Source organism: Nostoc sp. 106C (assembly GCF_002154725.1).
Classification (GTDB): domain Bacteria; phylum Cyanobacteriota; class Cyanobacteriia; order Cyanobacteriales; family Nostocaceae; genus Aulosira.
The window spans coordinates 57,672-115,342 of record NZ_MTAW01000048.1; the positions used below are offsets into that span (position 1 = coordinate 57,672).

The window sequence follows — 57,671 nt, forward strand, 5'->3', positions numbered from 1 at the left end:
GCTCAAGATGAGCTTCCCCGTCAACAATTTCAAACCTCAGTACTGATTGGATTAATTTTGTAGGAGTTCTGCGATGCCAATTGCAGTTGGAATGATTGAGACTAAAGGCTTTCCAGCAGTAGTAGAAGCTGCTGATGCGATGGTGAAAGCCGCTCGTGTAACATTAGTTGGATATGAAAAAATTGGTAGTGCGCGAGTCACAGTGATTGTGCGGGGTGATGTATCGGAAGTGCAAGCCTCAGTAGCAGCTGGGGTGGAAGCAGCCAGAAGAGTAAATGGTGGTGAAGTGGTATCCACCCACATCATTGCTCGTCCCCATGAAAACCTAGAGTACGTCTTGCCGATTCGTTATACCGAAGCCGTAGAACAGTTCCGCACTTAAAAGCCGGTTAAACATAAGTAATTAACGGGGTTGCCTTCTTGAGTGCTTTTGTTTTCCAAATCTAAAAACTTTAAATAAGGGTAATAACTAATGTCGATCGCAGTAGGAATGGTAGAAACGCTAGGCTTTCCAGCAGTAGTAGAAGCAGCAGACGCGATGGTGAAAGCTGCTCGTGTCACCTTGGTAGGCTACGAGAAAATCGGGAGTGGTCGGGTTACAGTCATCGTTAGGGGAGATGTTTCGGAAGTACAAGCTTCCGTAGCCGCAGGCGTAGAATCAGTGAAGCGAGTCAATGGTGGACAAGTGCTGTCTACTCACATCATTGCTCGTCCTCACGAAAACCTGGAATACGTCCTGCCAATTCGTTATACAGAAGATGTAGAGCAATTCCGGGAAAATGTCAACGCCATTCGTCCTTTCGGCAGAAGACCATAATTTGTAATGCAAATTGCCAAAGTTCGTGGCACAGTAGTTAGCACGCAAAAAGAGCCAAGTCTTAGAGGCGTGAAACTACTGTTATTACAATTAGTAGATGAAGAAGGAAACCTCCTGCAAAAATACGAAGTAGCAGCAGATATCGTTGGTGCAGGAGTAGATGAGTGGGTACTTTTCAGTCGTGGTAGTGCTGCTCGTCAAGTTCCTGGAAACGAACATCGTCCGTTAGATGCAGCAGTGGTGGCGATAATTGATACTATTCATGTTGAAGATCGTCTCATTTACAGCAAAAAAGACCAATATAGATAGTCATGAGTCATTGATCATTGGTCATGAGTCGTTGGTCATTAGTTACTGGTCATTGGTCATGAGTCATTAGTCATTACGCAAAAGACAAAGGACAAAGGACAAAAGACAAAGGAATAATGACAAAGGACAAAGGACAAAGGACAACTGACAACTGACAACTGACAATTTTAGGAGGAATCTCGCGATGGCAGTCAGCAGCACGGTGGCACCCCCAACCCCGTGGTCGAGGAGCTTGGCTGAGCCAAAAATCCATGAAACAACATTTGTACATTCGTTCTCCAACGTGATTGGAGACGTGCGCATAGGTGCAAATGTAATCGTTGCTCCAGGAACTTCCATTAGGGCCGATGAAGGTACGCCTTTTTTTATTGGTGAAAACACTAATATTCAAGATGGTGTAGTAATTCATGGCTTGGAGCAAGGTCGAGTAATTGGTGATGACCAAGAGCAATACTCGGTATGGATTGGTAAAAATGCTTCTATCACCCACATGGCCCTGATTCATGGGCCAGCTTATGTTGGAGAGAATTCGTTTATTGGCTTTCGCTCTACGGTATTTAATGCCAGGGTGGGTGCAGGTTGCATTGTAATGATGCACGCTTTGATTCAAGATGTAGAAATTCCTCCTGGTAAGTATGTGCCTTCAGGAGCGATCATTACCAATCAACAGCAAGCTGACCGCCTACCAGATGTACAAGCGCAGGATCAGGAATTCACCCATCACGTTGTGGGAATTAATCAGGCACTACGAGCGGGTTATCTCTGTGTTGCTGATAGTAAATGTATTACACCCATCCGGAATGAATTAAAAAAATCTTCTACAAGTAATGGCATTACAGTTTTAGAGCTAGAAAGGAGTAGTGAAGTGGCGAGCAAGAGCTTGGGTGCAGAAACAATAGAGCAGGTGCGCTATTTGTTAGAGCAGGGGTATAAAATTGGTACAGAACACGTAGACGAAAGACGGTTCCGCACTGGTTCTTGGACTAGTTGCAAACCACTGGATGCTAGATCTATTGGTGAAGCGATCACAGCTTTAGAAAGTTGCGTAAGAGACCATAGCGGCGAGTATGTGCGGTTGTTTGGCATCGACAAAAATAGACGGCGTGTGTTGGAAACCATCATCCAACGTCCAGATGGCACAGTTTCAGCACCTACCAACTTTAAAGCTCCTGCTGCTCAGTCTAATGGCAGCTACAGAGCTAATAATAACGGTAACGGTAGCGGTGCTGGCAATGGGCAAATCAGTTCCGAAACTGTAGAACAGATCCGCCAACTTTTGGCAGGTGGTTATAAAATCGGCACAGAACATGTAGATGAGCGACGCTTCCGCACTGGTTCCTGGCAAAGTTGCGAGCCGATTAAGGCCAGTTCTACCAATGACGTAATTGCTGCCTTAGAAGATTGTATCAATAACCATCAAGGTGAATACGTGCGCTTAATTGGTATTGACTCAAAAGCCAAACGACGGGTATTAGAAACCATCATCCAACGTCCAAATGGTCAGGTCAATCCATCTACATCTAGCAGCCAAAAATCATTTACTAGTGCACCAACAGCAACAGCACAAGCAACTAACACCCGCTTGAGTGGCGAAGTAGTAGAACAACTACGGCAATTACTGAGTGGTGGCTATAAAATTAGCGTTGAACACGTAGATCAAAGAAGATTCCGTACAGGTTCTTGGACGAGCAGCGGTCCTATTCAAGCAAACTCTGAAAGAGAAGCAATCAGGGCCTTAGAAGCACACCTTGCTGAATACCAAGGAGAATATGTGCGCTTAATCGGGATTGACCCCAAAGCCAAGCGTCGGGTACTCGAAACCATTATCCAACGCCCATAGCAGTACGAGTGAAAAGTGCTGAGGAGCCAGTACTGTATAGGACTGGCAAATTAGTTGTCCGAATTGAATCAACTAGCGTTGCTGAGTTGAATCGGTTGTGGACACCAGCCATACTATGACTATTACTCAGCACTCACAACTCAGTACTCAAAACTACTCTCATTTTCCGGCTTCCGAGGTGACAATTCTCATGTCTGTGCCGCCACTGCGCCTCAGCAATAACTTTGATTCTTATATTAGTGGCGAGGTGACTATTCATCCAAGTGCGGTACTCGCACCAGGGGTGATACTCCAAGCGGCTTTAAACGGCAAGATTATCATCGGACCGGGGGTTTGTATTGGCATGGGGTCTATTCTCCAAGTCGATAAAGGAACCCTAGAAGTAGAAGCAGGAGCAAACTTGGGAGCCGGGTTTCTCATGATTGGTCAAGGTAAAATAGGAACAAATGCTTGTATTGGTTCAGCGACTACAGTATTTAACTGTTCGGTTGCACCGGGACAAGTAGTTCCACCTGGTTCAATTTTGGGAGACACCAGTCGGCGTATTGGTGCTATAAAATCGGAACCATCAAAAACTAATGCTTCTACAGCTACGCAGGTGGCAAAGGAAGGAAAAAATTTGATCGGCAGACAAAGGAACAACGGGATCAATAGAGATCAGAACAAGACTATTTCCTCAACAAGCCTCTCTGCTGGAGTTTTCCTAGAGTTAGAACACAAATCTACTTCCCAACCTCAGCCTGCTACTAATCCGGTAGACGAATCTCCTGTCGTTCCAGAAAACCCCGCGTTGGCTGGTTCCAACCTAGAGGAAGCCGCAGAAGCCTCAAATGAACTGAGCCAAGACTTACAAACCAATCCAAATGCCACTGAATCACCTAACAGTATTGGTACTCAGATTTATGGTACAGGAAGCATCCAAAGGCTGTTAGTCACCTTGTTTCCCCATCGCCAATCACTTAATGAACCAATCTCTGACGATCAGTCTGAATAAGTGTTAATTGTAAGTTGTCAGTTTCGTGAGTATCTTGGAGACTCTACATGGAAACATCAAATCAACGGGCCATTAACACTGTTCAGTCATCCCACCATCGAGATAACCTCAAAGACACTGCTTTAGGTTTAGTATCTACCCTCAGTTTTCCAGCGATCGTTGGGACAGCGGACATGATGCTGAAATCGGCAGGAGTTCATTTAGTTGGTTATGAAAAAATTGGTGGTGGTCATTGTACAGCAATTGTGCGGGGTGGGATTGCGGATGTGCGTCTAGCCGTAGAAGCTGGCGTACAAACTGCTGAACAGTTTGGTCAATTGGTTTCTAGCTTGGTGATTCCCCGTCCTTATCCCAATCTGGAGGTAGTCCTGCCGATCGCTAATCGTTTCAGCAAACTGATGGAAGAAGGAAATTACAGCCGTTTGAGTAATCAAGCAGTTGGTTTGGTGGAAACGCGAGGATTTCCGGCGATGGTAGGAGCCTGTGATGCCATGCTCAAAGCGGCTGATGTGCATTTGGCAGCCTATGAAAAAATTGGTGCAGGTTTGTGTACAGCCATTATTCGTGGCTCAGTGGCTAATGTTGCGGTAGCAGTAGAAGCGGGGATGTTTGAGGCAGAACGCATTGGGGAGTTGAACGCAGTAATGGTGATTCCGCGACCGTTGGATGAATTGGAGCAGACATTGCCATTAGCAAGTTGTTGGATAGAACAACGTCAACCATTAAATTTACCAGTGAATATCAGGGAACGGGAACAAGTTGCCGAAATTGAGATGCTTCAGTTGCCAGATTTAACTCAATTACCTGTCAAAATTTTAGAAGAATGATGAATGGTGAATGATGAATTAGAAACGATGGATTGTAGGCAATCCGCATTCAGGATTCAATATTCAGCATTCATCTTAAACTGGAAGGCATCTTACGCTTTGCTTTGTTGTTCTCATAATAACTGTTCAATCCTATAAATAAAATATCTAACTTGTAATAGGGTTCATAGAGTTATATCTATACTTATGAATCATAACTTTTGTATGAGCAGTGGTATATCTAATGCAAGTGTTCAGTGATACTAGATTTATATCTATGAATCGCTATTAGAGGAGAATCACCCTTGAACCAAGCGACGCTACACCAGTTGAAGGTGTTCGAGGCGGCAGCACGGCACGGGAGCTTTACTCGTGCAGCTGAGGAATTGTTTCTCACCCAACCCACCGTTTCCATGCAGATTAAGCAATTAACAAAATCGGTCGGTTTGCCTTTATTTGAGCAGGTGGGTAAGCGCCTCTATTTGACAGAGGCTGGACGGGAACTATTTGCTACTTGTCGGCAAATTTTTGAAACTATAGCCCAATTTGAAATGAAAGTAGCAGATTTAAAAGGGCTAAAACAAGGTCAATTAAAATTAGCAGCAATTACAACCGCAAAATATTTTGTACCGCGTTTGTTGGGGCCATTTTGCCAGCTTTATCCAGGAATAGATATCTCACTGCAAGTCACAAACCATGAACGAATTTTAGAGAGAATGGTTAATAATCTGGACGACTTGTATATTATGAGCCAAGTACCAGAAAATATTGATGTGACTTGCCAGCCATTTTTAGATAATCCCTTGGTTGTCTTTGCTCCTCATAATCATCCACTGGCGAAAGAGAAAAATATCCCCATCCAACGTCTTGCCCAAGAACCTTTTATCATGCGGGAACCAGGTTCAGGAACACGCCGCGCTGTTCAAAGCCTGTTCGACGAACATGAAATCACAGTGAACGTGAAGCTGGAATTGGGAAGTAATGAGGCAATTAAACAAGCGATCGCAGGTGGCTTAGGAATCTCTGTTTTATCTCGTCATACCTTAATTGTCGAATCGTCTGAGTTCTGTATTCTGGATGTACAGCATTTTCCGATTAAGCGAACTTGGTATATGGTCTACCCTTCTGGTAAGCAGCTATCGATTGTCGCTCGTACCTATTATGATTACCTGATCAATGCGGCAAAGAATTTCATTGAGCAAAATACTTCTTTTTCCTGGGGTACATTTGAGAAAAGTCAAGTATGAATCAGGGGCTAAGGGCTAGGGAAAGACAGATTTTTATCAGCTTTTATTGACGTACTCTACTTTTCTTCTGTCAAAGACGCTGCACTGTAAGCGAATCTATGCCCAAAAGCTTGACGGTTAGACTTGCAAGCATTAACAATTAACCAGCAGAACCATTTAAAATGGGGGAAAACTGGCAGTGGTTAACCCGGAAATACCATTTTTACGCAAGACAGTACAAAGCCAGATTGTAGCCGTGACGGTATACAGTGATAAAGCCCTAGTCACAAGACGGGGTATAGTTTCCTTAACGGGACAGGAACAGGAATTAGTCATTACCTCACTGCCGATGACTCTAGAAACTGATTCTGTAAGAGTTGGCGGTACAGGTACAGTCGGGGTACGGTTGCTGGGAGTCAGCAGCGATCGCACTTATACTACAGAACCAGTTGCAGAACGTGTAGCACAACTAACGAGGCAGATTCAGCAATTAGAAGCAGAACAACGCCATCTGCAAGCCCAAATCGATGCTTTAGCATTGCAGTCTAGCTTTATCGCTGGGTTACGGGAAAAGACAGAGGAACCTTTTTCCCATAGTTTGGCGCGGAAAAACCTCAGCCTCAGCGAAACTCTAGATTTTCTCAACTTTCTGGGAAGCCAGTATAGCGAATATGCGATCGCTTCTGGGGAATGCAAAAGCCAACAGGAAGAACTCGAAAAGCAGTTACAAGTACTGCGCGCCTCACTGCAAAAAATTCAAACACCCCACCCCAAAGAAAGTTTGAGCTTAATTGTAGCAGTGGAAGTTGTTGGTGCAGGCGACTTTGAGCTAGAGCTTTCTTACGTTGTGAATCGTGCCAGTTGGACTCCGCTTTATGACTTACGCTTTGGCAATACCAGCAATATTGTCAATCTGAGCTACTTGGCAGAAGTCACCCAAAGCACAGGTGAAGATTGGATAGGGGTAGCTCTCACCCTTTCTACAGCTAAACCAGGATTAGGTACACTTCCACCAAAACCAGAACCTTGGTACATAAATACCATTAGCCCGACAGTACAATTTGCGAGGCGAAGAGGTACACAAAAAATGCCCATGATGGCGGCTCAGTCAGCGCCTGCTGGTGCAATGAATGAAGAAGAGGACGAGGTTGCACAAGACAGTCTTATAGAAGCTGAAACTGTTGTTGCCGAAGTATCCAAAGAAGGAAGTGTAGTCACCTTTAAACTCAATGGTGGGGGTAACATTCCCAGTGATGGAGCACCCCATAAAACTACAATTTTTAACGATGATTATCCTAGTAGCTGCGATTATGTAGCAATGCCACGCTTAGTGAGCTTTGCTTATCTACAAGCTAAAGTGAAAAATAGCCTCAATGGTGCAACTTTTCTACCAGGCAAAGCGAATATTTTCCGTGACAATATATTTGTCGGTACAACCAACTTAGAGAATATTGCACCAGGACAAGAATTCAAAATTAATTTAGGAATTGATGAAGGTTTAAAAATAGAGCGGGACTTAGTTGAGCGTCAAGTTGATAAAAAATTGATGAGTAACCAGCGCCGCATTACTTATGGTTATCGGTTGATAATTACTAACTTGCTCGATCGAGAAACTCATCTCACACTCACTGAACAATTGCCAGTTAGCCGCAATGAGCAAATTAAAGTACGCCTCACCCGTACCAACCCTCAAATTCAATTGGGAGAAATGGGAATTTTGGAATGGGAGTTAACTCTATCAGCACAAGAAAAACGACAGATATATTATCAATTTAATGTTGAGCATACACCTGAATTAACAGTTATTGGTTTAGACATTTAGAGATAGATTTAATCTAGAATGACTAAATGCCTAGCCTCTGCGTCTATAAACTCTTTTAAAGCCTATAATTAGAGCAATCACATACACTATACGATCCTGCATGAACAGCGATCATCCAATTAAAATCCTGTTTTTAGCATCCGATCCCAGCGATGAATCTCGGCTACGCTTAGGGCAAGAGTTACGTGAAATTCGTGAGCGGCTGCAATTATCAAAAAACCGAGATAGATTTGTACTAGAGTCTCGTGAATCTGTGCGTCCAGGAGATATCACTCAAGCAATATTTGATGTTGAGCCGCAGATTGTACATTTCTCTGGACATGGAAAAAGCACAGGCGAGATTTACTTTGAAAATTTATTAGGAAAAGCCCAGCCTGTAACACTCGATGCCTTAGCAGCGCTATTTAAAGAAGTAGCTGACCAAATAAATTGTGTAATATTGAATGCTTGTTATTCAGAAGCCCAAGCGAAAGCAATTGCAGAACACATCGAATTTGTAATTGGGATGAATCAAGCAATTGAAGATAACGCAGCTATAGCATTTACTGTTGGTTTTTACAAAGCATTAGGAGCAAATCGTTCCATTGATAAAGCTTACAAGTTTGGTTGTGTGGAAATTAACATACAAGGTATTTCAGAGCATTTAACTCCTGTTCTTTACGAAAAAAAAAACAGCTAAGAATAACCTAGAACCAGCTAAATATATATTGGTATTAAGCGCCACTATTGATGAAGTTAACAAGCCACTAGCAGAAGCTATTGTTGCCCATTTGCGTCAAATATCTGGAGATGCATCATTGACACTACAGAGAATTGAGGTCGGTAGTGTAAAACTAGTCTTAGAAGGTTCCCAAGAGGGCCTGGAGCAAATTTTGACCCTACTAAAAGAAGGAAAGCTGAATGAAATATTTGGAATTCCAGTCCAGGATGTGCAAGTTGTCGCTTCGTTGAAACAGAAAAGCAATAGCATACCACTGGGAAGAGTAACTATAAACTCGCAACCAGAAGAAATTGTTGTTAGATATATAAATGCTGGTTCTAGGAGACAGGGAATCGCCACCCTAAGACAGGGTTTCGGGGAACAGAATCTCCCTATAGCAACGGAAGCAGAAAAACTGGCGCAATATTGGCGAACTCGTCTATTAGCGGAGTGTCCAGAACAAAGTGCAGTAGCTCAAGAAAGTATCATTCTCTGGTTATTGGGACGTGATTCCCAACGGTTTGATTTGCTCAACCCTAAGGAACTGGAGATTGCCAAGCAAGCAATGGAATATCGCTATCGGATTTTACTGCAACGTTACCTGGGGATAGCACGAGAACGTGCTTATCGCAACCTAATCACGCGGCTGGCCAGTTTGATGACATTGCGGAATAAAATTCAGACTTGGGTTTCTCTCAGCCGCGATCGCCAGCGGAGTGTAATTGATATATTACAAGAAATCATCCAGGAATTACTGCAAAGCGATAGCTACATCCAAGATCAAATGGCTTGTATCGCTGAAATTACCAGCGACAGGCGGCTGCGAGATACACTACTATTTGCCAGTATAGAAGAATATTGTTTGCGCCCAGTACGCAATCAGCCGTTGCTGGTTTACCGCTTTGTCAACTACCTGCGCCGTACTCAACGGGGTGGTTTAACTCAAGTGCCTGGTAGCGACTTGATTAGGCTAGTTTCCGAAGAAATTCTCACCGATGACAGCGATAATCGAGTTAACTTGGTTGATAGTCAGGCGATCGGAGAATATCAAGAAGCACAGGAACAAGAAGAGCAACAGGTATTGCGTCAAGCTGTACAACAAGAATTTGAAGAATATTTACAAGAAAACCTCGGCACAGAAGCCGTAGAGTGGCTACGCCTGTATCTGCAAGGTAAGTCCCAAGATGAAATCGCCAAGAAACTAAATAAACAAATTAAAGAAGTATACCGACTGCGGGAAAAAGTTAGCTATCATGCTGTGCGTGTGTTTGCTCTTAAAGGGAAACCGGAACTAGTGGAAAACTGGCTGGCAATTTCTTTGCAAGAACATAACTTGGGGCTAACACAAAACCAATGGCAGCAACTCTATGAACAATTGACTCAAATGGGGCGGCAGATTTTAGATTTACGCAAAGCTGGCAACTCAATTGAAGCCACAGCTAAAGAATTAAAACTCAAAACTCATCAAGTCTTGGGTGAATGGACAAAAGTCTATCTTGTCGCCCAAGCTTTAAGAACTCAAGATAAAGCTAAGTGATAGTTGTATTTCGCCAGCTAAAAGCTAGGTTCTGGGTTGAGACAGTGATGACATTGGTGAAGTAGCAGGTTCTATTATCCCATTTAGGAGAGCGATAGTAGCTAACGTAAAACTAAGTCCGTAATTAACGGCGCATGGTCAGAATTAGCATTTGCACCTGTAGAAATTTGAGCCACACTAAAGTGCTTGCTGACGAAGCAATGATCGATAGGGATATTCATCAACGGGATGAGCCAGCTTGGTAGATTTACGTGAGTTGCTGGCCGTGGCCAGCTTGGTAAAATGCCAAAACCTAAGCGAGAGTTGTGCAATTTTGTTTTATTGATAAATCTTCGATAATAGGGCGACCAAGGTGTTAAGTTAAAATCTCCCATTAAAATTAATGGCTGATTAAGTTCTTTAATATAATCGCTAAGTGCTGCTAGCTGAAGATTACGTCTGTGAAAATTATTGCGTGTTACAGGTACTATGGGATGAGTTCCAATTAACTTAATAGATTGTTTATCTACTGTTAAGGTTGCTATGAGATTATGACCTCCTTTGCTATTAAAATTATCTGCTTTTACATCTTGAATTGGTAAGCGGCTAAATATTGCCAGTCCACCACCAGGACTTCTAAACGTATAAGGCAAAGTGTTTTTAAAACCAGTTTTTAAATTGTCGAAACCACTGCGATTAACTTCAACAAATAACGCTACATCAGGGTGATTATCCTGCACTACATTAATCACTCCTTTGTCATCATTATTCTGAATGTTAATGTTAAAAGATAAAAGCCGAATTTGTTTAGTTGCATTCCCAGCTAACTGTTGCGAGTAAGGTAAATACCAAGGAAGCACCTCAATTAAATTTAAACCCACAATTAATAAAGCTGCGAGAAATATTACTTTACTCTTGAGATAGCGCTTTCTCCAAAGAATGCCTAAGATAAAAGTAACTATTAACGATAAAACCAAATAATGAACTCGAAAATGAGCGAGTAGTTCTAGCGGCCAGAACCAAGCCATGTAGCTCGCTAAAGATAGGAATCCTAAAATCAACAGGGTAGCGGTTGCAACAATTAGAACTATTCGTTGATTCATGGGTAAATTGGTTGCATCAAATGCGGTCTCATCAATTAACATCAATCACCATTAACTATTTTTCGGATAATTGTGTTAATTTGACAGCCAAGTTGCTACAAATGCACTATTTCTATCCAAAGTAATCCAAAATCAATCCCCAACTGTTTTACAATGCTACAACTACCAAATCTCTAGTTTCACTTTCTCCTACACTCAACAGTGGTAGCGAAAGATGGTGAAAGAACAGCTCATTGAAATACCACAATCAGCTGTCCAAACAGAATGTCAACCTCAGGCGATCGCTTGCGGCAAAAATGCGAAAATTTAGGAATTGCGACCAACGCTATTCTTTCATTCCCCGAGCTAAATCCTATTGATCGTCAGGAAAAACCCATTTTGGCGGTTCCGTCATTCTTCGCCGCATTCGTTCTTCTGCTATTTCCAGCATTTGATCTAGAGAAGTATCCTCAATAAATTGTGCTGCTGCTTCTCTAAACTCAATATTGGGGCATTTATCCCCTAAAACACAACCGTTAACGCAGGCCTCAGCGCAGTTAATCTTTTGCTCCACAGTCAATTCCTCTCTACCAGAGCGTTTATCTACTCTTCAGATAAATCTTACCTTGCTAATTGCTCTCTTATTAGTTTAAATACTTACCATTTAATTTAGTATAGAGATCCTTGATCCTTAGACTTCTGTCCACAGTAGGAGAAAGGCTAAAGGTTAAGAACAACAGAAAACTTAATCCCTTAAAACCTTTCCCCGCCTCATGCAAAGTGGCTGTTACGCTAACCATAATATAAATGCAGTGTTTTGCTGAAAAGGGCGCTCATGTCGGAAATATTTGCCACTACCGGAACCATCGCCGCGATCGCAACTGCTGTTGTCCCTCAACAGGGTAGCGTTGGCATTGTGCGAATGTCAGGTTCCCAAGCGATCACGATCGCCCATAGTCTTTTTCATGCACCTGGGCATCAAGTTTGGGAAAGTCACCGCATTCTCTACGGTTACATCCGCCATCCCAAGACGCAAAAACTGGTGGATGAATCTTTGTTGTTGATTATGAAAGCACCCCGTTCTTACACCCGTGAAGATGTGGTGGAATTCCATTGCCACGGCGGAATTATGGCGGTGCAACAAGTATTGCAACTGTGTTTGGAAAATGGTGCAAGACTCGCGCAGCCAGGAGAATTTACGCTCCGTGCCTTTTTGAATGGGCGATTAGATTTGACACAAGCCGAAGGTATTGCTGATTTGGTGGGAGCGCGATCGCCGCAAGCTGCCCAAACTGCCTTAGTCGGTTTACAGGGTAAATTAGCTCATCCAATCAGACAGTTACGCGCTAACTGTTTAGATATTTTGGCAGAAATCGAAGCTCGGATCGATTTTGAGGAAGACTTACCTCCGCTGGATGATAAAGCGATGATATCAGCAATTGAGAACATCGCCGCAGAAATTACTAAATTATTGGCAACTAAAGACAAAGGCGAACTACTACGCACAGGTTTAAAAGTAGCAATTGTCGGGCGACCGAACGTTGGTAAATCGAGCTTGCTGAACGCTTGGAGCCGGAGCGATCGCGCCATTGTCACAGATTTACCTGGTACAACCCGCGATGTTGTGGAATCCCAGTTAGTTGTCGGTGGTATTCCGGTACAGGTGCTGGATACGGCGGGGATTCGTGAAACAACAGACCAGGTAGAAAAAATTGGCGTCGAGCGATCGCGCCGTGCCGCCAGTGCAGCTGATTTAGTGTTGTTGACCATCGACGCATCAGCAGGTTGGACAGCAGGCGATCAAGAAATTTACGAGCAAGTACAACATCGACCATTAATTCTTGTAATTAACAAAATTGATTTAGTAGAAGATAGTGTAAGAAATACGCTTCAATCGAAGATTCCAAATTTTAAATTTCAAATTTTTACAGTAGCAGCAAAGAATCAGGGAATTGAAGATTTAGAAACAGCAATTTTAGAGATAGTTCAAGCCGGGAAAGTTCAAGCTGCTGATATGGATTTAGCAATAAACCAAAGGCAAGCAGCAGCCTTAACAAAAGCGAAAATGTCTCTAGAGCAAGTGCAGATTACAATTGCTCAACAACTACCCCTTGATTTTTGGACAATTGATTTAAGAGATGCAGTTTATGCATTAGGAGAAATTACTGGCGAGGAAGTTACAGAATCAGTACTTGACCGAATTTTTAGTAAGTTCTGCATTGGTAAATAATACCAATTCTTTAAAATTTAGCATCAGATTCAAATCTAGAAATCTAAATTTTGTCTGAATTTATAATTCGTAATTACCAACTTATACTACTACCAGAGCGACAAAACAGAATTAAATATTTACCTTCCAGCACTTCAGTGATGACTAGATTATTTCAACTCAAATTCATCAAACTTAACTACCTGAGAATCCGCCTTGCGAGTATCAAAATAATAGCTGCTAACTGTACCTGTCTCAGTGTTAAAAATGCTAAAAACTGTGATGTCATTACTTGCAATATATGGCATTGGTTTACCATCTTCTCCTAATAATGGGGCAATTGTCGGCACTACAGGTTCCAAACCATTTGGGTCACCTAGTACAACATATTCTTCTTGATATCCGATTGGCACTTCTCGCTTTTTATCACCCCAAGCCGCACCATAAGAGTTACCAACGTTAGATGTTTCGAGAAAGTGCATTCTGCTAGGGCTAACAAAATGATTCCACAAATGAGAATGCCCATATAAGACGAATTGCACATTAGCCGCCTCTAGTAAAGGGATAACATCACGGATTATATAATCTGCGTTTTTAGGATACTCATAACGCACTGCTTTAATGTTACCAACATCATCTCGTTCAATTATCTGAACTGGATCTGTGTAGGCAGGGACGATATTATCACCTAAAGTATGGGGTGGATGATGAAACATTACAACTTTGTATTTTGCTTGTTTAAACTCATCACTATTAAGTTCTAGTTCTAGCCAATTGTACTGCTGGCTACCTTTAGCAATTGGTTCATAAATTAGCTGTCCATAGCCCCAATTTTCAGGATTATTTAAATCTTGTACTACTTCCAGATACCTTCCTTTATACGGTGCATTTAATGTGGGAGTCCGCCACATATTCGTAATGTATAGTACTACCAGGCGCACATCACCAAATGTGACTGCATAATATCTTTTTCCACCTTCTTTACTTTCTGGCAAGGTGAAAATCTCTTCATAGGTATCAGTATTAAAAGAATTATCTTTTAAGGATTTGCCGCTATAAAGCTTCTGGGCGATCGCACGGGGAATCGTATCATTAAATTCATCGTCTAAGCTTTCAGTCCTGGCAAATCTCCCCATCACCTCATGATTGCCAATGCAACTAAATAATGGTGCATGTTGAATTATTTGACCGCCAGTATAGGATGTCTGCACGCCGTTGTGGTTGATTTTATAGTTAGCGCGACCTTGCAAAGCCGGAAAAAACGCACCACCGCGATAATCGTCAAACCATTCTGAGGCGCGATCGCTAACGTTAACCAAATCACCAGCAAACCAAACTGCATCTACTCGTCCCACTGTCTCTACGACTTTTTGCAGATTTGCTGCTGTCATCGGCTTAAGTTGATGGTCAGAGGTCAGTAAAATTTTTAATGGTGTACCTGGTTTAGGATTAGACGCGAGGGTAAAAACATCGCTGCTAACAGTTTCGCCATCTTCCCGCATACTCGTTATCCGATAACTCACCCGCACACCAGGTGTTAACCCAGTTACCTCAGCTTCGTGTCGCCAAATATCACGCCAAACAGGTTTTTGATCAACTTGTCCATTTTCAGTTTGGTTTCCGAAGCGCGTAGGCGTAGCCCGCCGTAGACATCGCTGATCTTCCCTTGCGCGACTGAGTTTAGTTGTGCTTGCCCAAGAAGTCTGAGTTAGATTTTCTCCATAATTGACTACATGTTTAATACCGTCAAATTCTGTAAACCAAACTACTCGCACTGAGGTTTCAGTTGGCAGTTGCAAAAATGGATCGGTCAGCAATTGCGGCGCTGATGTCATGATTGTTTGCCCAAAAGAACGCACGCTTACCAGCGTAAAGCATATAGTTAGCAGAAAAATCAGGGCTAAGACTACTATTTTTTTACTTTTACGGTGGCTTAGCCCTTTGGGCATGAGTAATCTACCAAATTGTGCAGGTTTATTAGCTAATTGTATTTAATGATACTTGAGAACTATCTCAGATTTTTCCAACATCTTGCAAGTTCTATATTTAGTCCGTTGAAGCTAAGATTTTACACCAGTCTCAATAACTCCCTAGAAATGAATCCACAAGCTATTAGCTCGTTCGCGCAGCTTCCCATAAAAAACTTTATTTCAAAACGGGCTGACAACTTAGCGAATAAGTAATGTATATGACTTAGGGGGTAAGGCACATCGCCAACTAATCAACAGTATGGTACTAATCGTCAAGGCAAGTATGAGGTTAAACTTGCCCAACATCCTCTAAATAATGCGGGTTGATATCGTTTATTTGGAGCTAATTTAGCTAAAATGATGCATTCAAAATTACAGTTAAGCTTCACATTATGTCATCCCTTTTGCATAACTAAATATCAAATAAATGTATTCTCAAGAATGATGCCTATGTAAGTAGATATTTGGAACTATGACAGCAGATTTAGTCACAAAGTCATGGTAATAAAGTTTATGAATTCCCAAGAAACTCCAACAACAGCAGAAAATAATTATTCAGATATCGAGAATACACCTGACTATATGAATCCCCAAAAACCAGGGAAATCTGAGCCTGTGACTCAGGTTCAAGCAGATAATGTCATTACTAATAAAGATTTACCAGACCGTCGAGTTCGCTATGGCTTGCCCGTATTAATATTTGCCATTTTCTTATTTGTTGCCGCCATTTACTACGGCATTATCAACCCGTAGTTTTAGCAACCAAAGCCAGAGAGTTACCACCCTGACTTTGGTTGTTAATTGTTAATAGCTTTCTATGACATAGTACAGTTATATTTACACTTAAATATTTGTAACAACAGACTTGCCAACTTTATGCTTATGCACTGTCTTTTGAGCAAATATTCTATTAAGAAGTGCAACAGATTAGCTGTATTCAGGACTACAAGCTTATTTAATATCAATCTACATCTTAAGTGTGATGGAAATAGTAGCTAATAATTTTTTGATTACTCCTATATGCATGAGTTGCACCATCATATTGCCTAGGTATATAAGCCTAGGGATTATGCCTGTTTTATCCTGATGCTCACCAGCTTTTGCTATTCGATTAACCTCCGATTTAAGCCAGAAAGGGTATTTATTCAATTGCTTTCGTGTTGCTAACTCGAAAGAAGTAGCAACTTGAAATAGCGTTTAGGGAGGATTTGATTAAAATACATGGCAAGAAAATATCCTAAATTTAGCCAGGATCTCGCTCAAGATCCGACTACACGTCGAATCTGGTACGCGATGGCTCAGGGCAATGACTTTGAAAGCCATGATGGCATCACCGAAGAAAATCTTTACCAAAAGATTTTCGCTACTCACTTCGGTCATGTGGCAATCATCTTTCTCTGGGCTTCTAGCCTTCTGTTTCACGTAGCCTGGCAAGGTAACTTTGAACAGTGGATTAAAGATCCCCTGCATATTCGCCCGATCGCCCATGCGATTTGGGACCCCCACTTTGGTAAACCTGCGATTGATGCGTTTACCCAAGGCGGCGCTAACAATCCAGTTAACATTGCCTATTCTGGGGTCTACCATTGGTGGTATACCATCGGGATGCGGACAAACAATGACCTGTACATGGGTTCAGTTTTTCTCCTACTGTTGGCAGCGTTGTTTTTGTTTGCTGGCTGGTTACATTTACAACCCAAGTATCGTCCCAGCCTTTCTTGGTTCAAAAGTGCTGAACCTCGCCTCAACCACCATTTGGCAGGTTTGTTTGGCGTCAGTTCTTTGGCTTGGGCAGGTCACTTGATTCACGTTGCGATTCCGGAATCTCGTGGTGTTCACGTTGGTTGGAGAAATTTCCTGACCACATTACCCCATCCAGCAGGGTTGGCACCATTCTGGAGAGGTGATTGGGGTGTTTACGCTCAAAATCCAGATACACCTGGGCATATATTTGGTACATCCCAAGGTGCAGGGACTGCAATTTTAACTTTTTTGGGTGGGTTCCATCCCCAGACAGAATCGCTGTGGTTGACCGATATGGCTCATCACCACTTAGCGATCGCTGTGATTTTCATTATTGCCGGACACCAGTACCGGACTAACTTTGGGATCGGTCACAGCATTAAAGAGATGCTCAACGCCAGAAATTTCTTTGGCGTCCGAACTGAAGGTCAGTTTAACCTGCCACACCACGGGCTATACGACACCTACAACAACTCGCTGCACTTTCAGCTGTCCATACACTTGGCAGCGTTAGGTACGGCAGCATCTTTGGTGGCGCAGCATATGTACTCGATGCCTCCTTACGCTTTCATAGGGAAGGATTACACAACACAGGCAGCGTTGTACACTCATCACCAATATATTGCTGGGTTCTTGATGATTGGTGCTTTCGCCCATGCTGGCATTTTCTGGATACGTGATTACGACCCAGAACAAAACAGGGGCAATGTCCTTGATCGCGTGCTAAAGCATAAAGAAGCGATCATCTCCCACCTCAGTTGGGTATCGCTATTCTTGGGCTTCCATACTCTTGGTTTATACGTCCACAACGATGTCGTAGTTGCCTTTGGTACTCCTGAAAAGCAAATTCTGATTGAGCCAGTGTTCGCTCAGTTCATTCAATCTGCTCACGGTAAAGCGCTGTATGGAATGAACGCTTTGCTATCTAATCCAGATAGTATTGCCTACACGGCTTGGCCAAACTACGGTAATGTCTGGTTATCAGGTTGGCTAGATGGAATTAACTCCGGCACAAACTCTCTGTTCTTAACCATCGGACCAGGCGATTTCTTGGTTCACCATGCGATCGCTCTCGGTTTGCATACCACCACCCTGATTTGTGTCAAGGGTGCGTTAGATGCCCGTGCTAGCAAGCTGATGCCCGATAAAAAGGACTTCGGTTTTACTTTCCCTTGTGATGGTCCTGGTCGGGGCGGTACTTGTCAAACTTCGTCTTGGGAGCAGTCTTTCTTCCTAGCTACGTTCTGGATGTTGAACCTCCTTGGTTGGGTGACTTTCTACTGGCACTGGAAGCATCTAGGTATTTGGCAAGGTAATGTAGCTCAGTTCAATGAGAATTCTACTTACCTCATGGGCTGGTTCCGAGACTACCTTTGGGCTAACTCCGCTCAAGTAATTAACGGGTACAACCCCTACGGCGTTAATAATCAGTCTGTGTGGGATTGGATGTTCCTCTTCGGTCACCTGGTTTGGGCTACTGGTTTTATGTTCCTCATTGCCTGGAGAGGTTACTGGCAAGAGTTGATTGAAACTCTAGTCTGGGCACATGAACGCACTCCACTGGCTAACCTAGTTCGCTGGAAGGATAAGCCTGTTGCTCTTTCCATTGTCCAAGGTTGGTTAGTTGGTCTAACTCACTTCACGGTTGGCTACATCCTTACCTTTGCAGCATTCTTAATCTCTTCAACCGCTGGTAAATTTGGCTAAAAATTTTTGATATCCTCTGACCTTTTGCATTTCTCCCCTCCTAAGCTGACAGCATAGAGGGGGATTTTTTTATTGAAATATATTGATGATTTCCTGTTTTCAGCAACGAATAATCTTGAGCGATCGCATTTCAGACCGATGACAAATCATGGCTGATTAACTGATATGATAACGGCTCTTACCAAATGCTTTTGCTTGATACATTGCAATATCTGCTTTGCGTAATACTTCTTCAGGCGATTTAGTATCTGCTGAGATTGTTGATATACCAATGCTCACCGAACAAGATATTTGTTGACCATTCAATACAAAAGGTTGTTTGAGCGCAGCAATAACTTGATTAGCTGTACGAGCGGCACAACGAAAATCTTTCACATCTTCTAATAAAATTACAAATTCATCTCCACCGAGCCGTGCAATAAAATCTCCCCATTTCAGAAGAGATTTTAGCCTCTGGCTAATTTCAATGAGAAATTTATCTCCTGTGTCATGTCCAAAATTATCATTAATTGCTTTAAATCCATCTAAATCGAGAAAGAGGATAGAAGAAAAATATTGGCTATAATATTGCTGACATTCCAACACGTAATCCAACTGCTGCATGAAATAAGCTCTATTTGGTAAACCTGTTAGAGGATCGTGCATGGCAATATAACGTAATTCCTCCTCAATTTGTTTGCGATCTGTGATATCACGAATAATATTAAGTAAATAAGTTTTTTTTTGCCATTCTAAAAGCTTTACTGATAATAAGCCTGTGCGTTTTTCCCCAGTTTTTAAACAAAATTCAATTTCTAGATTGTGAATATGTTCTTGCGTTTTTAAACTTTTCTGAATTTGTGAATATCCTTCAATGGTAAATCCCATATCTAATAAAGTAATTGGGTAACCAATAACATTCTCTCTACTATATCCAGTTACCTTTAAGAAGGTTTTATTAATTTCTACACAATATCCTTTACCTAATGTTGTTATTAAAATTAAATCGGGAAAATAATCTATAACTTTTATAAAATTATCTTGAGAATAATCATTTTTTATTTGATTTATTCTGGAATCAAACATACCAGCTTTGCAACTAGTATTTCTAGGTTTCATATGTTAAGTATAGGTTATTGAAATATAATCATAATGTTTGAAAGCAATTTTTATTAAAAATCTTACTTATTCTTAAGCAATTTTGAATTTAAGCTTTAAAGAAACATTGGAATGGAATTAAGCCGATCTTCTGTTAATTCTTTTCTTAACCACCCCATTTTTACAGGTACATTGTAAAGTCGACCTGGAGCAAATTGCGCCCAAAAGTGACGCAGACCAGGAACAACAACTTTAACAACATGCATACCAATATCTGGACGTGTTTGATCGAGAACAAACATTTCTAGCCCATGTTTAGTAGCTATATCAATACAAGCAAGCACATCTTCTCGTAAGTCATGACTGTGGTAAAAAGGATAGTTTGCGAACACTTTAGGAATTATATTGGCATTGGGAACCAGGTAAGCTTGGTTTGCTAATGTTGCATTTTTGCACCAACTTTGCATATCCTGACGGGTGAACTTCGCTGGCGAATAAGGATTTCCTCCATTGGAAAGAAATATCATCTGGTTCATTTCTGTAACAGCACGCAAGATGGCAACTTTTGCATTGAAATGAGTCCCAAACCCAAACAGAATATCTTCTGGCTGTTGATTTAAGCGTCGGGAAATTGCTGCGAAGGTAGGAATATTTAAATCGGTAGTCAGGTCTAATACCCAAAAATCACGCTTGATAAATGTATAGTATGTTTTTAATTGATGTAGATAAGGCTCATCAAAGCTATTTAGATCGACAGCAGGTCTATGTAAACGGTTGTACCACCATATTGCTACTGCATCCCGTTCTACTAACTCCATAAATCCTTGAAGAATAGCTTCTTCTTTATTAGTTCCAGCCGCAGTCCCATTGGTGTCTGCATAACAAAAGCAGCGACCCTCAGACAAAGGATAGCCATAATAACAATATGCTGTTGGCAGATACTTGAATTGTTGGTGGGTAAGCGACCAGATGGGAGTCCATTCAATTTCTTGGCTGTCATCAAAGGGATCGGGTATCCATTGAATTATGTGGTGTTGCTGATTCCAAACTAGGCGATCGCGGTACTGATTTGCGCTATAGTGCATGAACTCATAGGGATGAATTGCCTCTTCTCTGAGGTTGCTATAAGTCCCTTTCACCCTTGGTTCTTCTCCTGTAAAGCTTCCACAGTAGCGCTCAATTGCTTCTCCCAAGGCGCTCATCTTTGCTTGGGCTGCTGTTTTCCCTTTACCAAAGCTTTTACCTTTATTGCGTAAATCCTCTAACTGTCTACTTTCGCCAGGAAAGCTGTGGTCAACAACATAGGCGTGAATCAGCTCGTTCTGCTGGAAGGGTTGAAATAAACTTCTGATCACTCCAGTAATCGGACTAATGTGATGTTCGTAATTTTGAAAAGCTTGTTCGGGTAAGCAGCTGCGATAGCCTCCATCATCGCTCAATTGCTTGGGTTGGCTATTGAGCAGCAATGGTTGAGGTTCCCGTTGACTTATGGTGGGTTCGCCACAACAATGGCATTGCGGACGACGAACTAAGGTATGGCGTTGCAGGTTGAGATTGACAATATCAAAAGTTAGTAGGGTTCCTTCTAGAGGATGCTGTCCTGGGTGACTTAACCATTTAGCAATTTCAGTTGCTGCCAAATTTAGCCCAGTTTGTACAGTTGAAGCTAAAGCAGCACGAGAAACTGGAAACGGATTTAGGGTTTGCTTTTGCTCTTGCAGAAAAGACTCAACCTCACGATTCATCCGCAGACGTTGTGCTAGGCATTCCCAACACCCTGTATGGCCAGGTCGAAAGATGGGGCCAATCCAAATCACGCCTCCCACTGGTTTAACTAGCAGCCACGAACACCTCTGTTGTAAAGCTTCTGCGTTAAATGTTGCTAAACCAGGTTGGAGATAATCATCTGTGAGCACAACAGCAAACTTGCCAGTAACGTCACTGTCAATGTTGAGAGATTCTAAGATGGCAGTTAATGGCTCAGATTTGACGCTACCAAAAGTATGAATAGCAACTTTAGCGTCTTGGAGACATTGAGTTACCAGCTTTGCATCTCTATTAAGCAGTCCCCAAAAAGCCGATTCCGCCAGTGGAGTGTTATCGGCATTGGTGATGTATCCCTTATGTTCTAGCTGCTCTAAAGCATAGATAGTTTCATCAGCCGAAGCTTGTCCTTGCAGTTGTTGAGCAATTTCCTCTACACTATAAAGTCCATTAAGTAGGGGTGCTAGTAGGCAGTATAGACGCCCACTCAAGACAAAATGCCCCTTTTCACTCAAGAGAAATACAGTTCTAGGAGGAGATACCTCAACATGAAAATGCTCTTTGAACTTCGGCTGAATCAGCATAATTGTGGCAGTTAAATATAGATGCAGTGAAGCTTATTTTGCAATGGATATGATCTATTGCGAATTTAGCAGAAGTTGTTGTTTTATCTCACTAATTTGGATATTAAGACTATTGATTTGGGTATCTTGTGCTTGCAACTTTTGATAAAGTGCTTGAATTGCTGCTAAAACTACACCATTGGCATCTACAACATCGATGAAGCGATCGTTTTTACCAACGTTGAAAATAGCTGCAAAATCTTGTGCTATTGGGCCAATATGGCGAATTGTCTCATCTTGGTTTTTATATTCCCAGGTAGTAATAGGTAAATCTGCAATTCCCTTGAGAATATTGTGGACATCAACCTCAGCCACGGCTTCTTTGACATTGCGATCGCTTGTGAAACGAGCCGAACCATTGGGGTCTAGATACATATTTGAGTTATTTTTTAGCCCAGGAGCCTTTAGTGTTCCAGAATTTCCCGGAACTTCCTGTCCTGCGGGATTAATATAGCCGGTACCTCCAACACAACTTGCTAACTCATCATCAGATAATTCTTCAATCAGGCTGGCCGTAGTTACGGGTGTTTGGTCATTAGTGTACATAGAGTTTTATGAAAATTGAATTAAATTTGATTTGTACAATAACGGAACCAATCTGTTTGTTAGATAGATGCACTTTTCTCTAACTTCCAAGAATTGGCACAGATTTCAAAGAAAGCTATGGTGATTAATTGAGAATTCAAGTTGAGTTTTTATTTAAAATCGGACAAGTACTGGCATAGCAGCGGAAACTTGAGTTTACTTCTCAATTAGTTGTTGTTTGAGTTGGTGTACCTGTGTTTGTAGTTCATTGATTTGGGATTCTTTGTGTTGCATCACTTGGTAAAGTGCTTGAATTGCGGCTAAAGCTACACCATTGGCATCTACAACTTCGATAAAGCGATCGCTTTCACCAACATTGAAAGTTGCAGCAAAATCTTGTGCCATTGGGCCAATATGGCGAATTGTCTCATCTTGGTTTTTATACTTCCAGGTGGTGATGGGTAAACTGGCAATTCCTTTGAGAATGGCGTGGACATCGACCTCGGCCACTTCTTCTTTCACATTGCGATCGCTTCTGAAGCGGTCTGAGCCATTAGGATTGTATCTAATTCCTATAGTAGTGATATCAGTAATAACATTGGCAGATACATCCCCCAACAATGGCAATTCAACTAATGGGACTTCTGTAACCTTTTGTTCGCCAGTAGTCAGCTGAATGTCACAGCCACCAACACAAGCGGCTAATTCTTCATCGCTCAAATCTTCAATCAAGCTTTCTGTAATAGGCAAGTTGTTAGAATTCAAATCCATACATTTAACCATTATCGTGTAGAGTGATTAACACCAAAGACTAGTCAGGTTTATCTCTAAGTTGGAAATCTGAGAATACATTTAATTAGTTGTTGAGCATTTATATCCGCGACAAGCTATTTACTTGTGCTGATAATTTTTTGTTCTTGCTGCATCCTCTCCCAATTAATAGACTGTCATTTAATCACATTGTTCGCGGAAATTGGCTCAATGTAAATTCCCTATTGTAAAATCAACTTTAAAAAAGACATAGTAAGAGGACGCGAATAGTAATTTATCTGCTTTATTCAATCTTTAAAAAGATTTACGTAAATTTCCCTATTTACCAAAATGATTAACTTCTATTAGGAGCTACAGCACCGAATTTACTAGATTTATGTTGATTTCTATGAATGTATCAATATCTATATACTCTTTAGAAGAAATTTATTTTTTAAAGTTTATTGAATTTTTAAGTCAGTAAGAATACGGCGCTATCAATTTTATAACTTTATGCAATCTCTAATAATTTTTCTGCTATCTATCTCCTAGGAAATTTATTTTCAGATTATCTAATGTGTATGACAACTAGCTGGGGACAGTCCAGAAGTATGAGGCGTGATAACTGGTGCTTGCGCTGTTAAAAATACCTCTCCCTGAGGGCTAACTACAAGTCCCTGAGCTTCTACAATTTCATTAGAGGTAGGCAATGGTAAATTTGCAGAAGTAACAGCCACCTTAGAGCGATCGCTACTTGCGGAAATTGGAACTGTTTGGATATCTTCCAAAATTGTGTCACTACCCAACACTACCTCTGGATTTTGTGGTAACCCACCCCTTCCAGTAACAATGAAACGGCTGTATTTTTCTGGATTATACTGTCCACAACCTTGAGTAATTAATGTCGAAGCATCATTTGGTTGAACTGGTAAAACAGCAATTCCTTTGCTTGGATCAACAGCCAGAGTTTTAATTTCCACAGCGCCACTCAATCCAAACTGAGAGCTAGCTGTAATATCACTTTCAGAAGTAAGTTCAGGACGAAATTCAATACCAAATATTCCTTGAGTTGTAACTTGAACATTACCACCTCTTCCTTGAATTGCATTAGCTGTAATATCACTATTTTCAGCAGCAGCTAATAAATTGGAACTAATATTTATATCACCACCATTACCATTACCACCTATAGCATTAGTAGTAATTTTACTGCCGTTGCGCATTAATAAAATATTTTTAACTTGTAAGGTGATATTACCGCCTTCACCTGATTTGGTTGTAGCTTGAATTCCTCCTGAGTCTGGTTGAGGATTGCCTGCATTATCAAGCACTATTGAATTAGCTTGAATATTAATGCTTCCACCTTGACCTAAGCCTTCATTATCAACACTTAACCTAGCACCATTCTCTACTAAGAATTTCCCAGTAGAAATTTCTAAGTTACCAGCATTATTAATATTATTTGTGTTTAAAACACTTGCAGATAAACTACTAAATGTGGGAATTAAGCGGGTTGAGTCTAATGGGTCTTCTCTAAGAGGACCTTGCCCTAATAACTGAATAGATTCAGTTGCATTGATGGTGAGTATTCCTCCTTTACCGAAACCGAGAGTTTCAACAGCAATATTACCCCCATCCTGCACTGTTAATTGCTTAGTATTAATTGTTATATTACCTGCATTGCCTGTACTATCTGGATTTGTGCCACTGAAAAGACCACCAGGAAATTGATAAATAGGTGAAACTCCTCTAACATTGACAGAATCGGTAGCATTAATAATCATATTGCCACTATTTCCTGTTGATAAAGTACCAGCGAAAATTTGTGCCCCATCATTAATAATTAACTCCCTTGTGTTAACTATTAAATCTCCTGCTTGTCCACTACCTTGTTGAACTGCTGTAAACAAACCACTTGCTAGAAGATCAGAGGGTGTGACTCCGATTAATTCCACACTATTAGCAGCATTTACTGTCAAAATTCCACCTTTTGCATCAGCGAAGGTTGCAGCCGATATTTGCGCTCCGTGATGAACAAATAATCGCTCCGTATTTACAGTTAAATTTCCCCCGGAACCACTACCGTATGTATCTGCCAATAATCCAGTAAATAAAGAAGTATCTACTGAATCAACACCACTTAGTTCAATTGCATCCGTAGCATTGATGGTTAAATCTCCTCCTTTTCCTAAGGAACCAGGTAAGGTAGCAGTAGATATGCGAGCTTCGCCTTCAACCTGAAGTTTGGCAGTATTTATTGTGATTCCTAGGCTGGTTCCACTACCACTATTTTCAGCAAATAATCCCCGATCAAAAGTTCCAGTCGTGTTGTTATTTGATACGATGACGGCATCTGAAGCATTTAATATCAAATTTGCTCCAGAAATAGCGCCTAGTGTTACTGCTTCTACACGGGAGTTATCAATTGCTAATTGCTTTCCTGTGAGTTGGATACTACCACCTCCATCACCACTGGTTGTGACCAGAGCATTATTGCTAAGTAATACATTGGCTAAAGCCAAATCGCTAGGAAAACCTAATTGAAACTGGTTTCCTATTAATGAAAGCCCAACTGTACCTGCACCTGCTAATCCACCCAATTCAATACGGCCGCTATCTGCAATCAACTGACCGCCATTTAGAGTTACTTCACCACCGATGAGGGCCAGTGTTTGGTTTGTAGGTACGGCGAGATTAGCTCCCTGTAATTGGATCGCTGCTGAGTTACTACCATACTGTAATCCGATAGGAACATTTACACTTAATAAAGGTGTAGTGCTATCTGGAGATGCATTAAACTCATTGCCATCAGCAAACTTTAAACTGTTGGCTGTAGTGGCTAAAAATGAGCCACCAATATCTAATTTTGCATTGGGTCCAAAGATAATTCCATTGGGATTAATTAAGAACAGATTTGCATTACCAATAGTATGAATTTTGCCATCGATATAGGAAGGTAAATTTCCAGTCACTCGACTAATAATATTTTGAATAAATGCAGAATTATTAAAATTGGCAGCACCACCAGTTGGTATAGAAAATTGGCTAAAGCTATGAAAAAGATTACCTCCTACTTGGCTACCACCTGTAATTGTGAAATTGAGATTATCAGGAGAGGCAACGTTTGTAGGGAGAGTCCCATCTGCCGCGATCGCCTGAGCATCACAGGGTTTAGCAAATGCTAGATTGCAAATAGTAAATAATCCAGCAATACTGAGAATATAGTGCCAACTCATATAATTAAAATTAGTCAACTTTGGCTATTTGTCTCTCTCTTAGTATTCCCTTAACACCTGCCACGGTTACTAATTAAACTTGCTAATTAGAAATTTAAGAAAAACAGAGGATTTTCAGGTTGAGCTTGCAAATCCTCGAAACATCCTTGAGCAATTAATCGCCCCTCATTCAGGACAACGATCCAATCTGCGTGTTGAATCACATGGGGTCGATGACTAATCAGAATTGTAGTTTTACCAGAGCGATCGCTTAATAGTTGATCTAGTAAGTGCGATTCACTAGCTGGATCTAAAGCACCAGTAGATTCATCCATGATCAAAATTGGCGGATTGCAGACAATCGCTCTAGCTATAGCTAGACGCTGACGCTGGCCTCCTGAGATATTAGCACCAAATTCACCCAAAACAGTTTGATACTTATCAGGTAGCTGGCTGATAAATTCATCCGCACCTGTGAGCTTGCAAGCATGAACAATCGCCTCAAAGCTAATATAAGGAGCAGTTAAACGGAAATTTTCCATAATTGAACGGCTCCAAAAATGGGCTTCTTGAGGAATTAGCACAATTTGTTGACGCAGTGAATCAAGAGATATATCTTGCAAATTGTAATCACCTATCCGGATATTGCCAGATTGTAGCGAGTACAATCCAGCAATTAGTTTTGCCAACGTACTTTTACCACAGCCTGATTGACCAACTAAAGCAACTATCTTACCACCAGGGATTTTTAGTGAAAAATCTTTCAGGAGGTCAACTCTGCCTGCATGATGAAAATTGAGATTAATACAGACGATATGGGAATTAGAAGAAAATTCTACCCAAGGTTTTTGTTCGTCTCCTTGATTTTCTGTAGTTACGTCGAGCACTTGTGTTAATCGTTGAATTGAAGTTTTTGCTTGTACAAGCCCATTGGCAAAACCAATTACTGTACTAATAAAGCCGAGAAAATTTACATTCATGCTGCTAAAAGCTAGCAATTGTCCAATTGTGATTTCTCTAGCGATCGCTAGATTGCTACCAAACCATAAAAGGAGAATGCTGCTAATTCCATACACCAGTCCTGAAAAAATATTATTAATAGCCGAAATCTGCATCGTTTTGAACGCCAAATTGGCAACTCGTCCAAATTGGCTCTGAAATTCTTCCCATAATTGTGGAGCAGCGCTTAGACTTTTAAACGTTATTGCTCCCTTGAAAGTTTCTACTAAAATTCCTTGATTTTCAGCTTCTAAAATTAATAAATTTTGCGTTTTATGTTGCAATATTGGTAGAAAAATAAATGTTGATAATGTCATTAACACAGAGAAAATTAGAGCAAGTAAGGTCAGCTTACTGCTATAGAACAACATGAACCCTAAGGAGATCACCGCGATAAAAAATTGGCTAGGCAGCCCAATTATTGACTGGGAAACTAACTGATTAATTTCTTGAATATCTCGCAGCCGAGTAACAATTTCGCCACTGCGATGAGATTCGTAGTATGCCAAGGGTAAACGAAGAATTTGCCGACCAAATTCTAATACTAGTTCCAACTGAAGTCTTTGAGCAAAATGAGTAATCAGGTTAGATTGAACAAGTCTGAGGCTGCTGCTAAAAAAATTCATCACAATAGCTGCCAGTACAACATTTACTAGCAGCTTGGTATCTCCACGAACTAGCACATCATCGGTAAGAATTTGTAGTAGAAAAGGAGAAATTAGAGACAGCAGTCCCACAAAAATATTGATAAGCAACGCTTCGCCTAAGATAGCGCGATAATTCCAGACTGGCTGGATAAAGCGCCGAAAATTGTGAATGCGATCGCTTGATTGTGCAAAAAAGCGAACACTATCTGGTTCTAATATGAGCATGAGCCGATTTGCCCAACCCTCCATGAGCTCATGCTTCAAAAGATAACGAAGACCAACAGCCGGATCGGCAATGATATACTTTTTACCTCGACAACCATACAAAACTACCCAGTGATAACCTTGCCAGTGAATGATTGCGGGTAGGGATAGTTCTTGTAATTTATCTAAAATTTCTGGTGCGACTCTAACTCCTCTAGCATTAAACCCTAAGACTTCCGCGCCACGTTTTAGCCCCAATAGAGAAGTACCCAGTTGTCCCGTTCCTACAGCTTCACGCACACGGTTAAGGCTAAAATTGCGTCCGTAATGTTTGGCGATTGTAGCTAGACAAGCTGCTCCGCAATCTTCTTCACTATGCTGACGAATGAATTGATAAGGCATAGAGTGTCAATCACGTGAGCAGAGAATTCTGGCTATGATTCCCTCCTCAGGTGATATCCGAATTATGCAAGCTGCTAGGATTAATCTCATAAAAAATCAGCCTGTGAAACAGGAAGATATCATTGCTTATATTGATAATTCCCAGATCCAAACTCAAAAAGCCAGTCATCACACTTGTTTTTTCATCTATGACCAGCATAAATTTTTATCAAATGTAACTGACCTGCGATGACTACGACCCTTATCATGCTTGCATTTCAGCTTGTGAAATATATCTGCCAGGTTAATTTCTAGCGAAAATTTCTATGAGTGAAGCATCCGATCAGCAACCCAGTAGACTTGATCGAATTGAGCAAATACTATTACTCACCACGACCGCATTAGGTGATATAGCAAGGCAGCAGCAGGTAAATACTAACGCCATAGCCCAGGTTACTGCGCGTCTCGATCAGCTAACCCTCAAGGTGGACAATCTTACAGAGTCTGTAGGGTCATTAAATGAAGATGTTGTCTTACTCACTGATTACCTCACTCAAGTGATTCAAAATGCCGAGACTGACCGCGAAACATTCCAAGCAGAGATTCGACGCATTTGGGAATATCTATTGCAACGTGGCGGTAATGGGAGAGCAGGAGAATGAGGTTCACGAAATTATCTAACTACTGATAAGTCGTATGCAAGTAACTTGATATTACTTGGCTTTTCAATATGTGAAGTATTTATAAGCTTATTTTTATGGTAAATAAGTATAAGTACTCAAATAAAAAACTAGTAGAAATTATGTCTTCTATTTTTTTTGGTTTGGCTTGGGCTTTTCAAGGATTTCTTCTAGGAGGTATTACTCCATTAATATTTTATTTAGTACTGAGTACATTTTTATCTTTAGTAATGCCGCATTTTAAAATCAATAGATACATAGATAAATACGTAGAGCCTATACAAGTGATAAAGGTATGTGCATTAATAGGTACTGTATTCGGATTCTTCTTTGGTTTTACTTACTAATCCACTACGTAGATGAACATTATTAGCCTAGTAGTTTCTATTTACTTAGTTTTTTACGGTTCTAGCCATGAAAAAACCCGCTAATCTTCAGATAAGATTAGCGGACTAGGGATTTTATCAATCGGAGCGGCGGGATTTGAACCCACGACCTCCACTACCCCAAAGTGGCGCGCTACCAAGCTGCGCTACGCCCCGGTCAGAATTATCATTTTAGCAATAAGCTTGAGGATAATCAAGAGGCAAATTCAAAAAACCTTGAGCATCCCAGCAGCTTGCAACAGACCAGGAACAGCAGAATCATTCCACCGACCTTCTGTACATCGCCCTGTATTCAGGATAAAGCGCAGACTGTAGGCATGGGGATAGCCTTCTACTTCCATCCATAATAAATCGCTTTCGGCTTCGCAAGCAATTTTCTCTTCATCCATCAATTCAGTTGCCAGTTGTTTCATTGTGTCTGCTAGCTTTGCTATGAGACGGCAAAAATCGTTTAATTCGGCTTCTGTTAACTCGATCGCCCAATCATCTGTACCCAATAGACCTTTAAATACAGGTGCATTCGGATTCCAACCAATACGCCAACCAGCGCCGCTTTTTACTAAACGTTCCATCAACTAATTATGGTTGGGGTTGTGCTGAATAACTAGAATTAAAGATGTTTGTCAATGCTTGCACTAAGGTATTTCGCTGGCTGCGGGTAAGCTTGGAAATGGCTGCGCGATCGCCTTCTATAGGATTTTCTCGTAATGTATCATTCCCTGGATAGGTAATGTCGTACATAGTTTCGTTTGCATTTAGATAATCAGCCAGAGTCAGCTTCCAATCTAGACGATAACTTGGGGAACGTTCTTTCACATAAATATGATATTGAATTAAACGACCAACTAAGGTATTATTTTCGGCGACTTTCCCAGTTTCCTTGCTAATATACTTGTTTTCTTTCGGAAAATCAGGCAATTTTTGATACACTTGTTGCCAAACATCACTAGGACTTATTCTCTGCGCTATTGCTGGTTGGATGCCTAGAAAAGTTGTGTATTTTGAGTTAACTATCCCTGAAACCAACATAATCACACTTACCACCATTAAAAACATTGCTGAGTGGCGAGTTCTGAATGTTGAGTTCAACTTCAAAGCTAAAAGTTGAAGAATTGACCAAAGTAGAAATTTTTTCTTTTTCATATAGCGAATATTCTGAGTTAAAAGTGTGATGCGATTACTTTTGTACTCAGCAATCAGCACTTTCAACTCAGTACTATTTTTATAGTTCGCCGATAATCTCTGGCTGAGTCAGTTCATCGGACATTTCGATAATTGCCCTAAGTACTGGTTTCATCATTGCATCTTCCGCACTTTCAAAGTCTTCATAACGGCGACGCTTGGCACGGTTTGCCACCTGAACCGTAATGCGATACCGATTTGAGGCTGCACTAATTAGATCCTCAGCACGGTGCATAATCTGAGACTGGGTTGTCTCGAACTTAGAACGCTTTAGCATAGTTAGTGGTTCTTGGGGTCATTCCCCAGTTTAGCAGTACTAATAAATCTGCTGCTGTGTACTCAATTGTTAGTAACCTCTCTATTGATAGAGGTTGGGAGCTTTGTAACATTTTATAAGTATGTTGTAACAGTAAGTTAATAAAGTCACCTAACCTCATGGCCGATCTTGTGGAAACTGCGATTAAAGCAGGAAATTTCACCATCTTGGTGAAGGCTGTTAAAGCTGTAGGACTCACAGAAGTTCTCAAGAGTCCTGGTTCTTTGACAATTTTTGCACCTACTGATGATGCTTTTGCTAAGCTGCCAGAGGGAAGTTTAGATGCGCTACTCCAAGATATTCCCAAGCTGAAGAAGATTGTGGCCTATCATGTAGCCTCTGGGGATGTTCGGTCTGATGATTTGGTACAGATTGAAGAGGCTGAGACTCTTGAGGGGTCAATTTTAGCAATTGAGTCTGCTAATGGTGCAATTAAGGTGAATGATGCCAATGTTATCCAAACTGATATTCTGACTGATAATGGCGTGATCCATGTGATTGATAAAGTGTTAGTACCTGCAATGGTTGCTGGAGGTACTAGTTCCTGATCGTCTAATGTGCCTCTAGCTTGGGTAAATCGGTAGTGTTAGAAATATGTGAGTTTACAGTAGACTTCTTGCAAAAATCTGAAGAATAAAAGGAACCACAGATGAACAACGGACACTTGCTACAAGTCGGCAGAGCCGCCCAACGCAGTGTCCTCCCGATAAACACCGATATTTATCGGTGTTTATCTATGGTTTGATATTCAAAACATTGACTTATGCAAGAGGTTGAGTTTTGTCTCAAGAGTTGGTGATGGAAATGGGGAATTGTCTAAAAGCCAATCCCCATTTTGCTTTACAGATTTGTCAGAATTAAATTGTTGAGCAATTTACAGTATCAGCTAACACCCAAAATGCAGCCAACGCGTGGTTCAAGAGATAACGAAAGCTGCTGATTTTCTCCTTCATCATGCCATTCCACCTCAGCAGTGCCAAATAACAGTTTGTCAGGTTGAGTACGCAAACTGCTAATAGCAATATTTGCCTTTGTCGATGCTGTACCAGCATTAACGGCAATAATCAATTCCTCAGTCCCTAAAGTTCTGGCAAAAACGTAAAGTTCTCCCTGAGCATAGAGGACTTGGTAATCGCCTATACGTAACGATGGGTAAGTATGGCGGAGGGCAATTAGTTGACGATGAGTTTGGAGAATTTCGTGATCCCAGCTAGCTTCTAAGGGAAAACCACGGCGTGAATCGGGATCTATGGCACCAGGTAAACCGACTTCATCACCATAGTAAACGCTGGGGGCACCAGGAAAAGTCAGTAACAATAGGGTTGCTAATTCTACACTAGGTTTATCGCCCCCAGAAATAGTCATTAACCTTGCTGTATCATGACTCGCCAGCAAATTTAATTGGGTAAGTTGAATTTCCCAAGGGTACAGTTGTAATACTTCTTGGATTTGGGCAGCATATTCAGCAGCAAATAAAGGTGGGTAGGGTTTATAGTCGCGGCTTTGCACTTGTTCTAAGACTACACGATCGCCTGCGGCAAAAGCGATAGTTGGTCCGGCAAATAGATAATTCATCACGCCGTCAAATTGAGTTCCATCTAGCCACTCGCGAGAATCTCCCCAAACTTCGCCCACAATATAAGCTTCGGGGTTAATCGCTTTCACGCGATCGCGAAATTCTTGCCAAAAACCAGGTGTTTTAATTTCAAAAGGCACATCTAAGCGCCAACCATCGATGCCGAATTTAATCCAGTATTCGGCAATCTCCATAATATATTCCTTAACTTCGGGGTTGTCGTGGTTAAATACTGGTAAAGCCCGATTTCCTGCCCAACCTTCATAGTTAGCGGGGAACTCACCATTGTATGGTGAGACAGGCCAACCTTCGACTTTGAACCAATTCACCCAAGGGGAATGGGGACCATTTTCTAAAACATCGTGGAAAAAGAAAAAGCCGCGACTAGAGTGGTTAAATACTCCATCCAAAACAACTTTGATATTGCGTTGATGGGCTGCGTCTAGCAATTCCTTGAAAGCTTCGTTGCCTCCCAACAGTGGATCAACCTGATAATAATCATGGGTATGGTAGCGGTGGTTACTAGCTGATTGAAAAATTGGTGTGAAATAGATAGCGTTAATCCCTAGATCCTGTATGTAATCCAAACCCTCTACGATACCCCATAAATCTCCGCCTTTGTAACCTTGGAGTGTTGGCATAGCTTCCCAATCCTCCCAACGGGCCTCATGCAATAGTCGTTTGCGAGGCTGTTTGCTTCTAGCAAAGCGATCTGGAAAAATTTGGTAGAAAACAGCGTGCTTAACCCAGTCTGGTGTTTGAATTTGCATGAATGACTCTCTATACCTACTAGGAGCGATCGTTGCAAATAATAGCTTCTTTGCGGTTCTTACTTGTGGTAGAGAATTATGTAAATCTCAAATATTAATTGTTACGCCCCCTCAGGGCGATCGGGGAAATGTTATGCATAGAAAATCCAGCAGAATTCAGAGGTCAAGCAGCCTTTATGCCTGGGTTTGAGACTTATAATCTGTACTTCACTAACTTGAAATCCGCACTAATTTAACTACTGCATATAATTTTTCCGAATGCTTGTCTGTTTAGCAATCGATGAATTAATTAATAATTCTTTATTTTTCTCTATTGAACTTTGTCCGTAATAATTGAGGTAGGTACTGGATCAATAAAAAGCATTGCTAACAATACTTTTGACTGCTAATCATAATTACCAATACCTATGTTTGTTTCATTCCATTGAAAATTATTATATGAGCCTGCAACTAGCCAATTTCTTCTGCTAGCAACAACACACTCTTGGTTATTTCCGGTATGATATCTGGCTTCTGCCTTGTGTTTTTGAGAAGTTATTCGCACTTTCTAATTTTATTTCTCCTTTTTGATAAAACTTTTAGATAACTATACTCGCAACTAAGAATGGAAGCTAAAAAATTACCTTTTTAGTATTTATGCTAGAACAACTAATACTACTAAAATCGATAGATTTATTTAGGGAAATCACATAGACGTGGAGACAAATATGAGACCAGAAAAACTTTCTCCTGGGTTACTGTTGGCATATCAAGATTATCAAAATGAAGGAGAGCAAGCTTTAACAACGCACAAGCGATCGCTTGGTCTAATTGCGTTTAAAAGCGCTGTCAAGCCAACTAAGAGTATTGTTTTTCTCTACTGTGAACCTGATGCAGACTTGAGTCATCTAGAACAATATGGAATTCGTGTCAATCAGAACTCCGGGAGTGTAAGAACAGCTTTCTTACCGTTACAAGCTTTAGATGCCTTATCTGAAGAAGATGTCATTCAGCGCATCAAACCATCACGCAAACTCAATCTGCGCATGGATGTTGCACTAGGAAAAGTAAAACTGCCAGATTTTAAAAGCAAAACAGGATTGACTGGCAAGGGAGTAATCATTGGCATTATAGACAGTGGCATTGACCCCAAGCACCCCGCCTTTGCTGGACGAATTTTACACATTTGGGATCAAACTCTGCCAGGCCCAGGAGTTAAAGAAGGTGATTATGGAGCTGAATTTACAGGAGAACAACTGACAGTTTCTCAAGATACTGAAGGTCATGGCACCCATGTTGCTGGAATTGCTGCTGGTGCAGATGAAAACTATTCAGGAGTAGCACCAGAGGCAGAATTGGTCATTGTCAAATCCGACTTACAAGATGCTCACATTGCCGATGCTGTCCGCTACGTTTTTCGGATAGCCGAGGAATTAAAAAAACCAGTAGTCCTTAATCTCAGCTTAGGTGGACATGCTGATGCCCACGATGGTAGCGACTCGCTTTCGAGAATTATTGACGCTGAAACTGGACCAGGAAGGATTGTTTGTTGCGCAGCAGGTAACGAAGGGAACGACAATATTCACAGTCAAGCAACCATACCTACTCAAAAGTTACGCGGTATCCGCTTCAATGTACCTTTGAATCAAGTGGGCATAGTATGGTTAAACGGTTGGTATGCTGGTGACAGTGAGTTAGAAATATCACTACGAAGTCCAAATGGTTTCGTTACCCCCTTCCAAAAAATTATTACTGATGGCAATCCCTCTCAGGATTACCAATTACCAGATTCGCGGGTACAAATTGTGACACCAGCCCCAGATAAAGGCAACGGCGACCACAATTTCTTCGTGCAAATTCGTGGTAACGATCCTTCTCCAGTTATGGGAGGTATTTGGCAGTTGCGGGTACGCAATACCAGTTCAACTGACACACGCTTAGATGTGTGGACTCTTGACGATCACTCTTCGGTATTTTTTACGGGTAAAAGTGTCAAGGACTGTGTAAAAATTGGGTCACCAGGAGCAGCTAGCAGTGCAGTTACAGTTGCCGCCTACACCACAAAAGTTCAGTATACAGATATTGATAATCAAGTGCGAGACATGGGCTTAGAGTTGGATACCATGTCTGAGTTCAGTAGTGAAGGACCATTGCGTAATGATGGTCAGAAACCAGATGTAGCAGCACCAGGAGCGATGATTGTTTCTACTTTATCTAGCAATGCTAATTACGATCGCTCAATGATGCTGAATTCCAAATTTGTAGTGATGGCTGGTACAAGTATGGCAACACCATTCGTTACTGGCTTAGTAGCATTGCTCCTACAACGCGACCCTAAACTCGATCCGGCTACTGTAAAAGAATTGCTACGCAAAAATAGTTCTATCCCTGGTAAACCCCAAGGAACTTTTGACAGTAAATGGGGTTTTGGTTTAATTAATGCAGCAGATCTGTAACTATAGTAAATTCTTGAATTGGAAATATCCCAATACTACAAGGCAGAGGATTTTCAACTCGGAATTTGGTTTGGGGAAAAGGTTTAAGATTAAGGGTTAAAGCTTGTCCTCCTTTTCCCCTGAATTGACAAGTGCTGAACAAGAATAAGAATAGCTATCTCATACTGTCAAATGAATCAGGAAATTCAAGTTAACAAAATATTATTTCTGGCAGCAAATCCAAAAGGCACTATACCTTTGCGGCTGGATGAAGAACTACGGGAAATAGAAACAGGGTTACAGCTTGCTAAAAATCGCGATCGCTTTATCTTAGAGCAGAAGTGGGCAGTACGTCCGAGAGATGTGCGACGGGCGATATTGAATTATGAGCCGCAGTTTATACATTTCTCTGGTCATGGAACAGAGAATGAAGGATTAGTTTTTGAGGATGATACAGGACGAGAGAAATTTGTCGATGCAGAAGGATTAGCAGGACTATTTGAGTTATTTACCGATCAAGTAGATTGTGTAGTTCTCAATGCTTGCTATTCACGGGTTCAAGCAGAGGCGATCGCTCAACACATTAACTATGTTATTGGTATGAGCAAGCAGATTGGCGATCGCGCAGCAATTGAATTTGCAGTAGCTTTTTATGATGCTATTGCAGCAGGAAAACCCGTTGAGTTTGCTTATAAATATGCCTGCAATGCAATTCGGCTAATAGGTATTTTAGAACAACTAACCCCAATTCTGATTAAGAATCCTCATCTCAGTGAGGTAATTGCTCAATCTCATTTAGCTAAAGAGCATTCTTCTGCCAAGAACGAAGCTGAATTGGGAAATGGCTCTGCTGCAACTCAACCAGTTCAAACTACAAGCAATGAATTTAATATAACTAACAGCAGCATTACTAACCTCACTGGTTCAGGGCAAATTATCTATAACGAATCTCCCAAACAAAAATGACAGATTAATGGAGATAATCTTAATAAGCACTTGCTGGGAGTGACTGAGTAGTAGCCTTATTTTCAGCCTCTTTTTGTTTTGTATTAATAAACAGATCAATAAAATTTTGAATCTTTTCAGAACTAAAACTACTAGTAAAATTTGCAGTTTTGTTGCTAATTGCAGCGAATCAGAGCAATCGCAAAAGTTAGTTCAAAACCTTTTAGAGCAATTTCAGAAGCAAAGTGTTGCTACTTCTGTGGATAAACAAGCTGAACTAATTGAACAACTAATTCTCACAGAGGCTAAAAAAGATCCATTTTTTAAGCAATTTGTTGTGCAGCAAGGACAGCAAATTGCTGATGCTATGGTAGAAAGTGCGATCGCATCAGCAATTCGAGCAGCGCATTCCCAACTTATTTAAAAAGCTGAATTTCTCAATCATGCAGACCGATCCTAAACCAGGAACGCTTTACGTTGTAGGTACACCAATTGGCAATCTTGAAGATATTACCTTTCGGGCAGTGCGAATTTTGCAAACGGTGGATCTGATTGCTGCGGAAGACACGCGCCACACAGGGAAACTGCTACAACATTTTCAAATTAAAGTTCCTCAGGTGAGCTACCACGAACACAATCGTACCAGCCGAACTCCGGAATTGTTAGAGCATTTAGCTAATGGTAAGGCAATTGCTCTAGTCAGTGATGCGGGTATGCCAGGAATTTCCGATCCAGGGTATGAATTGGTGAAAGCTTGTGTGGAAGCGGGAATATCGGTAGTTCCGATTCCGGGTGCGAGTGCTGCAATTACGGCTTTAAGTGCATCAGGATTACCAACGGATCGGTTTGTGTTTGAAGGTTTTCTCTCAGCTAAAAGTCAACAACGGCGAGAATATTTAGAATCCCTGCAAACAGAATCCCGCACTCTAATTTTCTACGAATCGCCTCACCGTTTACGCGATACTTTACAAGACTTAGAAGAAACACTCGGAAGCGATCGCCAAATTGTCCTCGCTAGAGAACTCACCAAATTTTACGAGGAATTTTGGCGCGGCACAATTGCCGAAGCGATCGCTCACTACAGTCAGCGCGAACCCCAGGGTGAATATACTTTAGTGGTAGCGGGAACTCCACTAACTCAACCTCAACTGACAGAAACGGAAATTAAAGCCGAACTCGAACAATTAATTCGTCAAGGAATATCGCGATCGCAAGCCAGCCGTCAATTAGCAAAATTCACATCGCTACCACGTCGTCAAATCTATCAATTAGCTCTCTCTATTGCGCTTAATCCTGAGTAAAGATAGGTTCTTTGACAATCTAGTTGCAGACTGATCTTTCAGGTTGACTTTGTAAGAGTACTCCAAGTAAAAAAATGCCCAATTGTCATTGCGAGCGAAACGGAGTGTAGCGAAGCAATCTCAAACTCTGCGATTGCTTCATTCCGCTTTGCTTCATTCGCAATGACAGGTTTTGGATCATTTATTGTTTGGAACGCTCTAAGGCCGAAAGTTATTTCATTCTAAATTTTCACTTCCTTTGAAGGATCGTGGAATTTCTACAGAACGGCACTAGGCTGTTACAAAAATTTCAAACCGCATTATCTCACTTAAACTAGGTACAAATTTTTGGCGTTGCTGAATATGGGGATGATTGAGGCTGACGCAAAGACGGGAAGATGCGGTGAAACGGTTAGGCAGTCGCAGTCTTGGCGGTTCTCATCGATTGCGTTAGCGCAGCGGTAGCGACGCAGGAGCGTCACTGCCGAACCCGAAGGGTGATTATTTTAGATACAAATTCTAAAATCATCCTGCAATTATGCAACGCCAAATTTTGTTTAAAACTTCATATCAACTTGGAAAATATTGCTTATTATACGTGTATTTTCAGAATAAACTATATATTTTTCAATATTTTTACTGCTATCTTCCTAATAACTAAAAACCTAAATTATAATCATATTAAAATTAATATAAAAAATATGAGCAGGCTGTTAATCAAACTCATAGGTTTATTTTTACTTTTTCTAGGCTTATACTTTTTTGGGCAAGATATCATATTTGCTAGTGGTTATTATTCATATTTTTACAGCAAGATACCTGCTACTGGCTCAGTTTTAGCCATCATGGCTGGTGTAATTTCATTAATATTTTTTCGCAGAGTAACTGGTAACCTAGGATGGATTTTTCTAGGGATAGGAATAGTTCTAGTTTTCTTAAGCGGTGGAGTTATTTTAAGACCAACTAGCTTGTGGAATTTTTTAGTTGCTTTTACAGCATTAGCAGCCGGATATAAATTACTCACCGAGGGCAGAATCAACTTTTAAAATTAGGACAAAGCCACAATGTTTATTTATTGGGTAGTTTTCCTGCTCTCAAATATTCATGCAAAAGGCCTATTGCTACCCAGTCCTCGGCAATTTGATCTAAGAGCAAGCGACTTCAGTCTTGGATAAAAAGAAACAAGCAGGGGCGCAAGCTTTGCGCCTCTACGTTCATCCCCTAAATTTATTTATAGGGTTACACTTAGCACTAATCAAAGAACAAAGCGGAGTTGATTGCTCTTGTAAGCTAATAATCATTAAAATTGCATCTCCGCGTCTCCCTTTCTCCGCGTCGCCGCGTCTTTCTGAGGCTAAGGATTCTGCAACTTAAAGGCGGGTTAGCTTACCTGTTTACTTTTTAGTTTCTGGTGAAGTTGTAGGAGATACAGATGGAATAGGAGTTGGCGTAGCCTCTGCTGCTTTGTTAATTTCGTCTTTGTACTGAGCAGGTGCTAAAGCTGAGGCTGTATTAAACAGAGGTTTAGCTTCTGTAACTTTGCCTTGTTGCTTCAGTAGCATCGCTTTAGCCAAAATAGGGCGAAAATCCTTGGGATCTTTCTTGACTGCTTGGTCGTATGCAGAGAGAGCTTGAGTATAACGTTTCTGAGAGGCATGAACAGTGCCTAAAAGTACCTGCACAGCAACTGTATCTACACTTCCAGGCTGAATTTTATTTGCTTGCGGTGCGGCAGACAAAGTATCTTGCAATAAACCAATAGCTGCTTCAGGGCGTTGTTGGCTTAAAAGAAGAGAAACCATTCCTTGTAAAGCTTTCAAGTCACCTGGTTTTGTAGCCAAAATAGAACGGTAAGCTTGGGCTGCACCTTCCTTGTCACCAATTTGCTGCTTTGCTTGAGCCAGCAGTACTGCATATTCTGTCTGCTCTGGATTAAGTTTGGCTAGCTTTTCTAAAGGTTCAATTACTCCCTGAATGTCTCCTTCTTTGATACTTAACAGTTCTAGCCTTGCCTGTAGCAGTCCTTTGAGAGCAGTCTGATTTTCAGGTTCCCGTTGCAAAACCAGTTGATAACCCCGGGCTTCATCTTGCAGTTTTGATTTTTGGTCAGGGGAAGGTAAATTGCCCTTGGTGCTGGCGTTATTCTGGGTTGGGGGTTGTGTATTATTATTATTAAATGCAGAAATTAGGGGAACCATTGAAATTCCCACAAAAGCAAGAACTGCCAGAGCCAATACGACCTTAACTATCCAGCTGCGCGGTTGAGACACAAGACTTATTTCTCCTGAACTTTAATGACATTATCATTTACATAAATCCGAAAGTTAAAAATTTCCAAAACTTTGCGGAATACCGTCGATTGCCTGTGAATTTTATAACAAATAACTATCCACGCTGCTAAAGTAAGTGATGACTTTAGGAGGAACCGTCAGAATTCTACCTATGATATGCTTCCCGAAACTAGTCTAAAGACGCTAAATTACACATTTAGTATCCAAAAGTGTATTTAGAATGCTATAGAGCGCTCAGTCGTGGTTTGTTGAAAGCAAATATACTTTCATCAGCCGCACAAACGCTCTTTTCAGCTGCCTTCGTAAAATCCCACAATGGGATGTGTCTCCGCCGCAAGGAGTTTTTATGAATTCCGACCTGATGCCGTCGCCTGAATCGTCCAACTCTTCTGCCTCTAACCAGGGCCCAACTAAAGCAGAGGCAGCCGCTAATGTTCCTACAGTAGCAGCCCAGTCCTCTAAACTTGAGAATTCAACTATTAACCCTAGTGAGACTGCCTCAAATGGGAACTTCGCTAATCGGCAGCAACCGATTCCGCCTCCCAGTGAACCGATGCAGTACCGCGCTATCGGGTTAGTTCGAGGTCGCTACCGTGCCAGCGACGAACAATTTACTCAAGGTAATCTGCTGACCGCAGATGGTGTAGAGCTCAATGCCGTGCTCCTAGGACGGATTATGAGTTTAGTCAAGAATCACTTGGATTTAGAACAAGAACATCTGTGGGTAGTTTATCCGCGTACAAGACAAGAAAATGATACATTGCACCTCCAAATTGTCGGAGTTTGGGAGCCAGAAAAACTGGCTAAACATCTGACAGAAGAGGACGAGCAAGATTTGGAGTCAGAAGAATTACAGATCCCAGATGATAGTGTATCTGAGAGTTCCGACGAGATTACAAGCACCCTTAAACCCTCATCAGACATTCCTGATGGTGGTTTCTCTGTTCGTGGTGAAGTAGTCTACCAGTCTTATGACGCTAAGAGCTTAGTAGTCAAAATCAAGCAGGCTCCGCGCAAACCAACTGACAAACCCAAATATTTTAAGTTGAAACTGACCGGTGTTCTGACTACCAAAGCTGTAGGTAAGTTCTGGGACTTTCAAGTCAAGCGGGAAGCTGATGTATTGGCAATAGAAACTGCTGAAGCGATCGCCGATCTACCCAAAAAGCGCAGACCACCTTTCAAGGGTGGCCCTCGTGGTGGTATGGGTGGTGGCAGAAAACCATTTCCGCCCAGACGAAATGGCGAAACCCCACGCCCAATCAAGAAAATAGGCGGCGACTCCTCTGCTGTGTCGAAACCTGTACCGAAAATACCAGCGCCTAAGCCGATCAAACGAACGAAACCGCCCCAAGATTAAGGGAGGCAAGGCAGAGGGGGGAGACAAAGGAGCATTTTATTCCTTGTCCTCCTTGCCTCTTTGATTCCTTAGTCCTCAATCCCCAGTTTCCAATATCAAAATTCGGTCCAGCGGTCTTGAGGTAGAAAAGATCGCTCCATCGGAATTGGGGAAACTGGTTCTGTCAGGGTAAATTTGCCAGCTTCAATCCACTGTTTCAACTCTAGGGCAACTTGCCTAGATAAAAACAAACTTGCTAGAGGTGCAACACGCACAGTTCTACCCTCAATGGTGACACGCCCAGACTTAAGTTGGGCGTAACTCACCAACCCAAACGTAGGACGAACGCGTCGGGGAATGGAAAAGTCTACGATTGGCGCTACTAATTCTTTATCTTGCACGGCACAATGTTCAACTACTTCTGGGGATAAGACAGGAAGTGGTACACCTACGCCCAACATTAATGAAGGGCCATAGCTTTTGAAATAACATCCTCTAACCCAACGAGCGTCCATCTGCTTGGCATCACCGATTAAAGCTAAAGTGGCAGCAGGCCCAATCGGAGTATGATTCGCTAAACGTTTTTGTAAGGGAAAGTGTTGAGTACCTTCCCAGGCGACATAGCCAACACCACCGCCTAAAAAAATCCGCGTCCCAATACCAATTAGTTGTAAATCTGGGTCGTTGAGTAAAGGCGAAATTGCACCAGGGTTAGAATAAACAGCATTGCCTAAACGTGGTTGTAAAGGACCAAGATAAGTAAAAAGTGGGCGATCGCCTCCATTTACACCCACAATAAAATTCTGGTAAAGATTACGCGGATTAAATAAATAAAACTGATTTATCGTTTCCCGCATGATTGTGGTTTCAAATGTGGCTCTTGGGTAACAATCTGTAACTTGTCCTTGTGCTCGTACTTGTACAGCTTTACCTGCAATCAAATCTTCTATTACATGACCACCGCCACGTTCGCGAACTTCTTCGCCGTCGATCGCATCAACCGGACAACTAGCACCAAGGTATAAATCTACTGCCCCAAAGCCAGAGTATGCTGGAACACCATCTAACCAACAACGGCGAATTTTGATTGGCGGATCGGTGTGTCCCAGATTAATAATCGCACCACTTGATTCCATCGGCTCAAAAGTGCCTGTGGTTATTACATCAACTTCCTGAGCAACTTGAGTAACACCAACTTCGGCAACTCGTGCTTTTAATTCTTCAACTGTCAACACCACCGCACGTTGGCAGCTGATTTTCTCGTTAATTTCCGCAATTGTTCGCATGTTAAATGTAGCGAATTCATATATTAATTGTGGAGCAATATAGCTGCCACGTGAAATTATTATATTTGTCTCTCATCTAGAAGCTGACGATAAGCGATCGCAACAAGCATTAGATGGCTTTAATTTGTCCCACTATTTCAATTTTGTTTTGCTCGTTAGCTCGCAACACCACTGAGTCTCCAGATTTTGGATAAATATCGCTGGTGAGTGTTGTCATGTTGATTTCGTGAGTAATCATCACAATGACGCCAGGAGTGTTACGGTTATTCAAAATAAACTGACGCAGTTGTGCAGTTTGCTGAGATTGCGTTTTGTAATTACTAAAAAAGGAATTTAGAGTTGGGAAAGGCTCTACTTTTCCCAAATTCATCAGTTTCGCAGTCTCTAAACAGCGACACCATTGGCTTGACACAACCCTAGAAACTTGGATTCTCCTACTCCTAAAAGCTTTTCCAATTCTTGTTGCTTGTTGTCTGCCTTCATTTGAAAGATTGCGTTGCGTCGAGCAATCATTAAGTCGGAAATCAGGTGGATCGCCAATTCCTGGTGCTAAGGCATGACGCATAATCACTACATAACCTCTTCCTTGGCGAAGACGAGACCAGATTTGTGCTTCCGAGTTAGCAGAAACATTGGTTATAACAGGTGAAGCTGAACTATCTTTGTTGTTCAGAGATTGTTGAGGTTGCTCGATAGTTGCTGCTATTTGCTTTTCTTGAGTTTTAGGCTTGTATAAAGGTTTGAGTATTAACAATAGAGCAACCGCACTAAGACCAAAAATAATGTAGCGACGCATCATGACATACTGTGTAATTCTGACGAGCAGATATGTGATTACTTGAGATTTTTACCTTCTCTTATGATGCAACTCTTCTCAGGCGTATTCGAGAATCTGCGATCAATTGATGCAAAAGCAAGATAGTATTATGCCTGTTCGTCAGCAATAATAGCTAAATTTTTTGACAAAGTGCAAAGATACGAAGGAAGAGAATATATAGGTAATCTTGTTGCAGGCACGGAGTAATCCAGGGCGATCGCCTATCGAGACAGATATAAAATATCATACTTTCACCCCAAGATCAGTCAACTCGTGTTGTAGAGGCAATAGTGAAAACGTCAGTGATACTTTGCACTACGGCGTATCTGTTGGTGTTAGCTGCAAAAAATTTACTTTAAAGTGTAAGGATGGATACTATTTTTTGGTAAAAGTCAAGGTAAATTTATCCAGTGCAATGGAGTGTCAAGGGTGCATTTACCAAATACCCAACCTTTGATAACGGTTATCGGTTGAATGTAATATACCTGGGCAATCATGCCCTTCAGTCTCACGTAACTATCATGGCTGGAGCAGGCAGTTGACCCACCTTAGACCAACAATTTTAAATTAATATATTTTCGGTTTTAGAAGTCCTGTAAATACGCTGGTATTTCCATTTGGAGTGTCAACGTTTAAATCCGCTACGTTTTTTCGCTTTCAAGCCACCACACAGTCAGCAACAGAGAATTAGTAGAAGTCCTGAAAAGAATAAAGAGATCAATACAACAGTCTGGCTGTGACTGCTTCAATTCAACTGAAAACCTAAATCTTATATCCACTCATAAATGATTTAAGGAGTGCACCCCGAAATAGAAAAATAATTGACGCACCTGATAATTTTCTAATTCGTGAAGGAGCCAAATCGTTCTTTTAAGCCTGTTCGAGCACCCCTGGTGGTATGGGCACAAGTTGAGGAGTTGACAAGCTGGTTCCTTGTCTGTACCAAATGCCTTCAACCTCAAAAGCCTCAAATTGAGTGGTTAAGATTGCCCAAGCTCGCTCATTTAGCCCAGCGGAATAAGTCCAGGTGAACTGCCTATCGTTGTGTAATCTTTGTTCTAGTTCGGCTAAATCCTCAGGTAGCCAAAACTGGGTCATGATCCTTTGAGTGGCAATTTCTGGTGGTGTCTGTAGCATCTCAGCCATTGGCTGATTTACAATGATTTGCTTGCGAGTATCTTGTCTAACGATGCTCACAGGACGTTCATTTTCCGCAGCCGCAACCATACGGTACAACAACTGTGATGGTATGTGTAGCTGGCTGCAAAACACTCCACCCTCAGATTGCAATATTCGTTCGGCTGTTTCCGACGATGTAGGTGGTTGTTCAGTTGCCATCCACCCAAAAAATTCAATCGGTTGCTTACAGCCTCTCCATTGAATCCTGACTTTGCCATTAATTTTACATGCAGTTTCGCTGAGAGCTTCACCGTAGCTTTGAGCTAAGTCAGTAGCATCACGCTTTGTCGGGGCAACAATTGAAACCCCTTCATAAGACATTTTATAGTTCCATCCAGGTAAGTTGAGGATTCTAAGAATACTCACACTCATCTTCTTTGACACCTCCAGAATCTTTATATACTTTTACACCCTTAGCATCGTGATACACGGAAATTTTGAAAGTTTCTTCCCAAATTTTTTTTCTTTCTTCCTCCGAGATGTCTAAAGCCGATGTGATGATGGCAAAATCCCCTGGTGTTGGTAAAACTTCACCTTTTGCCAATGCTGGTAGATTTTTGATACCGCAGCGCTTCAGTTCTGCTATGTTGGCTCGCACCAAATCAGCAATTGTTTTTGGAGCATCTTTTTGAGAGTTGGGGGAATGAGAACCAGTTTTTTTGGCTACCCACTCTTGAGTCATTTCTTCTATAACGTCGCTTTGGGAAATGCCTAAGCGAGCACAGATGCTTTTAAACTCTAGGGCTAAATCTAGCGGGATATAGCCGCTGATTTGCTTGTAATCATCAGAACGCCTTCTGTCAGTCATATGCCGAAATCCTGAATATTACGCTTGTATTTATTTTCTCTCATGAAGTCTGAAATGCAAGACATTTTTGTGAGTCACATTTAAATGACAGCTTGACAAAAAAAAATGACAAGCCTAGTATGGGAAATGGAGCAGTAAGCGGCTGAAGACGAAGAAACGGTAGATACTCTGGAAGCTAGCTGCTTTTGTGGTAGCTAGCTTCTCACTTTCATTTAGGAACCCGCAAGTTTTTTAACCCTGTTATCTTCAGTATATCTGCTTATAAAAATTTTGCAACACTGGATGAGTCATTGAACCAACAATCTTTAACCTGTAAAAAAAGAGAGTGTCAATAGAAACCTTGTAGCATAGAAGTCTTAGCACTTAATAGAGAATTACTGAATACTCATTTATTATTTGATGATGTTTAGGCGCGCGATCGCACAGTAGTATAATTACCTTGATAGTCTCTACGCTGAAAACCAAGCTAAATAATTCATGTATAAATCAATTTTAGTTAGCAATTGAGTATAAATAACTATATATGCATACTATAAATAAATCGTTTGGTCTTTCCACAGATAATTTTTGAGAGCGACAAAGCATTTATTTTGTTTCGGCAATAACCCTGTCTCACATAACACTTTAATACCTTCAGCTTCTAGTTTATTTTTCTGTTCGGGAACATGGGATATTAAATTACCTTGAGAGTCTAATATTCTATGTATTGGATAATCAAGTGCAGAAGTTTTCTTGATGTATGTAGGAATAGCTCGCATATAGCTATGATCTACTCCTATTGTTTGAAGTATTTGCTTATAAGTCACGACTTTTCCAGATGGAAGTTTTAGGAGTAATTCAAGAAATCGCTCATAGGGCTTTTCTGATAATGCTGGAAATTGATGAGGTGTAATCTGAAAATTACTACCAACTTGAACTTGTCCTGATTTGATAACTACACCTAAAATTCCTCGTTTAGCTTGGATGCTAGCTAGTGATTTGACTAAATGCTTGATTCGCTTGCATAGTTCACAGTGGAAAGTGAGACGAACCGCAGCACCAGTTTCAAAATTTATGAGAGAACCAGGCTGAAAATTTTCAGCTTTTACGCCTTGGATAACAATATTTTCTCGTAATTCACCAGGAGGAATTGCTAGTTCTGCAATATCTTCATACCTGACAATTAAAACTTGTCTAGGACTGATAGGATTAGCATTAATATCTTCCTTTATACCATGACCAGATTTTAAGTTTATTTTGGTACTTTCTTTCATCCTAAGACCACGTTCCAGCTTAGTAAAAAGATATAAAATTGAGCCAGTTTCACTAAGCATAAATTTTCTTGATAATCTGGATATAGGATTACTGTCTAATTTTTGAAATACACGGATCTAGGTAATGCTCACGAAAATCCGGATATGGTGGACAATGCCCACCCTACTAGAATGAAGCTTTAAAAGTATGTCATTTTTTTAAATACAGAGATAAGGCATTTTCGCGGAAAATTGCAGTAGCGATCGCCTCCGCTTCATTCACTGTTAAATCTGAATCTTGAATTGCTTGGTCTAGAACTTCTGCTAATAGTTGGCGGCCCCATTTTGCTCCCAAATAATACAACTCTGGAATTGAGTGAGCATCAGAGGAATACATGAGTTTACTAGTAGGAGCTAACTCTAGTAATTGCCTGATTGCTTCTCGCATCCCCGATACACTTAAAGATGGTATTGCCAAACCAAAATCTAAATAGACTTGGGGGTAGACAGAAGCTAAATATCCAGCTTCGCGCATATAAGGATAAGCAGCGTGTAGTAGTACTAAGGGCGCATGACGATACTGAGGCAATTCTAAGAGCGATCGCAAGTGTAGAGGATTAGCTAATCGTAAATCTAGATCGGGGTCGCCAAAGCCAGTGTGTAATTGCACTGGTAGCCGATATTTAGCAGCAATCAATAACGCTTGTTGCAGTAAAAAATCAATCAGAGGTTTATCAACCAGACGTAGTGGCTGATTAGTAAGCTGTTGTTTGATTGCGTAAAAGCGAGATGCTGCAACTTCAACAGTCACAGGCTGAACATCCAAACCAGTACGATAACAAACAATGCTCTTGAAGCCGATAACCCCAGGTGGTGGCGGGTCAATTTCACTAGTGAATCTTGCGAGGAAAGTTGCAAAATCTTCTATTTGGGGAATTAGCTGTTCTGCTATTACCTCCAACCGCAGAATTCTTTGAACGGGAATTAGTTTTTCATGCCATGAGAGGGGTAGGATACTCTCAACTTCCAATCCGTCATCTAAATAAATTGCTTCCAGGTTGGCAGTACGGAAATAAAGTCGTGTGAGATTTTCTAATCCTAAATGTTCTCGACGTACTGCGATCGCACTTTCTTCTGCATCACATTCCAGTAAAGCCGCAATTTCCCGCAGACTACGCCGATAAAATAAAGTGTGACGGGCATGATTGTTAACTATATCCTCGTCGTATCCTTCTGTAAAAGCAGCTGCATAAGGATAACGCGCAGCTACTTCCGGTCGAAGCAAGTTATGGGCGTGTTGGTCAATTAAAGGAATATCAGCAAGATTGATTCGCATATTCACTTAAACCTCGTCCAGGTTGAGAACTGGAGTTTTTCAAAAGAGAACAGGGAACAGGGAACAGTGAACGGGGAAGAGTAGAGGATTTGGGGACAAAACCCAATCTAGAAAAAACTATGGTTTTCAAAGTAGACGCGGTTTAGGTGGGTAATGGGGAGATGAGGGAAAGAGGAAGACACGAGGGACAGGGGAGACAAGGAGGACAAATGGCGTTGTGAACTTATAATGTCTTTAGCCTTGGAACCTGGAAGTTGAACCTTTGAGCCTGGAAGTTGAGCCTTTGAGCCTGGAAATTGCACCTTTGAGCCTGAAAGTTGCATCTTTAAAACTAACATTTCGACCTTGATCAACGACTAATGACAAATCAATATCTCTCTAATAACAACTTTACTTCGGCATCTAATTCCCAATCTTTCATTGCTTCCCACTCGGCTTGACGTACTGCCAAAAAAGCTTGTGATAACTTTGGATTTAAAGCATTTAACAAGATATTGTTTTGTTTGAAATGGTCTAATGCTTCCCCCAGATTTGTGGGTAAGGCATCAATACCATTGGCTGTACGTTGTTCAATTGGCAAGTTTCCGGGGTCTTCTGTTACAGGATTTGGGGGTTCTAGACCTCGCTGTACACCATCCAATCCGGCAGCGATTATTGCACCCAAAGCCAAGAAAGGATTAGCTGATGCATCCACGGTTTTCACCTCAAAATGGCTAGAACTTTCTAATCCCGGGTCGCTAGGTACTCTAACAACGGCTTCACGGTTATCTAATCCCCAGCAACGGAAAGCACCACTCCAGGTATGAGGACGAATGCGGCGGTAAGAATTAGGACTAGGGGTAGTTAATGCCATCAGTGCTGGTAGATGATGCAATATCCCAGCAATAAATGCTCTAGCTATCTGGGAAAGACCGCAGACACCTTGAGGATCTGGTAGGAGATTTTGCCCATCACGCCAAAGGCTAAGGTGGATATGACAACCGCTACTAGCAGCATCAGGGAAGATTTTGGGTAAGAAAGAAGCTGTAAGATGATGGTGACGAGCGATCGCTCTTACTGTTTCACGAAATCCAATCTGCCAGTTAGCTGCTCGTAAGGCGTCAGTATAGCGCATAGAAATTTCCTGCTGACCGGGGCCCGATTCAGGGTAATACTGCTCTACAGGAATTCCTTGGGCAATGAGTGCATCGGCTATAGCATCAATGACTTCACGATTAATATCCATTGATTGCGTAGAAGCAAAAACCGTGGAGTCTGTAGGAACAATTCCCTCAGATGTTTGCCGTAGTAAGTAAAACTCGTTTTCAAATGCTGCTTGAATTTCCAAACCCTCACGTTTTGCCGCCGCTATCATCTGCATCAAGAAATTTCGCGGACAAAACGCCCAAGGTTGCCCATCAAGTATCATATTTCCTAGGACACGGGCATGACCAGGAGCATAGGGTAAAGGCGTGAGGCTAGACCAATCTGGTACTAAGCGGATCTCACCCACTGGTGCCAAACCACTATTAGGAACGATCGCATCATACATGACAGGTATTCCCTGTTCTCCTGCGGAAATCCCAACACCATGTTCAAAATAGTGAGACAACATCTCTAAATGAACAGCTTTTCCGCGAATAATGTTGGCGTTATCGCACCAAAGAATGCGAACAAATTTGACACCAGCTTCGTGCAGGGATTTTTTGACTTTCTTAAATGTATAGTGTTCAGCCATCACTCATCCCAATTTTTAATTTTAGAGTTTGGATTTTAAACTATAAATCTTTAGTACTAGGCTATTTTCCCACGCTTATCAAACTTCGCAGTAGTACCATAACATTCCTCAACCTATGACATCAGCAAACTTTCTGCGCCGCTTGGATACTCAAGAGTGCGCTTTTATTTTTATCGAGGTAAAGAAAACGCCCACAGCATAAAGCTACCTGAAATTGTCAGGAGAAGAGTGATAGCTATTTTTTTATTAATGTTTATTTCCAATTGTTGAATAAAAATAAAATAACTCAATAATAATGGTAATAAAACCCCCATTTCAATCAACAAGTTACGGTAAAAATAATAATTTGATAAATTTATTTTCCCTGCGCTAGGCAATAACCCCAAAGGTAGTTTAAATCTTTGTAAGCTGAAGGGGTAGAGCAGTGGTAATGCCCCAACAGCAACTAGCAAATCCAGCACCAAATGTGAAAAAGCAGTCAAAATAACTTGAATTTTCATGAATTTGAATTCAGGTTCTCTGAACCTAGAAAATTTGAGAAAAATTATTGTCAAGCAAGGCAAAATTGAGCAAAACAAAATTGAGTGAGTAATTCTCATGCCATCTGGTCTTAGGGCTGAACTTAGATAGTCGATATCTGGAAACCAGGCTACTAAAATCAACCAAATTAGCCAGACAAATGAATATGTTTGTCGGCGTCTAGAAAAGTAAAGACCAATTGCAGGAATAGTGTGACCAATAAACGAAGACATCTAAGAAGCAGCAATTTTTCAAAATTGTGATACAGAAGACAGTATCATTCCAATTGCAGTTGCAATAACTCGCGTATTTTCTCTTTGATAGAGAATACTGCCTGCAAAGGAAGCTATTCTCTATCAGCTGTAGAATGACAGCGACACCACCTTTCTCAGGAGAGACACGTGAGCATTTATCTTGATTCGGCAATTGTCGCTGAAGCCCAGGCGGCTCAGGAATTGGGTTGGGTAAAGGGGATCACGACCAACCCAACTCTTTTGGCAAAAAGCGATTTACCAGTAGAGACTACACTCAAACGGCTGGCACAGTTGACTAAAGGCCCCGTATTTTACCAACTGATGTCCTCTGATTTTGATGAGATGCTGGCGGAAGGGCGAGCAGCTTTTGGAATTATTGGCAATCAGACTGTATTGAAGATTCCGGCATCATTGGTTGGTTTTCAAGTGGTTGCAGCATTAGCAGGAGAAATTTCCTGTGCGGTAACAGGAATATATAGTGCTTCCCAAGCAGTTGTAGCGAGAGAGGCGGGTGCAAAATATGCGATCGCTTATGTGAATCGAGCTACTAAACTTTTAGGTGATGGAGTCGCCTTGGTGCAGCAGATGGCCAATGTGGTGGCAGATAGCAGTACAGAAATTATGGCAGCTAGTATCAAATCTCCAGAAGAAGCAGTAGCATCCCTACAAGCAGGTGCGCAGCATCTCACCTTACCTTTGAGTATGTTGCAAGCTATAACCACTCATGAACTCTCGCTGCAAACTATCGATGAATTTGCCAAAAATGGGCGTGGTATCTGGGTATCTTGTAAGCTGTGAGTCAAGAGTCTAATGACCAATGACCAAAGACCAAATTCCCATCTATTTGTAAGTATCAAAATTAACGCCTTAGCAGCGCCACAAGCAGATTAGGATATAATTGCAGCGCTTTGGGAAAATTATGGCAGAAAAAATCACAGCTGTATTTGATGGCAGGGTGTTCTATCCGACTGAATCAATAGCCTTACCAGCCAATACTCTTGTACGGCTGAGTATCGAAGTTTTACCGCCAGAGAAGCAGGAGAGTGTATCATTTTTAATGACTGCGCGATCGCTCAATCTCTCAGGGCCAGCTGATTGGTCTACCAAAATTGACAAATATCTGTAGGGTCTAAAAATTCAGCATGAGGTCTGAAGTCTTTCTTGATACAACATTTGCGATCGCCTTATCTGCACCGCAAGATAATTTGCATCGGCGCGCTGTCCATCTAGCTGAACTTTTAGAAACAGCAGGCACTCGCTTAGTGACAACACAGGCAGTGATGTTGGAAATTGGTAATATCTTATCTAAACAACCATTACGTCATGGGGCAGTCACGTTATTAAATGCCCTAGCAGCAGACTCTAAGGTAGAAATTGTACCTCTATCTCAAGAACTCTATGACAGAGCTTTCCAACTATATTGCGATCGCTCTGAGAAAGAGTGGAGGTTTATTGATTGCGTATCTTTTATTGTCATGCAATATAGTGGAATTACAGAAGCTTTAACTGCCAACGAACATTTTCTACAGGCCGGATTTCGGGCATTGCTGCGAGAAGATTTGTCTTATTGATGGGGAAGCGGCAACGCAGGGAAGGTAACAAAATAAATCTTTACATCCTCAGTGCCCCCACAAATAATTTTTTTATACACCTACGATACCGCCCGCAGGCTTTGTTTGATTAGCCGCAGCATTCTATGGTGAAGGCGGTATTTCGGAATAATGAAGGGACTAAGTCCTGATTTACCAACACATAAAGTGTCATCTCCCACATCCCGCGGCCCATTGTCTCTACTTGCTCGCAGGCCACTTTTATTATTAACAAAATGTACCTTTGCTCACTTTAAAGATCTTTTCATCTGTGCAGGGCGAACAGAAAGAGTTTTGCCAAGTTTGATACATATTATTAAGAATAGTTAAACTAGTCTTAACACAAGGAAATATTTCTTATGGTAAATTCGCTTGACAATAACCCACCCCATCAAGTGGTGATCGTTGGTGGCGGCTTTGGGGGGTTGTATGCGGCAAAAGCACTTGCCAAAGCTCCAGTCAACGTTACGCTTATAGATAAACGCAACTTTCATTTATTTCAACCACTGCTATACCAAGTAGCCACAGGGACTTTATCACCTGCTGATATTTCCTCACCCTTGCGATCGGTGTTGAGTAAAAGCAAAAATACCAAAGTATTGCTGGGATCTGTAAATGATATCGATCCCCAAGCGCAAAAAGTACTGGTTGATGGCGAAGCAATAGCTTACGATACGTTGATTGTGGCTACAGGCGCGAAGCATTCCTACTTTGGTAAGGACGACTGGGAAGAATTTGCACCTGGTTTAAAAACGGTGGAAGATGCTATAGAAATGCGTCGCCAGATTTTTACAGCATTTGAAGCAGCAGAAAAAGAAACTGATCCAGTAAAACGCCGTGCCTGGTTAACCTTTGTGATTGTGGGTGGCGGTCCCACAGGGGTAGAATTAGCAGGTGCGATCGCAGAGCTAGCATACCAAACTTTAAAAGAAGATTTTCGCAATATTGACACATCAGAAACCAGAATTCTTTTATTAGAAGGTATGGATCGCATCCTGTCACCTTTTGCGCCCGAGTTATCACAAGCAGCAGAGAAATCTCTCAAAAAATTGGGCGTTATTGTCCAAACAAAAACATTGGTAACAAATATTGAAGATGATATTGTTACCCTTAAACAAGGTGATGGAGTCAGAGAAATTGCCTCAAAAACAATATTATGGGCAGCAGGTGTGAAAGCATCCCCAATGGGGAAAGTTTTAGCAGAACGAACAGGAGTTGAACTAGACCGTGCAGGAAGAGTTATTGTTGAATCTGACTTAAGTGTGAAAGGATATACCAATATTTTTGTAATTGGCGATTTAGCTAACTTTTCCCATCAAAATGGCAAACCTTTACCTGGTGTTGCACCAGTAGCCAAGCAAGAAGGAGAATACGTTGCCACAGTAATTGAACAACGACTTCAAGGTAATATTTTGCCACCTTTTAAATACATTAACCGTGGTAGTTTAGCAATGATTGGGCAAAATTCGGCTGTGGTAGATTTAGGTTTTATCAAACTTAGAGGTTTCTTTGCATGGCTGTTTTGGCTGTTGGTGCATATATACTTTTTAATTGAATTTGACAACAAATTAATAGTGATGATTCAGTGGGCGTGGAACTATATCACTCGCAATCGGGGCGCAAGATTGATTACAGGAGAAGAATCACGCATCCCAATCAACGTTGATGATAGTAATAGTTTTTATTCGTCAGATCAAAGTAAGCAAGCGGTTAACGTCTAGTATTCAAGCAACAGTGAACAGTTACCAGCCTGTTCACTGATTCATTACTCAATCAGGTTTATTTAAGAGGAATTATAGAGAGACGGTATCTACAATCTTTCAATGCATAAAATAATTTTACTAATGCCTTGTCTCTACAATATATTACTCTAACAACAGAACAATTAATTATTCAAATTGGCAAATTAACAATAAACGTCGTCCCAATTCCAGGTTTACTAGCAAAAGAAATTTCTCCACCATGTAATTCTACATAATGTTTCACAATTGCTAGACCCAACCCGTTTCCTGGAATAGTGCCTACATTACTACATCTGTGAAAAGAATTGAACAAATTTTCTTGATCGGCTTCTGGAATTCCAATACCTTCATCTTTGATCCGGAAAATTACTTCTCCTGGTACATAAAAGATTTCAAAATTAATTGTGCCACCTTGAGGTGAATATTTCACAGCATTTGTCAGCAAATTAGTCAGGATATGGCGTAACATTTTTTCATCCAAGCTGATCAACTGTGAATTTTGCGCAATAATCGAACTTTCTGTAGTAGAACTGCTTCCTTGCACTGTGAATATAATCTTATGATTTTCGCTAGCAGTAAGTTGAGTATCTGTTATTAAATTTTTGCAGAAATTCTCTAAATCCAATGGCTCTGGCTTAAATTGAGTTTTATCTATTTCTGCTTTACCTATTAACAGAACATCACCCAATAAATTCTCAAGGTGTTGTACAGAATTTTGAATGTGAGTAAGATATTCATCTTTTTTAGCTTCGTTTAATTGCTGACTATGATTTGTCAGCAACTCAGCACAAGTAAAAATATTACTTAAAGGATTACGAAATTCATGGCTCATCATCGAAAAAAATTGGCTTTTAACTTTTTGATGTTCTTTCTCTTTTTCTAAAGCTTCACGCATCAGAACTTCTGTCTGATATTTGTTCAAGGCTATTTCAATAGTAGTAATTAATTGAGTTTCTTCAAATGGTTTAAGTATATAGCCAAAGGGCTGCGTAGTCTTTGCTTTTTGTAAGTTGCTCTGGTCTGAGTAAGCAGTAAGGTAAACCACTGGGATATTAAAGCGAGCTCCAATTTCAGCAGCAGCTTCTATACCACTCATCTTACCTTTTAACATTACGTCCATCAACACTAGATCTGGACGTAATTCTGCGGCTTTTGCAATTGCTTGTTCTCCATAAGCAGCAATTGCTGGAACAGTATATCCAGCTTTTTCTAGACAAGTTTTGATATCACAAGCAATAATTATTTCATTCTCAACAACCAGGATTTTTTCCTTCATTTTTTAGAGTGTCCTTAGTTTTGTTCGCTGAAAGTAATTGTGAATGAAGTTCCGAACGACGTATTGAATGTTATCATCCCTTCTAATTGTTCTACCAAGTTCCAAACTAATTGCAATCCAAGCGATTGATTCTTATGGATTTCTATGTCTTTAGATAAACCTACACCGTTATCACTAACAATTAGTGAATATTGGTTTTTATCTATCTCCACAAGTTCTACATAAATATCACCTTGCTTACTAATTTTAAAAGCATGTTTTATTGAATTAGAAACTAGTTCATTAATAATCAATCCACAGGAAATAGCAGTATCAATTTTCAATGAAATTTTATTAATATTTAAATGAATTTTGATATCAGAGTTAACGCCATAAGAGCGCAATAAATTATTGGTTAAGCTTCTTACATAATCACAAAACTCAATTTTTGTTATGTCCTGAGACTGATATAAATTTTCATGAATTATTGCCATAGCTCGGACACGGTTATGGCTATCTTGAAAAATTTCAAAGGTTTGTCCGTCGTTAATATATCTTGTTTGTAGCCGCAACAGACTAGAGATAATCTGTAAATTATTTTTAACGCGGTGGTGAATTTCTTTTAATAAAATTTCTTTTTCTTTTAGCGATACTTTAAGCTTATTTTCCACTTGTGTACGAGCAGTAATATCAGTGTTTGAACCAGCTATAAAACACTGATTGCTTTGGATATCGCACAGGAAAGTACCACGGCTGAGAAACCATATACAGCTACCATCCCTGTTGAGCATTCGATGTTCAATTTCATATTTTGGAGTCATCCCTGCTAAATAATGATTTAGGGCATTTTTTACTGAATCAACATCATCAGGATGAACAAACTTTAGCCAATCATCATAATATTTAGGTGCTTCTTGTTCCGTATAGCCAAGCATTGCTTGTAAATTGGGATCTATGTAAATTTCATTAGTGTTAATGTTCCATTCCCATATCCCAACTTTTCCAGCACTAATGGCTCGTATATATCTTTCTTCACTTACTCTTAGTGCTTGCTCTGCACGTTTGCGTTCTAAAGCATTTCCCAGAATTTCTCCTACCATTCTTAACATGGTAATACTATCTTCTGACCAAGTTTTTGTAGTTTTTACTGAGTCAAATTCAAGATACCCAATCAGTAAACCACTACATAATATAGGCACAATAATTAATGATTGAATATTTTGTGTAGTTAACTTTTCTTTTTTGGTACCTGCTGTAATTAACAAGTCATTAATATTAGGAATATGAATGGTTTCAAAGTTACTTAGTTTTTCTCGTCCCCAGGATAAAACTACATCTCTAATATCTTGTAACTGGGGAATTGGCTGTTCTATATCTTCGGCATACCATTCATAAGTATTCTCTATCTGATTATCTTCAGCAAACACAAATACATAAGCGCAATCCACATTAGTAACTTCGCCGATTAGCTGCAATGCTTGATTGATACCATTCTCAATCTCATCAGGAGCAAGGTTGATAAAATGGGTTGATATAGCAGTAATCAGTTTTTCAAATTCAACTCGATATCGTAGGGCTTCTTCGATCCGCTGGCGTTCACTAATTTCTTGTAGCAAACGGCTATTAGTATCCTTTAATTCTTTTGTTCTTTCTTCAATGCGAATTTCTAATTCTGCTTTAGCTTTTTCTAACGCTTCTTGTACTTGCTTCCCTTCAGAGATATTGCGGATAATAGCAATAATTTGCTGCTGAACTGATGGTAGTAACCGTGCTTCAAAAGTTTCTTCTTCTCCTGCTATTGATAAAAAATACTCAATTGCCACGGGAGAGTT

The 57,671-nt window shown here is 41.0% G+C and carries 50 protein-coding genes, 1 tRNA gene and 1 pseudogene (1 of these 52 only partly in view); 27 read left to right on the top strand and 25 right to left on the bottom strand.

Features of this window, described 5'->3' with window-relative positions:
- Positions 1-73 precede the first annotated feature (73 nt).
- From BV375_RS04020 to BV375_RS04065, 11 genes and pseudogenes are all read left to right on the top strand, one after another.
- Positions 74-382 (top strand): BMC domain-containing protein, encoded by a 309-nt coding sequence (locus tag BV375_RS04020; RefSeq protein ID WP_009457333.1) that lies wholly within the window; start codon positions 74-76, stop codon positions 380-382.
- A gap of 90 nt (positions 383-472) precedes the next feature.
- Complete coding sequence (locus tag BV375_RS04025; protein WP_010995041.1) at positions 473-817, top strand: BMC domain-containing protein; 345 nt, start codon at positions 473-475, stop codon at positions 815-817.
- Between the two features lie 6 nt (positions 818-823).
- Positions 824-1,126, top strand: a complete 303-nt coding sequence (locus tag BV375_RS04030) for a EutN/CcmL family microcompartment protein (RefSeq protein ID WP_086757516.1) — start codon at positions 824-826, stop codon at positions 1,124-1,126.
- Between the two features lie 184 nt (positions 1,127-1,310).
- Complete coding sequence (locus BV375_RS04035; protein WP_086757521.1) at positions 1,311-2,966, top strand: ribulose bisphosphate carboxylase small subunit; 1,656 nt, start codon at positions 1,311-1,313, stop codon at positions 2,964-2,966.
- Positions 2,967-3,156: 190 nt separating this feature from the next.
- A complete protein-coding gene (locus BV375_RS04040; protein ID WP_086757620.1) occupies positions 3,157-3,960 on the top strand; it encodes a transferase in 804 nt (267 codons plus the stop codon).
- A gap of 47 nt (positions 3,961-4,007) precedes the next feature.
- Entirely contained in the window at positions 4,008-4,787 is a 780-nt protein-coding gene (locus tag BV375_RS04045) for a BMC domain-containing protein (RefSeq protein WP_086757523.1), read from the top strand.
- Between the two features lie 284 nt (positions 4,788-5,071).
- Positions 5,072-6,013, top strand: coding sequence for a LysR family transcriptional regulator (locus BV375_RS04050; RefSeq protein ID WP_086757526.1), 942 nt, complete (start codon positions 5,072-5,074; stop codon positions 6,011-6,013).
- Between the two features lie 178 nt (positions 6,014-6,191).
- Entirely contained in the window at positions 6,192-7,814 is a 1,623-nt protein-coding gene (locus BV375_RS04055; protein WP_086757528.1) for a mucoidy inhibitor MuiA family protein, read from the top strand.
- Positions 7,815-7,914: 100 nt separating this feature from the next.
- Entirely contained in the window at positions 7,915-8,493 is a 579-nt protein-coding gene (locus tag BV375_RS04060; protein ID WP_086757530.1) for a CHAT domain-containing protein, read from the top strand.
- A 28-nt stretch (positions 8,494-8,521) separates the two neighbouring features.
- Positions 8,522-8,737: pseudogene (locus BV375_RS38985) on the top strand (hypothetical protein); the annotation flags it as partial.
- A 129-nt stretch (positions 8,738-8,866) separates the two neighbouring features.
- Positions 8,867-10,051, top strand: coding sequence for a HetZ-related protein 2 (locus BV375_RS04065; protein ID WP_086757622.1), 1,185 nt, complete (start codon positions 8,867-8,869; stop codon positions 10,049-10,051).
- A gap of 101 nt (positions 10,052-10,152) precedes the next feature.
- Here the strand turns inward: BV375_RS04065 and BV375_RS04070 are convergent, their stop codons facing one another.
- Positions 10,153-11,133: an endonuclease/exonuclease/phosphatase family protein gene (locus tag BV375_RS04070; protein WP_086757625.1), complete on the bottom strand. Its 981-nt coding sequence runs from the start codon at positions 11,131-11,133 to the stop codon at positions 10,153-10,155.
- A 352-nt stretch (positions 11,134-11,485) separates the two neighbouring features.
- The gene (locus tag BV375_RS04075; RefSeq protein ID WP_086757532.1) at positions 11,486-11,686 is read right to left on the bottom strand and encodes a hypothetical protein; all 201 of its coding nucleotides are present in this window, start codon (positions 11,684-11,686) and stop codon (positions 11,486-11,488) included.
- Positions 11,687-11,947: 261 nt separating this feature from the next.
- Between BV375_RS04075 and mnmE the strand changes: the two genes are divergently transcribed.
- Positions 11,948-13,342: a tRNA uridine-5-carboxymethylaminomethyl(34) synthesis GTPase MnmE gene (mnmE, locus tag BV375_RS04080; protein WP_086757534.1), complete on the top strand. Its 1,395-nt coding sequence runs from the start codon at positions 11,948-11,950 to the stop codon at positions 13,340-13,342.
- A 149-nt stretch (positions 13,343-13,491) separates the two neighbouring features.
- Here mnmE and BV375_RS04085 read toward each other — a convergent pair whose 3' ends face one another.
- Positions 13,492-15,156: a metallophosphoesterase family protein gene (locus BV375_RS04085; RefSeq protein WP_243713839.1), complete on the bottom strand. Its 1,665-nt coding sequence runs from the start codon at positions 15,154-15,156 to the stop codon at positions 13,492-13,494.
- A gap of 648 nt (positions 15,157-15,804) precedes the next feature.
- On the opposite strand from BV375_RS04085, the gene BV375_RS04090 reads away from it, so the two are divergent.
- Complete coding sequence (locus tag BV375_RS04090; protein ID WP_086757539.1) at positions 15,805-16,044, top strand: hypothetical protein; 240 nt, start codon at positions 15,805-15,807, stop codon at positions 16,042-16,044.
- 468 nt (positions 16,045-16,512) lie between these two features.
- Entirely contained in the window at positions 16,513-18,741 is a 2,229-nt protein-coding gene (psaB, locus tag BV375_RS04100; RefSeq protein ID WP_086757543.1) for a photosystem I core protein PsaB, read from the top strand.
- Positions 18,742-18,897: 156 nt separating this feature from the next.
- On the opposite strand, the gene BV375_RS04105 is transcribed toward psaB, so the two are convergent.
- The 6 genes from BV375_RS04105 to BV375_RS04130 all read right to left on the bottom strand — a co-directional run bounded on the left by BV375_RS04105 (position 18,898) and on the right by BV375_RS04130 (position 28,947).
- The gene (locus BV375_RS04105; protein WP_086757545.1) at positions 18,898-19,839 is read right to left on the bottom strand and encodes a sensor domain-containing diguanylate cyclase; all 942 of its coding nucleotides are present in this window, start codon (positions 19,837-19,839) and stop codon (positions 18,898-18,900) included.
- Between the two features lie 95 nt (positions 19,840-19,934).
- Positions 19,935-22,166: a TOMM precursor leader peptide-binding protein gene (locus BV375_RS04110; protein ID WP_086757547.1), complete on the bottom strand. Its 2,232-nt coding sequence runs from the start codon at positions 22,164-22,166 to the stop codon at positions 19,935-19,937.
- Between the two features lie 54 nt (positions 22,167-22,220).
- Complete coding sequence (locus tag BV375_RS04115) at positions 22,221-22,751, bottom strand: tail fiber domain-containing protein (protein WP_086757549.1); 531 nt, start codon at positions 22,749-22,751, stop codon at positions 22,221-22,223.
- A 195-nt stretch (positions 22,752-22,946) separates the two neighbouring features.
- Positions 22,947-23,501, bottom strand: a complete 555-nt coding sequence (locus tag BV375_RS04120; RefSeq protein WP_166507365.1) for a tail fiber domain-containing protein — start codon at positions 23,499-23,501, stop codon at positions 22,947-22,949.
- A gap of 551 nt (positions 23,502-24,052) precedes the next feature.
- Entirely contained in the window at positions 24,053-26,716 is a 2,664-nt protein-coding gene (locus BV375_RS04125; RefSeq protein WP_086757554.1) for a filamentous hemagglutinin N-terminal domain-containing protein, read from the bottom strand.
- An 86-nt stretch (positions 26,717-26,802) separates the two neighbouring features.
- Positions 26,803-28,947: a peptidase domain-containing ABC transporter gene (locus BV375_RS04130; RefSeq protein ID WP_086757556.1), complete on the bottom strand. Its 2,145-nt coding sequence runs from the start codon at positions 28,945-28,947 to the stop codon at positions 26,803-26,805.
- Between the two features lie 34 nt (positions 28,948-28,981).
- Between BV375_RS04130 and BV375_RS04135 the strand changes: the two genes are divergently transcribed.
- Together BV375_RS04135 and BV375_RS04140 are read left to right on the top strand one after the other, a co-directional pair.
- On the top strand, positions 28,982-29,179 hold the full coding sequence (locus BV375_RS04135) for a hypothetical protein (protein ID WP_086757558.1): 198 nt from the start codon (positions 28,982-28,984) through the stop codon (positions 29,177-29,179).
- A 73-nt stretch (positions 29,180-29,252) separates the two neighbouring features.
- Positions 29,253-29,588 carry a hypothetical protein gene (locus BV375_RS04140; protein ID WP_086757560.1) on the top strand — a complete coding sequence of 112 codons (336 nt, stop codon included), beginning with the start codon at positions 29,253-29,255 and terminating at the stop codon, positions 29,586-29,588.
- A gap of 486 nt (positions 29,589-30,074) precedes the next feature.
- Here BV375_RS04140 and BV375_RS04150 read toward each other — a convergent pair.
- From BV375_RS04150 to BV375_RS04165, 4 genes are all read right to left on the bottom strand, one after another.
- Positions 30,075-30,148: transfer RNA gene (locus BV375_RS04150), tRNA-Pro, on the bottom strand.
- Between the two features lie 50 nt (positions 30,149-30,198).
- Positions 30,199-30,564, bottom strand: coding sequence for a DUF1818 family protein (locus BV375_RS04155; RefSeq protein ID WP_086757564.1), 366 nt, complete (start codon positions 30,562-30,564; stop codon positions 30,199-30,201).
- Between the two features lie 7 nt (positions 30,565-30,571).
- Positions 30,572-31,021 (bottom strand): hypothetical protein, encoded by a 450-nt coding sequence (locus tag BV375_RS04160; protein WP_086757628.1) that lies wholly within the window; start codon positions 31,019-31,021, stop codon positions 30,572-30,574.
- A 193-nt stretch (positions 31,022-31,214) separates the two neighbouring features.
- Complete coding sequence (locus tag BV375_RS04165) at positions 31,215-31,451, bottom strand: DNA-directed RNA polymerase subunit omega (RefSeq protein WP_086689544.1); 237 nt, start codon at positions 31,449-31,451, stop codon at positions 31,215-31,217.
- 158 nt (positions 31,452-31,609) lie between these two features.
- Between BV375_RS04165 and BV375_RS04170 the strand changes: the two genes are divergently transcribed.
- The gene (locus BV375_RS04170) at positions 31,610-32,038 is read left to right on the top strand and encodes a fasciclin domain-containing protein (RefSeq protein ID WP_086757566.1); all 429 of its coding nucleotides are present in this window, start codon (positions 31,610-31,612) and stop codon (positions 32,036-32,038) included.
- Positions 32,039-32,372: 334 nt separating this feature from the next.
- On the opposite strand, the gene BV375_RS04175 is transcribed toward BV375_RS04170, so the two are convergent.
- Positions 32,373-33,836, bottom strand: a complete 1,464-nt coding sequence (locus tag BV375_RS04175; protein WP_086757567.1) for a glycoside hydrolase family 13 protein — start codon at positions 33,834-33,836, stop codon at positions 32,373-32,375.
- A gap of 707 nt (positions 33,837-34,543) precedes the next feature.
- Between BV375_RS04175 and BV375_RS04180 the strand changes: the two genes are divergently transcribed.
- From BV375_RS04180 to BV375_RS04200, 5 genes are all read left to right on the top strand, one after another.
- Positions 34,544-36,271, top strand: a complete 1,728-nt coding sequence (locus tag BV375_RS04180) for a S8 family serine peptidase (RefSeq protein WP_086757569.1) — start codon at positions 34,544-34,546, stop codon at positions 36,269-36,271.
- A gap of 171 nt (positions 36,272-36,442) precedes the next feature.
- On the top strand, positions 36,443-37,216 hold the full coding sequence (locus tag BV375_RS04185; RefSeq protein WP_086757571.1) for a CHAT domain-containing protein: 774 nt from the start codon (positions 36,443-36,445) through the stop codon (positions 37,214-37,216).
- A gap of 106 nt (positions 37,217-37,322) precedes the next feature.
- Positions 37,323-37,619, top strand: coding sequence for a hypothetical protein (locus BV375_RS04190; RefSeq protein WP_143841980.1), 297 nt, complete (start codon positions 37,323-37,325; stop codon positions 37,617-37,619).
- Positions 37,620-37,638: 19 nt separating this feature from the next.
- A complete protein-coding gene (rsmI, locus tag BV375_RS04195) occupies positions 37,639-38,496 on the top strand; it encodes a 16S rRNA (cytidine(1402)-2'-O)-methyltransferase (protein ID WP_086757575.1) in 858 nt (285 codons plus the stop codon).
- 680 nt (positions 38,497-39,176) lie between these two features.
- A complete protein-coding gene (locus tag BV375_RS04200; RefSeq protein WP_086757630.1) occupies positions 39,177-39,521 on the top strand; it encodes a hypothetical protein in 345 nt (114 codons plus the stop codon).
- Between the two features lie 348 nt (positions 39,522-39,869).
- On the opposite strand, the gene BV375_RS04205 is transcribed toward BV375_RS04200, so the two are convergent.
- Positions 39,870-40,745 carry a tetratricopeptide repeat protein gene (locus tag BV375_RS04205; protein WP_086757576.1) on the bottom strand — a complete coding sequence of 292 codons (876 nt, stop codon included), beginning with the start codon at positions 40,743-40,745 and terminating at the stop codon, positions 39,870-39,872.
- A 367-nt stretch (positions 40,746-41,112) separates the two neighbouring features.
- On the opposite strand from BV375_RS04205, the gene BV375_RS04210 reads away from it, so the two are divergent.
- Positions 41,113-42,126 carry a hypothetical protein gene (locus tag BV375_RS04210; protein WP_086757578.1) on the top strand — a complete coding sequence of 338 codons (1,014 nt, stop codon included), beginning with the start codon at positions 41,113-41,115 and terminating at the stop codon, positions 42,124-42,126.
- Between the two features lie 95 nt (positions 42,127-42,221).
- Here the strand turns inward: BV375_RS04210 and BV375_RS04215 are convergent, their stop codons facing one another.
- From BV375_RS04215 to BV375_RS04250, 8 genes are all read right to left on the bottom strand, one after another.
- Complete coding sequence (locus BV375_RS04215; protein WP_086757580.1) at positions 42,222-43,391, bottom strand: homocysteine biosynthesis protein; 1,170 nt, start codon at positions 43,389-43,391, stop codon at positions 42,222-42,224.
- Between the two features lie 109 nt (positions 43,392-43,500).
- Entirely contained in the window at positions 43,501-44,190 is a 690-nt protein-coding gene (locus BV375_RS04220) for a histidine phosphatase family protein (RefSeq protein ID WP_208099045.1), read from the bottom strand.
- An 888-nt stretch (positions 44,191-45,078) separates the two neighbouring features.
- Positions 45,079-45,759 carry a PAS domain-containing protein gene (locus BV375_RS04225; protein WP_086757583.1) on the bottom strand — a complete coding sequence of 227 codons (681 nt, stop codon included), beginning with the start codon at positions 45,757-45,759 and terminating at the stop codon, positions 45,079-45,081.
- On the bottom strand, positions 45,740-46,195 hold the full coding sequence (locus BV375_RS04230) for a hypothetical protein (protein WP_086757586.1): 456 nt from the start codon (positions 46,193-46,195) through the stop codon (positions 45,740-45,742). The genes BV375_RS04225 and BV375_RS04230 overlap by 20 nt, the downstream gene beginning before the upstream one ends.
- Positions 46,196-46,725: 530 nt before the next feature.
- Complete coding sequence (locus BV375_RS04235; protein ID WP_086757588.1) at positions 46,726-47,508, bottom strand: MGMT family protein; 783 nt, start codon at positions 47,506-47,508, stop codon at positions 46,726-46,728.
- Positions 47,509-47,638: 130 nt separating this feature from the next.
- On the bottom strand, positions 47,639-48,763 hold the full coding sequence (locus BV375_RS04240; protein WP_243713840.1) for an amidohydrolase family protein: 1,125 nt from the start codon (positions 48,761-48,763) through the stop codon (positions 47,639-47,641).
- 367 nt (positions 48,764-49,130) lie between these two features.
- A complete protein-coding gene (locus BV375_RS04245) occupies positions 49,131-50,480 on the bottom strand; it encodes a glutamine synthetase family protein (RefSeq protein ID WP_086757590.1) in 1,350 nt (449 codons plus the stop codon).
- A gap of 170 nt (positions 50,481-50,650) precedes the next feature.
- Positions 50,651-51,232: a metal-dependent hydrolase gene (locus BV375_RS04250; protein WP_086757592.1), complete on the bottom strand. Its 582-nt coding sequence runs from the start codon at positions 51,230-51,232 to the stop codon at positions 50,651-50,653.
- 168 nt (positions 51,233-51,400) lie between these two features.
- Here BV375_RS04250 and BV375_RS04255 point away from each other — a divergent pair, with 168 nt between their 5' ends.
- The 4 genes from BV375_RS04255 (at position 51,401) to BV375_RS04270 (ending at position 54,563) form a co-directional block, all read left to right on the top strand.
- Complete coding sequence (locus BV375_RS04255) at positions 51,401-52,051, top strand: transaldolase family protein (RefSeq protein WP_086757594.1); 651 nt, start codon at positions 51,401-51,403, stop codon at positions 52,049-52,051.
- Between the two features lie 121 nt (positions 52,052-52,172).
- Entirely contained in the window at positions 52,173-52,379 is a 207-nt protein-coding gene (locus tag BV375_RS04260) for a hypothetical protein (protein WP_086757596.1), read from the top strand.
- 16 nt (positions 52,380-52,395) lie between these two features.
- The gene (locus BV375_RS04265) at positions 52,396-52,824 is read left to right on the top strand and encodes a PIN domain-containing protein (protein WP_086757597.1); all 429 of its coding nucleotides are present in this window, start codon (positions 52,396-52,398) and stop codon (positions 52,822-52,824) included.
- Positions 52,825-53,201: 377 nt separating this feature from the next.
- Positions 53,202-54,563 carry an NAD(P)/FAD-dependent oxidoreductase gene (locus tag BV375_RS04270; RefSeq protein ID WP_086757598.1) on the top strand — a complete coding sequence of 454 codons (1,362 nt, stop codon included), beginning with the start codon at positions 53,202-53,204 and terminating at the stop codon, positions 54,561-54,563.
- Positions 54,564-54,735: 172 nt separating this feature from the next.
- On the opposite strand, the gene BV375_RS04275 is transcribed toward BV375_RS04270, so the two are convergent.
- Positions 54,736-55,860 (bottom strand): ATP-binding protein, encoded by a 1,125-nt coding sequence (locus BV375_RS04275; RefSeq protein WP_086757599.1) that lies wholly within the window; start codon positions 55,858-55,860, stop codon positions 54,736-54,738.
- Positions 55,861-55,874: 14 nt separating this feature from the next.
- Positions 55,875-57,671, bottom strand: partial view of a histidine kinase dimerization/phosphoacceptor domain -containing protein gene (locus BV375_RS04280; protein ID WP_086757601.1) — the 3' portion only. It continues 930 nt past the right edge of the window; the window shows 1,797 of its 2,727 coding nt (coding positions 931-2,727); its start codon lies beyond the right edge, outside the window; it ends in the stop codon at positions 55,875-55,877.

Coding starts and splice junctions, on each gene's coding strand:
- BV375_RS04140 (WP_086757560.1), top strand. CDS start 29,253: ATGAGTGAAGCATCCGATCAGCAACCCAGTAGACTTGATCGAATTGAG.
- BV375_RS04230 (WP_086757586.1), bottom strand. CDS start 46,195: ATGACTGACAGAAGGCGTTCTGATGATTACAAGCAAATCAGCGGCTAT.
- BV375_RS04275 (WP_086757599.1), bottom strand. CDS start 55,860: ATGAAGGAAAAAATCCTGGTTGTTGAGAATGAAATAATTATTGCTTGT.
- BV375_RS04260 (WP_086757596.1), top strand. CDS start 52,173: ATGGCAGAAAAAATCACAGCTGTATTTGATGGCAGGGTGTTCTATCCG.
- BV375_RS04175 (WP_086757567.1), bottom strand. CDS start 33,836: ATGCAAATTCAAACACCAGACTGGGTTAAGCACGCTGTTTTCTACCAA.
- BV375_RS04270 (WP_086757598.1), top strand. CDS start 53,202: ATGGTAAATTCGCTTGACAATAACCCACCCCATCAAGTGGTGATCGTT.
- BV375_RS04025 (WP_010995041.1), top strand. CDS start 473: ATGTCGATCGCAGTAGGAATGGTAGAAACGCTAGGCTTTCCAGCAGTA.
- BV375_RS04265 (WP_086757597.1), top strand. CDS start 52,396: ATGAGGTCTGAAGTCTTTCTTGATACAACATTTGCGATCGCCTTATCT.
- rsmI (WP_086757575.1), top strand. CDS start 37,639: ATGCAGACCGATCCTAAACCAGGAACGCTTTACGTTGTAGGTACACCA.
- BV375_RS04225 (WP_086757583.1), bottom strand. CDS start 45,759: ATGAGTGTGAGTATTCTTAGAATCCTCAACTTACCTGGATGGAACTAT.
- BV375_RS04040 (WP_086757620.1), top strand. CDS start 3,157: ATGTCTGTGCCGCCACTGCGCCTCAGCAATAACTTTGATTCTTATATT.
- mnmE (WP_086757534.1), top strand. CDS start 11,948: ATGTCGGAAATATTTGCCACTACCGGAACCATCGCCGCGATCGCAACT.
- BV375_RS04090 (WP_086757539.1), top strand. CDS start 15,805: ATGAATTCCCAAGAAACTCCAACAACAGCAGAAAATAATTATTCAGAT.
- BV375_RS04240 (WP_243713840.1), bottom strand. CDS start 48,763: ATGCGAATCAATCTTGCTGATATTCCTTTAATTGACCAACACGCCCAT.
- BV375_RS04085 (WP_243713839.1), bottom strand. CDS start 15,156: ATGACATCAGCGCCGCAATTGCTGACCGATCCATTTTTGCAACTGCCA.
- BV375_RS04165 (WP_086689544.1), bottom strand. CDS start 31,451: ATGCTAAAGCGTTCTAAGTTCGAGACAACCCAGTCTCAGATTATGCAC.
- BV375_RS04200 (WP_086757630.1), top strand. CDS start 39,177: ATGAGCAGGCTGTTAATCAAACTCATAGGTTTATTTTTACTTTTTCTA.
- BV375_RS04155 (WP_086757564.1), bottom strand. CDS start 30,564: ATGGAACGTTTAGTAAAAAGCGGCGCTGGTTGGCGTATTGGTTGGAAT.
- BV375_RS04110 (WP_086757547.1), bottom strand. CDS start 22,166: ATGCTGATTCAGCCGAAGTTCAAAGAGCATTTTCATGTTGAGGTATCT.
- BV375_RS04180 (WP_086757569.1), top strand. CDS start 34,544: ATGAGACCAGAAAAACTTTCTCCTGGGTTACTGTTGGCATATCAAGAT.
- BV375_RS04185 (WP_086757571.1), top strand. CDS start 36,443: ATGAATCAGGAAATTCAAGTTAACAAAATATTATTTCTGGCAGCAAAT.
- BV375_RS04125 (WP_086757554.1), bottom strand. CDS start 26,716: ATGAGTTGGCACTATATTCTCAGTATTGCTGGATTATTTACTATTTGC.
- BV375_RS04045 (WP_086757523.1), top strand. CDS start 4,008: ATGGAAACATCAAATCAACGGGCCATTAACACTGTTCAGTCATCCCAC.
- BV375_RS04130 (WP_086757556.1), bottom strand. CDS start 28,947: ATGCCTTATCAATTCATTCGTCAGCATAGTGAAGAAGATTGCGGAGCA.
- BV375_RS04160 (WP_086757628.1), bottom strand. CDS start 31,021: ATGTTGGTTTCAGGGATAGTTAACTCAAAATACACAACTTTTCTAGGC.
- BV375_RS04120 (WP_166507365.1), bottom strand. CDS start 23,501: ATGGATTTGAATTCTAACAACTTGCCTATTACAGAAAGCTTGATTGAA.
- BV375_RS04245 (WP_086757590.1), bottom strand. CDS start 50,480: ATGGCTGAACACTATACATTTAAGAAAGTCAAAAAATCCCTGCACGAA.
- BV375_RS04035 (WP_086757521.1), top strand. CDS start 1,311: ATGGCAGTCAGCAGCACGGTGGCACCCCCAACCCCGTGGTCGAGGAGC.
- BV375_RS04030 (WP_086757516.1), top strand. CDS start 824: ATGCAAATTGCCAAAGTTCGTGGCACAGTAGTTAGCACGCAAAAAGAG.
- BV375_RS04250 (WP_086757592.1), bottom strand. CDS start 51,232: ATGTCTTCGTTTATTGGTCACACTATTCCTGCAATTGGTCTTTACTTT.
- BV375_RS04105 (WP_086757545.1), bottom strand. CDS start 19,839: ATGAAACCTAGAAATACTAGTTGCAAAGCTGGTATGTTTGATTCCAGA.
- BV375_RS04060 (WP_086757530.1), top strand. CDS start 7,915: ATGAACAGCGATCATCCAATTAAAATCCTGTTTTTAGCATCCGATCCC.
- BV375_RS04135 (WP_086757558.1), top strand. CDS start 28,982: ATGATTCCCTCCTCAGGTGATATCCGAATTATGCAAGCTGCTAGGATT.
- BV375_RS04215 (WP_086757580.1), bottom strand. CDS start 43,391: ATGCGAACAATTGCGGAAATTAACGAGAAAATCAGCTGCCAACGTGCG.
- BV375_RS04210 (WP_086757578.1), top strand. CDS start 41,113: ATGAATTCCGACCTGATGCCGTCGCCTGAATCGTCCAACTCTTCTGCC.
- BV375_RS04235 (WP_086757588.1), bottom strand. CDS start 47,508: ATGCTTAGTGAAACTGGCTCAATTTTATATCTTTTTACTAAGCTGGAA.
- BV375_RS04020 (WP_009457333.1), top strand. CDS start 74: ATGCCAATTGCAGTTGGAATGATTGAGACTAAAGGCTTTCCAGCAGTA.
- BV375_RS04220 (WP_208099045.1), bottom strand. CDS start 44,190: ATGATGCGTCGCTACATTATTTTTGGTCTTAGTGCGGTTGCTCTATTG.
- psaB (WP_086757543.1), top strand. CDS start 16,513: ATGGCAAGAAAATATCCTAAATTTAGCCAGGATCTCGCTCAAGATCCG.
- BV375_RS04115 (WP_086757549.1), bottom strand. CDS start 22,751: ATGTACACTAATGACCAAACACCCGTAACTACGGCCAGCCTGATTGAA.
- BV375_RS04070 (WP_086757625.1), bottom strand. CDS start 11,133: ATGAATCAACGAATAGTTCTAATTGTTGCAACCGCTACCCTGTTGATT.
- BV375_RS04170 (WP_086757566.1), top strand. CDS start 31,610: ATGGCCGATCTTGTGGAAACTGCGATTAAAGCAGGAAATTTCACCATC.